The following is a 55,203-nucleotide window of genomic DNA, read 5'->3' on the forward strand; positions in this document are numbered from 1 at the left end:
GAGGCACTGGGGCACTCCCGGGGCGGAGTGACCACCAAGGTCCACCTCCTGTCCGACGACCGGGCCCGCCCGCTGACCTGGCTCACCTCGCCGGGTCAGCGCGGCGACAGCCCCATGCTCATGCCCCTGCTGGAGAGCCTGCGCATAGCGCGGCGCGGGCCCGGCCGCCCACGCAGCCGTCCGGACCGCCTGCGTGGCGACAAGGCCTACTCCAGCCGCGCCAACCGTGCCCGTCTGCGGCGTCGGGGCATCAAGGCCACCATCGCCGAGCCCGACGACCAGCGGGACAACCGCAGACGCCGCGGACGAGAAGGCGGGCGCCCACCGGCCTTCGACCCGGCCCAGTACCGCCGACGCAGCGCGGTCGAGCGGTGCGTCAGCAAGTGGAAACAGTTCCGCGCGGTGGCCACCCGCTACGACAAACGCGACTACATCTTCAACGGCACCCTGACCGTCACCGCCATCATCATCTGGCTCCGCGACACCGTCCAAGAGCCATCAGAAACGAACTAGGGGCCAGCCGTACCCGCAGGTCGGCGGCCTCGCGGGTGCGGGCGACGACGGCGGCGTTGGCCTGGTCGGAGCCGTGCGCCCAGGCACGGGCCTCCTCCGGCGTCTTGCCGTACGCGTGATGGCGCGCGGTGAGGCGCCGGAGGCGTTCGTCCTCGGCCAGGTCGACGTACCAGGACTCGTCCAGCAGCGGGCGTACGGCCGCCCAGGGGCCCTCGGGGAGCAGCAGATAGTTGCCCTCCGTGACGACGAGGGAGACCTCGGGGCCGAAGGCGAGCTCCGCGGCGACCGACTCCTCGAACTCCCGGTGGAAGCGCGGCGCGTACACGGTCCCGTCCGTGCCGTCGGCGTCGACGTCGGCGGTGCGGAGCCGGGCGAGGAGCGCCGCGTACCCGGCGGCGTCGAAGGTGTCGGGGGCGCCCTTGCGGTCGCGGCGGCCGAGCGCGGCCAGGACCGCGTTCGACAGGTGGTAGCCGTCCATCGGCAGCAGCGCGGCACGCGGCCCGAGCCCCTCGGTGAGCGCGGCGGCCAGCGTGCTCTTGCCCGCGCCCGGCGGTCCCGCGATGCCGAGGACGGCACGCCCTGGACGGTCGAGGAGGACGCGGGCACGGTCGAGGAGGGCGCTCAGGGCTGTCGTCGTGTGAAGCACTGCCCAAGGTTCCGCCGCGTACGGGCCCACTGGCAAGCGCTCTGGGGGTTATCCCGTACGCGACTTCTGGTGCTGGCCCACATGGACCCGCGTTCCCGCGTTGAGCAGCATGGACGCATGACATCGCAGCGCTCTCGACGCTCTCAACGGCACGTGTCCCGCCGCGCCTTCGCCCTCTCCGGGCTCGCCGCGGCGGCCGTCAGCTTCACGACGACCTCCGGGTGGTCCTCCGGCGCGGCCACGGCGGCCGGGCGCGGCGCGGGGGTCCGCGTCCGGCTGCCCGCACCCACGGGCCCGTACCCGGTCGGCACCACCGAGCTCCGGCTCGTCGACCGCGCGCGCCGCGATCCGTGGGTGCCCTCGCGGCCGTACCGCGAGCTGATGGTGAGCGTCTGGTATCCCGCGCTGCGCACCGGCGGGCACCCGCGCGCCCCGCACATGCGGCCGGAGGCCGCGGCGCGCTTCTCCACCGACCGGGCCCCGGGCCTCGGCGTCCCCGACGGCACCGTGGACTGGGCGGCCACCCGCACCCACGCGCACGAGGACGCGCCGCCGGACCCACGCCGGGGACGGCTGCCGGTGCTGGTGTACGCGGCGGGCGCCGGCGACCCGCGCACCTGGGGCACGGTCCTGGTCGAGGAGATGGCGAGCCGCGGCTATCTGGTGATCACGGTGGACCACACCTACGAGTCGCCCGCCGTGCGGTTCCCCGACGGCCGGGTGCTGGACAACGCGCCCCTGATGAAGGCCATGGAGGAGGCCCAGAAGAACGACACCGTCGTGGAGCTGCTCGGCAAGCTGCTGCGCGTCAGGACCGCCGACTCCCGCTTCGTCCTGGACCGGCTCGACGCCCTCCCGCACGGCCTGTCCCGGCTGGCCGATCCGCGCCGCGTCGGCTTCTTCGGCCAGTCGGCGGGCGGCGTCGCGTCCGCGCAGGCGATGTACGAGGACGGGCGGATCGCCGCGGGGATCAACCTGGACGGCACGCTGGAGCTGAACCAGGAGCCCCAGGGCACCAACCTGCTGCCCGTCGCGCGGCACGGCCTGGACCGGCCGCTCCTGCTGATGGGCAGGGCGGGCAGCGACCGCAGGACGGAGCCGTCGTGGCGCGCGTTCTGGTCGCACACCAAGGGCTGGCACGGCAACCTGACGCTCCGTGACTCCAAGCACCAGTCGTACACCGACCTCCAGTCCCTGCTGCCGCAGGCCGGGCTCCCGGAGAAGACGGTGCGCAAGGAACTCGGCACCGTGGACCCCGCCCGGGCCACGGCGGCGAAACGGGCGTACGTCGCGTCCTTCTTCGACCACTGGCTGCGCGGCGACGACGACCGCCTGCTCGACGGCCCGTCCCCACGCTTCCCGGAGATCGAGTTCGTGTGACCCGGCGCTACTGTCCGTCCGTCTCCTCGCGGACCTTCGTGGAGAAGTCCTCCAGGAACGGGTCTCCGAGCTTCACCGGGCCCACCTGGTGGTGCTCCTCCGGGTCGACGGTGATCTCCGAGGCGGCCTTGACGGCCTCGTCCATCGCCGCGCGCTCCTTGGCCGCGCCCGCCTCGTCGCCGTCCCGCAGCGCGGTCAGCGCCCGCAGGCCGTGCCGCAGCGCGGCGCCCCACAGCTCGGTCGCGTCGAGCCAGTGGCCGGCGTCGGCGAGGAAGAAGCGGTCGGCGACGCCCTCGCGGAGGGTCGCGGGTGCGTGGGCGAGGTCGTCGGCGACGGGGCGCAGCTCGCGCAGGGCGCCGTCCGGATCGCTCGCGTACCGCTTCCAGAACGACTCCAGCTGCCCGCTCAGCACCGGCGACTGCGGCTGCCAGGGCGTGTCGCCGAAGGTGGGCGCCGCGTGGTTGAGGTCGACGAAGAGGCGCAGCGCCTCGGTGGTGCGCGCGTCGCCGCCCGCGAGGTAGCTCGCGGCCTGTTCGCCGGAGCGGTCGCGGTCGTAACCCTGGTCGTTCCAGGCGAAGTCGGCGATCGTGAAGACGGCGAGCTTGCTGGCGGCAGCCTGGTTCATGGGGTTGGAGACGAGTCCGCTGACGTTGCCGGACAGGCCCCGCTCGCGCTTGTCGTAGGGGGCGAGGAGCAGCCGTCCGCGGGTGTTCGCGAAGTCGTTGACCGGATAGTTGTCCCAGACGAACACGTCGCGGCCGAAGAGCTCGGAGGCGCGGGCCGCCTGCGCCTTGGTGATCTCGGGCGGCACGACGTCGGTGCCGGTCCACATGATCTCGATGCCCTCGTCGAGCTTCTCCCTGAGCACCTTCTTGTACGCGCTCTCGGCCAGGTCGCCGTACTCGGTGGGCACGGTCTGCAGCGGGTGGGTGCCCTCGTGGGTGGCGACGAACTCGCGCTGCACGGCGTTGAGCAGGCCCACCTGCGCCTCGGCGGCCGGGCCCTTCCCGGGCTCGCCGAACGCCTCACGGTCGGCCTCGCAGTTCCACTTGGTGTAGCTGATGTCGTCCAGCGGCACGGAGAACGCGCGCACCCCCAGGTCGTAGACCGACTGAAGCTTGGCGACGAGCGCCTTCACGTCGTCCGGGTCCGAGTAGCAGATGGAGGTGCCGGGCGAGAGCGCGAAGGTGAAGCGCACATGGTTGGCGCGGGCGCGGTCCACGAGCTGGCCCAGCTCGGCGAGCTTGTCCTCGGGGTAGGGCTCGCGCCACTTCTCGCGGTGGTACGGGTCGTCCTTGGGCGCGTACACATAGGTGTTGGACTTGACGTCGCCGAGGAAGTCCATGTGGTCGAGGCGCTCGGCGGCCGTCCACGGCGGGCCGTAGAAGCCCTCGATGCTGCCGCGCAGCGGCATGGCCGGGCGGTCGCTGACGGACGCGCCCGCGACGAGCCGCGGCGTCCGCTCCCCGCCCTGCTCCCCGCCGTGCGCGCCGCCGTGCTCGCCGTCCCCGCCGCCTCCGCCGCCTCCGCGGATGAGCTGACGGAACGTCTGCACCGCGTAGAACTGCCCGGCCGCGTCCGTGCCGCCCAGCGCCACGGTGCCGCGCCGCGCGTCGCCGTCGTCACGCCGGACCCGCAGCCCGTACGCCTCGGCACCGTCCGGGACCTCGGTGCCGCGCAGCGCCCGTGCGATGTCCTCGCGCCCGGCCTCGCCCAGCAGGACGGTGAGCGCGGCGCGCCCCGAGGGGCGGGTGCGGACCTCGGGGTCGCGCACGCCGTGCGTGTGCAGCACGTCCGTGAGGAGCCGCCGCGCCGCCTCGTCCGTCTTCCGGCCGACGACGATCTCGGTGTCGGCGGCGAGCCGCACGTCGGCGCCCGCGCGGCTCATCCGCCGCGGCGTGGGCGAGACGACGGGCAGCGGGTCCTCGGAGCGCGCCTCCTCCGCGCGCCCGTCCCGCCCGTCCCGTCCGTCCCGTCCGTCCTCGGAAGAGCGTGCCGACGAGGAGGACGCGGCGGAGGGCAAGGCGACCGCGGGCGCCGCGGCGGCGAGAAGCGCGAGCGCGACGAGCGCCGCGTACGGTCTGGCAACTGCTGACATGCGGAGTCTCCCGGAGGTGTACGCCGATGAGTGCAGCGGACACCCTTCAGCGTCTGTGCCACCCAGGGGCCCGTCAAGGCCCATGCGGCCCCCTTGTCTCCCTGGTCACCGACGGCGCCTCCGGCGCGGGGTAGGGTCACGGGCGGTTCCGCGACGTACTGGTGTGCGAGGGGTTGAGAGAGTGAGCACGGGCCTGCTGGACGGTGTCGGGCTGGTCGTCTTCGACTGCGACGGCGTCCTGGTGGACACGGAGACGATCGGGCCACGGGTCCTCTCCGCGATGACGACCGAGCTGGGCTGGCCGCTCAGCCCCGACGACATCCGCCGCCTCTTCCTGGGCACCTCGGAGCCGTACCTGCTGGCGGAGATGCGCGCCCACGCCACGGAGCCGGTGCCGGAGGGCTGGCTCGCCGAGTACCGGGCACGGCTGCGCGCCGGGTTCGACGCGGCCCCGCACACGATGCCGCACGTGCGGGAGATGCTGGACGCGCTCGACGCGCGCGGCCTCCCGTACTGCGTGGCCTCCAGCGGCGCGCACGAGCGCATCCGGCACTCGCTGACGGCGACGGGGCTGTGGGACCGGTTCGCCGGGCGGGTGTTCAGCGCGGAGGACGTCGCGCACGGCAAACCGGAGCCGGACCTCTTCCTGTACGCGGCCGAGAAGTCCGCCGCCGAGCCGGGCGACTGCCTCGTGGTCGAGGACAGCCCGGCGGGCGTCACCGCCGCGCTGTCCGCCGGAATGCCCGTCGTGGGCTACGCGGGCGGCCCGACCCCGGCGGAGTGGCTCACGGAGGCGACCCGCGGCGTCCTGACGGACCTGCGCACACTGACGAGGTGACGCCGACTTCCCGCCCAGACTGAGTGTGGCTGCTGGGCAGGGGCTGCCCCTGCCTGTGTGTCGCAGACCGCGCGTGCGTTGTGGTTGCTCGCGCAGTTCCCCGCGCCCCTGAGGCCTCAGGGGCGCGGGGAACTGCGCGCTCAGCCACGACGACAGCCGCAGCCTGCAACCCGCGGCACGGGGCACCCCCTGCCCAGCCCTGAGACGGCGTCAACCCTTCCAGTCGCGGGCGAGGATCGCGTAGACGCACTCGTCGCCCCAGCCGCCGTCCGCACCGAAGTGGTTCTCCACCAGCCGTGCCTCCTGGCGCATCCCGAGGCGCTCGCACACCCGTACCGAGCCGGTGTTGGCCGCGTCGAGGCGGGCGAAGAGCCGGTGGACGTTCAGCGCGTCGAAGGCCAGCGCGGCCAGCGCGTGCGCGGCCTCGCTCGCGTAACCCCGGCCGCCGTACGCCGGGTTGAAGATCCAGCCGATCTCCGCCTGCCGCTCCCGCGCGCTCGCGAGCTTCAGCACGACCTCGCCGATGACGCCGGGCGCGTCGGGGCCGTCGGCGCGGCACACGGCGAGTACGAGGTCGTCGCCGTCCGCGGCCCACGCCGTGCCGGACGCGCTGCCCGCGAGGGACTTCGCGCACTGCTCGCGGGTGAGCGGGGGCCGGAGAAGGTAGCGGGCGACCTCGTCCAGGCCCTGGTAGGCGTGGACGTCGTCGAGGTCGTCCGGCGTGAAGAGCCGCAGTACGAGCCGCTCGGTGACAACGGGCAGCGGTACGGGCGGTGTTGACGCTGGTGTCACGACGGCCATGGAACCCCCACTTGTCCTCGGGCAGACGATCCGGTCAGCCTAGACGATCACTCGCACCGTTGTTCGCCCCTGGCTGGCGCATTACCGTTCGCGCATGAACACGACCCGCGGCCCGGACCATGACGACGACGACGGCCTGCGGCTGCGGCCGTTCGCCGAGGACGAGCTCACGGTGCTGGACCGGATCCGCGCCGAGCCCGGCGCTTCCGGCTCCTTCCAGTGGTTCGGGTGGACCGACCCCGAGGCGTGGCGGCGCCAGTGGGCGGAGGACCGGCTGCTCGGCCGCGACCAGGGCAAGCTGCTCGTCGTCCGGGGCGCGGAACGCATGGGGCTCGTCTCCTGGCGGCGGATCGACATCAACCCCCTCACCCACTCGTTCTGCTGGAACATCGGCATCGTTCTGCTGCCCGAGGCGCGCGGCCGGGGAGTGGGCGCCCGCGCGCAGCGGATGCTGGCCCAATACCTGTTCGCCCACTCCCCCGTGACCCGCGTCGAGGCGGACACGGAGGCGGAGAACACGGCGGAGCGACGTGCCCTGGAGAAGGCGGGCTTCACCCAGGAAGGGGTGCTCCGCAGCATCGTCTTCCGCGACGGGCGCTGGCGCGACGCGGTCCTCTACAGCATCCTGCGCCACGAGATCGAGGACTCCGAAAAGGAGAGCTGACGCCGTCTCAGCCCTGTTCGCCGTGGGTGACGCGGATCTTGGACTGGCCGTGCGGCAGCTTCTCCCAGTCGGCCATGAAGCGCGCGGCGAGCCCGTGCTTCTCCGCGAGCGCGGTCAGGGTCTCGGTGCGGTAGTAGAAGTCCTCGCGCAGCACGTGGTGCTCCTTGCCCTCCGTACGGTCGAAGGTGAAGTCGAACCAGCCGCCCGGCGCCAGCACCCGGCCGATGTTGGCCAGGCACTCCTCGATGACCGGGAGCGGCGAGTGCGAGAAGACGCTGTGCGCGTGCACCACGTCGAAGTGCGCCTCGGGCAGGAACCGCAGCGTCAGATCGCGTACGGGCGTGAGCGTGGGCAGCCGGTCCTGCAAGCCCCTGGACACCATCGTGTCCTGCGCGGACATGAGGATGTCCGGCGAGATGTCGACGCCGTGGTAGTTGCCGGGTTCGAGGTGCCGGATGAAGCGCCAGCCGCCGCGCAGATTGCCGCAGCCGATCTCCAGCATCCGGTGCTCGGGGCGCAGCCCGTGGCCGAGCAGGTAGTCGAACTGCATCTCCCCCAGCGCGAGCCACCGCTCGTGGTTCCGGCTGCCGACGGCCGCCTCAGGGTCGGCCCTGGTGTCGTGCCGCATGACGGCGCGGTAGTACGAGACGTGGTCGGGCGAGCGGTAGCGCAGCCAGGTGTCCCGGGCCGTACGGGCCATATGGCGCGGCACCCGCTCCGGATGACGCAGCGCGTAGGCGATGCGGTGCCCCAGAGCTGCGCGGTTGACGGTCACGTTCTTGGCCGGCACGGGTCTTCCCTTTCGACGGGTGCTGCGGGTCCTGCGGGTCGTGCCACCAGCGTGTCCGTACGACAGGCATACGTACGGGACCGTCGGGCTCCGGCGGGGCGACGCTTCGACGCGGCGGATTCAGCCGGTTGGGTGTTGCGCAAACCCGTCTGGAACGCTAGGCACCCCGGACAGTCCGGAACAGGTGGGTACGTGGGTACGTCGGCGGCGGCGGAGGTGCGGAGGTGCGGAGCATGAGCGGGGCGAGGGACTCGGACAGCCGGTGGCTCACGGCCGTGCTCGACGTCGCGTTCTTCCTGCTGCTGGGCTCGTCCCTCGTCCGGTTCCTCTCCTACGACTCCCACGACCGGGGCGACGGGCGTACGGGGTGGACCGTGGCCCTGTTCGCCCTCTTCGGCCTGCTGTACGCCCTCGGGCGGCTGCTGGCGCCCGCGCCGCGCGCCGGGGCCCGCCCCACCGCCCGGCATCTGGCCTGGCTGGGCGGGGTGTCGGCGGTCTGGGTCGTCCTGCTGACGCTCGCGCCGAGCGCCACGTGGTGTGCGATGCCGCTGCTCTTCGCCGGGCTCCACGCGCTGCCCGCGCGCATCGCCGTGCCGGTGGCGGCCGGGCTGACGGCGCTGGTCGTCGCCTCCCAGATACGGGTCTCGCCCGGCGCGATCAACCCCAACATGGTGGTGGCCCCGCCCGCCCTCGCCGCGGTCGCGGTCGCGGTGCTCGTGCATCTGCAGCGCCAGACGGCCCGGCAGCGCGCCCTCATCGACGACCTGATCCGCACCCGCAGGGACCTGGCCGCCACCGAACGCCGCGCGGGCACGCTGGCGGAGCGGCAGCGGCTGTCCTCGGAGATCCACGACACCCTCGCGCAGGGCCTCTCCAGCCAGCAGATGATGCTGCAGGCCGCCGACCGCGTCTGGCGGGCCGACCCTGACGCCGCGCACGCGCACGTGCGGAACGCGGCCGAGGTCGCCTCCCGCAGCCTCGTCGAGGCCCGCCGCTTCGTGCACGACCTGGGCCCCGCCGACCTCGCGGACGGCACCCTGGCCGAGGCCCTGCGCGCACTCGCCGCGCGCGAGACGACCCTGGAGGTCGTCTTCCGCCTCGACGCCCCCGGGACCGGCCCCACCGGCCCCGCCCTCCCCGCACGGGCCGAGGCCGCGCTGCTGCGCATCGCGCAGGGCGCGCTGGCGAACGTACGCGAGCACGCGGCGGCGACCCGCGCCGTCATGACGCTGACCGTTCTCGACGACGAGGTCTCGCTGGACGTCGCCGACGACGGCCGCGGCTTCACTCCGCCCCCCGGCGCGGAACGGGAGCGCGGGCACGGGCTGCCCGCCATGCGGATCCGCGCCCGGCAGCTCGGCGGCACCCTCACCGTGGAGTCGGCGCCGGGCGAGGGCACGGTGGTGTCGGCGGCCCTCCCCCTCGTACCGGAAGCGCCCCCGGAAGCACCGCCGGGAACCCCGAAGGAGACAGCGGCATGACCGTCGAACCGCCCGCGCCGATACGGCTCCTGCTCTGCGACGACCACGCGGTCGTACGCGCGGGGCTGCGTGCCCTGCTCTCCAGCGGCGAGGGCATCGAGGTGGTCGGCGAGGCGGGCAGCGGCGAAGAGGCGCTGGCCATGGCGGCACGGCTCGGCCCCGACGTGGTGCTGATGGACCTTCAGCTGGGCGACGGCATGGACGGCGTGACGGCCACCCGGCAACTGCTGGCGGCGCCGGGCGGGGAGAAGGCGCCGCGGGTGCTCGTGCTCACGATGTTCGACACCGACGCGGACATCACCCGCGCCATCGAGGCGGGCGCCACCGGCTACCTGCTCAAGGCCGAACGGCCCGAGGAGCTCTTCGCCGCGATCCGCGACGCCGCCTCGGGCCGCACCGCGCTCTCGGCACCCGTCGCGGACCGGGTCCTGGCCCGGATGCGCAGCCCGCGCCCCGACCTGTCCGAGCGCGAACGCGAGATCCTCGGTCAGCTGGCCCAGGGCCTGGCCAACCGCGAGATCGCCCGCGCCCTCTTCCTCAGCGAGGCCACCGTCAAGAGCCGCCTGCGCCGCATCTACGACAAGCTCGGCGTCGACACCCGTACGGCCGCGGTGGCCACCGCCAAGGAACAGCGCCTGCTCCCGTAGCTCGTGGCGGCGGTGCCTTCACGCCGATTCGCCGGGCCGCAGATACCGGTAGCCGCAGTCGGTCTCCTCGGTGAGCCAGCCGTTGACGCTGCTGAGGCCGCGCTCGTTGAGCTGCGCGTCATGGATGGCGAACGCCCGCCGGGGCGCGACCGCCCTGACGAAGTCGATCGCCTCCGCCGTCTTCATCCACGACCCCTGGACCGGCACGAGCAGCGTCCCGACCGGCTGGTCGGGAACGTGCAGCGCGTCTCCGGGGTGATAGACCTCGTCCTCGATGACGTAGCCGAGGTTCGCGCAGTCCGGCTGCCCCCCGTAGATGGACGCGTGGCGACCGCCGACCGCCCGGACGCGGAAACCGCCCGCCTCGAACCTCGCCCCGGAGGACACCCGGGTCACCTCCAGCCCGGGGAGCCCGGGGAGCCCGGGAAGGTGCGCCTCGGCGGGGGCGTGGACCGGCACTCCGAGGCCGGCCAGGCGGAGTACGTCGACGTGATCGGCGTGCTCGTGCGTCACCAGCACGGCGTCCGCACCGGCCAGGGCTGCGGGCTCGCTCCACGTCCCGGGGTCGATGACCAGGACGCGGCCGTCCTGTTCGAGCCGCACGCAGGCGTGGGTGTACTTCGTGATCCGCATGGTTCAGCTCGCGGGCTGGTCGGTCAGGAGGTGGGTGACGAGGGTGCGCGTCCACTCGGGGGTGAGGGGGAGGTCGGTGAAGACGGCGCGGTAGTAGAGGGGGGCGAGCAGGGCGTCCGTGGTGCGTTCGAGGGTGGGGGGCTCGCCGTCCCGCGCCTGTTCCCGTTCGAGGACGGCTTCGAGCTGCCGCTGACGTTCGCCCCGGCACGCGGCGGCGCCCTGTTCGCCGCCCGTGCCGATGGTGGCGCGCACCAGGGCGAGGGTGTCCGGGTCGCCGAGGTCCTTGGCCAGGTCGGACGCGTACCGCTCCAGGTCGCCGCGGAGGCTTCCCGTGTCCGGGACGACGATGTCGCCGGTGAAGCGGCTGGTCGTGACGTCGGCGAGGAGCTCGCCGACGGAGCCCCAGCGCCGGTAGACGGTCGTGGCGTGGACGCCCGCGCGGGCGGCGACGACCGGGATCGTCAGCGCGTCGCCCGCCTCGTCGGCGACCAGCTCCTGGACGGCCCGGTGGACCGCCGCGCGGACCCGCGCCGACCGGCCGCCGGGCCGACTGCCGGAGGGGGGAGCGGGAGGGGTGGGGCTCGGAGTGGGCATGGAGCCAGTATCGCACTGATCGCTGCTTTTATACTGCAGCGATCGCTGCGTTTGTGGTACGTTCCGGCGGAGCCGTTAACGCAACGATCACTGCGAGGCCGCCATGTCCGCCCCACCCGCCGCGCGCGAGCCGTGGAAGGGCGCCTTCCCCTCCGTCGCCGCGATCCTCGTCCTCTTCCTGGCCGCCTCCAGCGCGCCGTCTCCGCTCTACGTGATCTACCAGCGGCAGTGGCACTTCACGGCATGGGTGCTCACCGTCGTCTTCGCGCTGTACGTGGTCGGCCTGCTCGGCTCGCTGCTCGTCGTCGGAGCGCTCTCGGACCACCTCGGCCGACGGCCGGTGCTCGCGGCGGCGATCGCGCTGGAGATGGTCGCGCTCGTGCTCTTCTACGTCGCCGGGGACGTGGTCGTCCTGTCCCTCGCCCGCGTGCTCCAGGGCATCGCGACCGGGGCGGCGACGACCACCGTGAGCGCCACGCTCGTCGATCTCGAACCGCCGCACGCCCGTGGGCGCGCGGGCGTCTTCACCTCGGTGTCGCCCCTGTCCGGGCTCGCGCTCGGCGCGCTGGGCTCCGGCGTGCTCGTGGAGTTCGCCCCCGCGCCCACCCGGCTCGTCTACGCGCTGCTGTTCGGCGGCATGGCGCTGGCGGCGGTGGCCGTCGCCCTGCTGCCGGAGACCTCGCGGCGGCGCCCGGGAGCCGTCGCCTCCCTGCGGCCGCGGGTCGCGATGCCCGCGCGGCTGCGCGCGGACATCGTGCCGGTCGTCCCGGCCATGGTCGCGAGCTGGGCCCTGGCCGGGATGTACCTCTCGCTCGGGCCGTCCGTCGCGGCCGAACTGCTGGGGCTGCACAGCAGGCTGACCGGCGGCGTCGTCGTGACGCTCCTGGCGGGCACCGGCGCGCTCACCGTCGCCGTGCTCCGCACCCGTCCCGCGACCGCGCTGCTGGCCCCCGCGTCCGCGCTGCTCGGGCTCGGCACGCTGGTGTCGCTCGCCGGTACGGCCGGGCACCTGGCCTGGCTCGCGGGGCTCGGCACGGCCGTCGCGGGCGTCGGCTTCGGCGCCTCGGTGCTGGCGACGTTCGGCACCTTCGCGCGGATCGCCGCACCGCACGAGCGCGGCGCGGTCTTCGCCCTGGCCAACATCATCAGCTACCTGGGCAACAGCGTGCCCGCCGTCCTCGGCGGCATCGCCGTCACCGCCCTGGGGCTGCGGACCGCGACCGAGATCTACGCCCTGGCGATCGCCCTGATCGCCTTCTCCGCCCTCGCCCTGCGCCTGAACCAGCTACGCCGGATACGCGCGCGACGCAGCGCCACCCTCGCCCCGTGCGAGTGAGCCCCCTGAGGAGAGTGACCATGACCGACAGCCCCGCGAGCAACCGTGAGACGCGGCGCTCGGACCACACCACCATCCGCTACACGGCCAGCGGCCCGGCCGACGGCGAGGCCGAGGGCCCGGCGCTCGTCCTCGTGCACGGCTGGGCGTGCGACCGTACGGACTTCGACGCGGTGACCGCCCATCTCCCCGCCCACCGGCGCGTCCTCGCGGTCGACCTCGCCGAACACGGCGCTTCGCGCTCGACGCGGGACGTGTGGAGCATCGAGGAGTTCGCGCACGACGTGGCGGCGGTGCTGGAGGCCGAGTCGGTGGACTCGGCCGTCGTCGCCGGGCACTCCCTCGGCGGGGCCGTCGCCGTCGAGACCGCGCGGCTCCTCCCCGGCACGGTCACGCGGGTGGTCGCCCTGGACGCGCTGATCTATCCGGCCCTGTTCCCCGCGCAGAGCGAGGAGCGGACCGACGCGGCGGTACGGGCGTTCCGCGAGGACTTCCCCAGGGCGGTGCGGGGCCTGGTCGAGGGAGGCTCACCGGCCGGGTTCGACCCGGCCCTCAAGGACGCGTACACCGCGCGGATGTCCGCCGTACGGCAGCCCGCCGGAACGCGCGCCATCGAGGGCCTGGTGCGCTGGGACATGGACGCGGCGCTGGGCGCGGTGGAGCAGCCGGTCACCGTGTTCGCGGTGCGCGAGCTGCTGGCGCGCGAGGCCGTGGACCGCTACGGCGACCGCCTCGACATCGTGCCCGTCGACCTGGGCAGCCATCACTTCCCGGTGGAGGCGCCGCACGCCACGGCGGAGCTGCTGGCCCCACTCGTCTGAGCGTTCCTCTCAGTCGTCCAGCGCCGCCTTCAGCAGCTCCCGTTCCCCGGGGGCGACGAACTCCGCGTAGTGCTCGTACAGCGCCCGGCGGCCCAGGTGGGCCGCGCGGTGGGCGTCGCCCGTACGGAGCGCTTCGAGGACCTGGCGGTGGTGGGCGACCGAGCGGCGCATCCACTCCTCGGCCGCCGCGCCGGACTCCGCGAGCCTGCCCTCGATCACGCCGACCACGGCGTCGTGCACGGCGCGGGCGCAGAGCGCCAGCAGCGCGTTGCCGCTCGCCTCGGCGACGACGCGGTGGAAGTCCGCGTCGGCCTCGCTGAAGGCGTGCGGCCGCGTGGCCGCCGGCTGCGCCAGCTCCTCCATGCGGTCCACGAGGGCCGTCAGCCGGGCGAGGTCGTCCTCGGTGTGCAGGCGGGCCGCGAGGCGGTAGCTCTCGGCCTCCAGGACCATCCGGAACTGGACCAGTTCGCCCAGGCCCGACAGATGGGAGCGGGCGAGCCGCCCGAGGGCCTGGCTGAGGTTGTCGGGCGAGACGCCGAGCACCTCGGCGCCCTGCGGATCGCCGGGCCGGGAGCGGATGAGGCCGGAGGACTGGAGGACGCGCAGCGCCTCCCGGATGGTGGAGCGGCCGACGGCGAACTGCTTGACCAGCTCCCGTTCGGCGGGCAGCCGGGAGCCGGGCGGGAGTTCGCCGCCGAGGATGCGCTCCTCGATCTGCTCGGCCACGCGCTGATAGGCGCGTACCGGCTGGATGGGTTCGAACGGCACGCGCCCCGCGCCGCCCGTACTCGCCTCTGAGTCCGTATCCGTGGACATACGGCCAGGCCCCCTCTTCTCGTCTCCGCGTGGCTTCCTTGCGGGCTCCCTCGCGCTGCCCCCTTGACCGACGCCGCAGCGTACGCGCAGAGTACGGAAGATCTTCTGGTCTGACCAGTTGCCTGGCCTTCTGGACAGGGGACTTGGAGGTTCTATGCAATCCGCCGTCGACACGGACGCGGCCGTCTCCCTCACCCAGGCCCTGGTGCGGCTGCGCACCGTGAACGCCGAGGGGGCCGAGGCCGTCGAACTCCCGGCGGCGACGCTGGTGTCCGAGCTGTTCACCCGCTTCGGCTGGGAGCACACGGTCACGGAGGTCGCCCCCGGCCGCCCCAACGTCGTCGCCGTGGTCGAGGGCGGCGGAGGCCCCGGGCCCACGCTGATGTTCGAGGGCCACACCGATGTCGTCACCGAGGGCGACCCGGCCGACTGGACCGTCGATCCGTACGGGGCCGAGATCCGCGACGGCAGGATGTGGGGCCGGGGCACGGCCGACATGAAGTCCGGCGTCGCCGCGATGATCTACGGCGTACGGGCGCTGGAGCAGGCGGGCCCCTTCCCGGGCCGGGTCGTGCTCGGCGTGCTGGCGGACGAGGAGGGGATGATGCTCGGCGCCAAGGCGTTCGCCGCCTCCCCGCTCGCCGCCGGGGTCGACGGCGTCATCGTGTGCGAGCCCGAGGGGTACGAGGTCTGCACCTCGGCACGCGGCGGCATCCGGCTGCGGCTCGATCTCGCGGGCGTCATGGCGCACGGCGCGATGCCCCAGGAGGCCCGCAGCCCGATCGCGGCGGGAGCGCGCATCGTCACGGCGCTGGAGGCCGTGCAGGCGTGGGCCGTCGAGCGGTACGGCACGCATCCGCACGCGGGCTCGGTCACCGTCACCCCGACCGTGCTGCTCGGCGGGGACCCGGACCAGCTCAATGTGATCCCCGCGCACGGCGTCGTCGGCGTCGACGTGCGGACCATCCCCGGCACGCGCCATTCCGAACTCATCGCGCAGATCCGGGAGGCCGCCGAGGACGCCGCCGCCCCGTTCGGCGTCGGCGTGTCGCTGACGGTCGTGGACGACCGGCCCTCGATCGAGATCGCCGAGGACCACCCGGTCGTCACGGGCCTGGTCGCGGGGCACACGGCGGTGCACGGCGCGCCGCCCGCGTTCGGCGCGGTGCCGGGCACGACGGACGGCACGATCCTCACGCGCGACGCCGGACTGCCGACGGTGGTCTACGGTCCGGGCGGCAAGTGGATCGCCCACCAGAAGGACGAGTTCGTGGAGGTGCGCGAGATCGGCGAGTACGCCCGGGTGTACGCGGAGGCCGCGCGCCACTTCCTCACCCACGCCCCGGCGGGAGGCGCCCGGTGACCCTCCTCTCTTTCCCCGCCGGACTGCCCGTCGGTGACGGCTGGGTGCCCGCGCCGGGCACGGCGACGGTGACGTTCCCGTACGACGGGAGCGCCGTCGCGGCGGCGCCCGTCGGAGACGAGGCCCTCGCCCGGCGCGCGGTCGAGCACGCGGCGTCGCTCCGCCGTACGGTCGCCAAGCTGCCGACGCGTACGCGCAGGGCCGTGCTCTCCGGTGTCGCGGACGCGCTGGCCGAGGTGTCGGAGGGCATGGAGGACCTGCTCGTCCTGGAGACCGGCAAACCGCGCGCCGACTGCCGTACGGAGGTGACGCGTGCCGTCGCCACCTGGCGCGCGGCGGCGGACGAGGTCGTGCACGTCCACGGCGAGACGGTGCCGCTGGACGGGCTGCCGTCCGGGGACGGCATGACGGGCTTCTGGACACGGCGCCCTGTCGGGGTGGTCGTCGGGATCGCCGGGTTCAACTACCCGATGATGCTGGCCTCCCACAAGATCGCCCCGGCGCTGGCCGCCGGGTGCCCGGTCGTCGTGAAGCCCGCGCCCGCGACGCCGCTGGCCACGCTCTGGCTGGTCCATCTGGTGCGGGGCGCGCTGGAGGCGGCGGGCGCCCCGGCGGGCGCGGTGCAGCTGGTGACCGGGGACGCGGAGGTGGGCCGTACGCTCACCACGCACGAGGCCGTGGCGGCCGTCTCCTTCACCGGCTCGGCGGCCGTCGGCCACCGCATCGCGCGGGACGCCGCGCCCCGCAAGACCGTCCTCGAACTCGGCTCCAACGCCGCGCTGGTCGTCGCCGCCGACGCCGATCTCGACGCGGCGGCCGACGCCGTCGTGCGCGGCGGCTACTACGCCTCGGGGCAGGCCTGCATCGCCGTGCAGCGCGTCATCGCCGTCGCGGAGATCGCGGCGGAGCTGGAGCGGAGGATCGCCGCCCGGCTGCCCGCCGTCACGGTCGGCGACCCGCGCGCGGAGGACACGCGGGTCGCCGCGCTCATCGACGAGGCCGCCACCGCGCGCGTCCTCGCCTGGATCGAGGACGCGCGGGCGGCGGGCGCCCGGGTCCTCGCGGGCGGCACGCGCGAGGGGCGCTGCGTGACCCCGACGCTGCTCGCGGACGTCCCCGACGGGCAGCCCGCCTGGGACGAGGAGATCTTCGGCCCGGTCGTCTGCCTCCGTACGGTCCCGGACCTGGACGCCGCCTTCGAGACGGTCAACGCGAGCCGTTACGGATTGCACGCCGCCGTCTTCACCCGCGCCCTGGGCCCCGCGTTCCGCGCCCTGGACGAGCTGGACGTCGGCGGCGTCGTCGTCAACGAGGTCCCGGGCTACCGCTGCGACGTGGCCCCGTACGGCGGAGTGAAGGACTCCGGCATCGGCCGCGAGGGCCCCCGCTTCGCGATCGAGGAACTGACGGTGACGAGGATGGCGGTGATCAGGCCGTGACGAGCGCGTCCCGCCTGAAGGCCACGCCGAACCGCCCGTGCCCGGCGAGCGCACCGGGCCAGGCAGGGGCGGTGGCCACCCGGCCGCGACAGCACACACGACAAACCGCGCAGGGCGCGGCGAGGAAAGGGGTGACGAGATGACCGGCGTGGACTACGCGAAGCTCTTTCGGCTCGACGGGCGCCGCGTCGCCGTCGTCGGCGGGGCGGGTGGCATCGGGCGGGAGGCGGCGCGGGCGCTCGCCGCGCAGGGCGCGGAGGTGCTGGTCGTCGACCGCGACGCGGAGGGCGCGGCGGAGACGGCGCGGCTCGCGGACGCCGAACGGGACGGCTTCGCCTCCCCGTACACCCTGGACGTGCTGGACGAGGGCGCCGTGCGCGCGGCGGCCGAGGCGTGGGGGCCGCTGGACGGGCTCGTGGCGACCGTCGGCGTCAACGTCCGCAAGCGGATCGCGGACTACTCGCTGGAGGAGTTCGACCGCGTCGTGGCCCTCAATCTGCGGGCCCACTTCTCGCTGCTGCGCGCGGTCGCGCCCGGCATGGCGGAGCGCGGCGGGGGCAGCGTCGTCTCGTTCGCGTCGATGCGCGCCTTCCAGGTCGAGCCGGGCCAGGGCGTCTACGCGGCGTCGAAGGCGGGCCTCGTGCAGCTCCTGCGGACGGCGGCGGCCGAATGGGGGCCCAGCGGCGTCCGGTTCAACGCGGTGGCGCCCGGCGTCGTCCGCACCCCGCTCACCGACCAGATCGCCGCCGACCCCGACTGGTACGAGGCGTACGCGCAGGCGTCGGCGCTCAAGCGGTGGGCGCGCGCCGACGAGATCGCGGGCGCCGTCGTGTACCTGTTGTCGGACGCCTCCACCTTCGTCACCGGGTCCGTCCTCACCGTCGACGGCGGCTGGACGGCCGTCGACGGGCGCTACGACCCGTCCGTCTGAGTCACACCTTCAAGGAGCCCCCCCATGCCCGACGACGATCCGCTCGACGGCCTGCCCAGAATCCGCGCGCCGCGCCCCGCCCTCTGGCTGCTCCTCGTCCCCGCGGTCCTCTACTGCGCCGCGCCGCTCGTCGCGAACCGGGTCGAACCCCGCGTGCTGGGCATGCCGTTCCTCCTCGCCTGGGTGATCGGCGCGACGGTCGTGAGCCCGCTCGTCATCTGGCTCGCCGCCCGGCTCGACCCGGCGTACGCGAAGGGCTCCGTCGAGCCCCTGCCCGTCGACGACCACGAGGGCACGGAGGGCGGACGATGAGCGGGTCGGCGGCGATCGCCACGACCATCTTCGGGCTGGCCATGGTGGCCACGCTCGTCATCGGCGTGCTCAGCGCGCGCGGCCGGGACAAGGGCATGGCCGAGTGGTCGGTCTCCAGTCGCGGCCTCGGCGTGCTGTTCATCTGGCTGCTGATGGCCGGTGAGGCGTACACGAGCTTCTCTTTCCTGGGCACGGCGGGCTGGTCGTACTCGTACGGCGTGCCGATCCTCTACCTCGTCGCCTACCTCACCGTCGGCTACGCGGTGGCGTACGTCGTGGGCCCGGCGCTGTGGACGTACGCGAGCAGGCACAAGCTGCTCTCCATCGCGGACATGGCCGAACACCGCTTCCGCTCCCGGCCCGTGGGCATCCTGGTGGCGGTCTGCGCGACGGTCTTCCTCGTCCCCTACATCCAGCTCCAGATCCAGGGCATGGGCGTCGTCGTCAACGCGATGACGTACGACGCGGTGGACCTGAAGGTCGCCGCGGTCGTCTCGTTCGTCGTGGCGGAGGCGTTCGTGCTGGTCTCCGGGCTGCGCGGCTCGGCGTGGGTGAGCGTGCTGAAGGACCTGCTGGTGATCTCGGCGGTGGCGTTCCTCGCGGTGTGGATCCCGTTCCACTACCTCGACGGGCCGGGCGAGCTGCTGGACCGGATGGTCACGGAGAAGCCCGAGTGGCTGACGTTCCCCGGGCACGCCTCGGGCGGGCTGAACGGCACGTGGTTCGTCAGCACGCTGCTGCTGAACGCCGTCACGATCTCCATCTTCCCGACCACCGTGGCCGGTTACCTCTCGGCGCGGAACCCGAACGCGCTGCGCCGCAACGCCATCCTGCTGCCCTGGTACCAGCTGCTGCTCTTCATCCCGATGATGGTCGGCGCGGTCGCGCTCTTCGTGGTGCCCGCGCTGGGCAACCCGGACCTGGCGCTGTTCCGGCTGGTCACCGACTCGCTGCCCTCCCCCGTCGTCGCCGTGATCGGCGTCGCGGGCGCGCTGTCGGCGATCGTGCCGATGAGCGTGTTCATGCTGGCGATCGGCACGCTGTGCGGGCGCACCCTGCTCGGCGGCGGCAACGGCGCGGACCCGCGCAGCCCCGCGCGCGAGCCCGTACGGCCCGGCGACGCGCGGGACATGCGCGTCAAGCGGCTCTCCCAGCTCGTCTGCTTCCTCGCGGGCCTCCTCGCCCTCGGCGGCGCGCTCTTCTACCCCAACACCCTGGTGGAGCTGTCGGTCCTGTCGTACGAGGGCCTGGCGCAGCTCGTACCGCTGGCGCTGCTGTCGCTGTATTGGCGGCGGATGACGGCCGTGGCGGGCGTGGCGGGGATGCTGACCGGGCTCGCGGTGGTCTTCCTGCTGTGGGGCACGGACAACGACCCGTATCACGGCGTGAACGGCGGCGTGATCGCCCTCGCCGCGAACCTCGCGGTGACGGCGGCCCTCACGTACGGACGCCCGTCCCCTTCTGTGCCGCCGCGCGAAGAAGCGCTTTCGACGAAGGAGTCCGCGTGAACGAGACGCGCTACGAGGTCCCCGGCCTGGAGGCCCCCGTCGAGATCCTGGTCGACCGCTGGGGCGTGCCGCACCTGTACGCGGCCTCGCGCCACGACCTCTTCCTCGCGCAGGGCTTCAACGCGGCCCGCGACCGGCTCTTCCAGCTCGACCTGTGGCGGCGGCGCGGACTGGGGCTGCTGGCCGAGGTGTTCGGCGCGGAGTACGTCGCGCACGACCGCGCGGCGCGGCTCTTCCTCCACCGGGGCGACATGGCCGAGGAGTGGGCGGCGTACGGGCCTGGGACCGAGGAGATGACGCGCGCGTTCGTGGCGGGCATCAACGCGTACGTGGCGCTGTGCGAGGCCGAACCCGGCCTGGCGCCGCCCGAGTTCGGCCTGCTCGGCTACGCGCCCGCGCGCTGGGACGCCGAGGACGTCCCCCGTATCCGCAGCCACGGCCTCGCCTACAACCTCCAGGACGAGGTGGCCAGGGCCCGCACCCTGCGCGACTTCGGCCCGGAGGCCGAGGAGCTGCGCAAGGTGCGGGAGCCCGCGCCGCACGCGCTGCGCGTGCCGGAGGGCCTGGACCTGTCGGTGATCCCGGACGACGTGCTGCGGGTGTACGAGCTGGCGACGGTCGCCCCGTGGGCGGCGGGAGCGGCCCCGCGCCAGGGCCTGGACGGCAGCAACAACTGGGTGCTGGCCCCCTCCCGTACGGCCACGGGCCGCCCCCTCCTCGCCAACGACCCGCACCGCCCCGTCTCGTTCCCCTCCCTCCGCTACCTCGCGCATCTGACGGCGCCGGGCCTGGACGTGATCGGCGCGGGCGAACCGGCGCTCCCCGGGATCTCGATCGGGCACAACGGGCGGATCGCGTTCGGCCTGACGATCTTCCCCGTCGACCAGGAGGACCTGTACGTCTACCGCACCCGTCCGGGCGCGCCGCGCGCGTACGCGTACGGCGGCGGCTGGGAGGAGATGGATACGGTCACCGAGACGATCCCCGTGCGCGGCGGCCCGCCCGTCGAGGCCGAGCTGTGCTTCACCCGGCACGGGCCCGTCGTCCGCGAACTCCCCGAGCGGAACGCCGCGTTCGCGGTCCGCGCGGCGTGGCTCGGCCCCGGCATGGCCCCGTACCTGGGCAGCGCGGGGTACATGGGCGCGGAGAGCGCCGACGCGTTCACGGACGCGATGCGGCGATGGGGAGCGCCGGGCGAGAACCAGGTGTACGCCACGCCCGACGGCACGATCGGCTGGCGCCCCGCCGGCCGCGTCCCCGTCCGCCCGAACTGGGACGGCACGCTGCCCGTCCCCGGCGACGGGCGGTACGAGTGGGCGGGCTTCCACGACCCGGACACGCTGCCCACGGAGCGCGACCCGGAACGGGGCTGGATCGCGACCGCGAACGAGATGAACCTGCCGCCCGGCTACCCGAACGACACGCGCACGGTCACGTACGACTGGTACGCGCCCACCCGCCGCGCGCGCGTGGCGGAAGCCCTGTCGGCGCACGACGGCTGGACGGCGGAGGAGTGCGTACGCCTCCAGAACGACTACGTCAGCCTCCCGGCGCGGGCCGTCCTGCCGATGCTGGCGGGCCTGCCGGGCGACGGACCCCGCGTCCGTACGGCCCTCGGGCTGCTCCGCGACGGGGGCTGGGACGCGTCGCTCGACGCGGACTCGGCGGCCGCCGCGCTCTTCGAGATCTGGTACCGGGGCCATCTGCGGCCCGCGCTGCTGCGCCAGGCGCTGCGTCCGCTCGTCCCGGCGGACCGGCTGGAGGAGGCGGTGACCCGCGTGCAGCCGCCGGAGGCGGCGTCGGGAGACGCGCGGGTCGACCTGGAGCTCTTCCCGCTGGCGACGCCCGAGCTGCTGACGGCGACACTGGGCGAGGCCGTCGCCGCGGCGGAACAGCTGCTCGGGCCCGACCCCGCCGCCTGGTCCTGGGGCACCCTGCACCGCGCCCACCTCCGCCACCCGCTCGCCGACCGGCTGGGCGACGCGCCGTGGACGTCCCTCGGCCCCGTGCCGCGCGGCGGCAGCGGCGACACGGTGGGCGCCACGCCGTACCTGCCGGAACCGGACTTCCGGCAGGCGGGCGGGGCGAGCTTCCGCATGGTCGTGGACGTCGGCGCGTGGGACGAGTCGCTGGTCATGAACTCCCCCGGCCAGTCGGGCGACCCCCGCTCCCCGCACCACTCCGACCTCTTCACGGACTGGGCGACGGACCGCGCCTTCCCGCTCGTCTACACCCGGGAGCGGGTGGAACGGGAGACGAGGGCGCGCCTCGTACTGGCTCCTGCGGAGCGCCAGGACCGGGGCGGCACTGCGCGTCGGAGCACGTGACCGGTCCCGGGGATCTCCGTCCGAGCGCCTGACGGTGCTTCAGCCTGCGCTCCGGTGCCGGGTAGGGGCTGCCCCTTCTCGTGCGCTGCGGACCGCGCGTGCGCTGTGGTTGCTCGCGCAGTTCCCCGCGCCCCTGAAGCAGCCCCTACGGGGCGCTTCGGGGGCGCCTCCGGGTGCCCCATCAGGGGCGCGGGGAACTGCGCGCCCAGCCGACGCGCGTCCGCAGCCCGCGAGGCACGGGAAGGGGCAGCCTCGTCCCGGCCCCGGCACCGGGCGCATCGCCTCTGCTAGCGCGCCCACCGGCACCGGCGTGACGGGCCCTTCCGGGCCCGTCGGCGCCTGGCAGCCCCCGCGACCGCCAGCAGCCCGCCCATGACCGAGGCGTTCTTGAGGAACTGGACCTGCTGCGCCTCGCGCGCCTGTCCCTCCGGGTGCTCCCAGAACGCGTGGGCCGACAGGGTGGTCGGCACCAGCGAGCCCGCGAGGGCGAGGGCCGCCAGCCGAGGGGCCTTGCCCGTCGCCAGCAGGACGCCCGCGCCGACCTGGACGGCGGCGTTGAGCCGTACGAGCTGTACGTCGTCGTCCGGCAGCGCCGGGAGCGTGGCCCGCGCCCGGTCCAGGAACGGCGCCGCCACCTCGGCCTTCGGACCGGGGTCACGCAGCGAGTCGAGCCCCGCGCCGACGAAGAGCGAGCTGAGCAGCGGACGGGCGACCAGATGGAGCAGGGGCATGACGGTCCTCTGGGAACGTGGGGGAAGACGTGCCTCCCGCCATGTCACGCGCCTCCGGGCGCTCCCGCAACCGGAGCCCGCACAGCCCGCACCTGGATGAGCGCGTGCGCCCCGTTCGTACGCCATGCGGGGTCGGAGGCGTCCAGCGCCTCGGCCGTCTCCGCCGTCAGGCCCGTCGCGACGTCCGACTTCAGGGTGCGCAGCGCGGCCACGGGCCCCGGGAAGTACGCGGTGACCTCGGCGAACGGCACCGTCGCGGGCCAGTGCCGGTCGCCCACCAGGCGGCGGTAGTTGAGGTCCCCCTTCAGGATCGTGAGCGACGAGGCAGCGAAGTCGGCGCACAGGTCGTCGGGCATCTCGGCGTAGCCGAGCGGGGCGCAGAAGAAGGGGTGCGCGTCGAGGGTGAGCCGCCCGTCCTCCAGGGCCCGCCACAGCAGGTGCCCGGCCCGGCCCGCCGCACCCGGCGCGGCGGCGATCCGCCGCAGGGTCGCGAGGACGTCGGCGGTCGTCGCGTCGGAGACGTAGTACGGGTGCGGCTTGACGTGCAGCGTGAGCGCGGACGCGCGGCCCGCGCCCAGCAGATGGGCGGCGAGCAGCAGATCGGGGATCAGCTCGCGGCCCGCGTTGTCGGCGACGAGCGAGACGCGCCCCCCTCGGAGGAACGGGCGCAGGGCCTCGCGCTCGTCGGCGACGAGCGGACGGTCCCCGCCGCTCTCGTCTCCGGTCAGCAGGAACCCGAGGTCGGCGCGGTTGCCCCAGAGCGCGGCGAGCAGCAGCGCGTCCGTACGCTCGTCGACCAGCGCCTGGTCCAGCGCGTCGAGCGAGGCGAGCTGCTCGTCGACGGCGTCCCCCGCGAGCTCCGCGTCCTTGAACGGCCCGAACGGGTCGATGCCGCGCCACGCCCCCTCCGGCGCGTGGTACCCGACGGCACCACGCAGCCGCCGGTAGAAGTAACTCTCCGCCCAGAGGAACGGCGCGTCGGTCCACCGCTTCCCGTAATGCCCCCGGTCCCACTCCCCGTTCCAGAGCGCGGCGCCGGGCGCGTCGTCGGGCAACGGCGCCATGGGCCCGTGCAGCGTCTCGTCGAGCAGCGCGTCGAGTGCGGCCCGCTGCTCGGGGCCGAACGGGAAAGCGTCCTTGAGCCGTTGGAAGAGTGCCGGGTGCCGCTCGTGCCACACCCCGTACGGAAAGCCGTCGGGGTCGCTACTCGTGATCTCCGGCGCCGCCATGCCCCTGACCTTACGTGTGCCGCCGTGACTGATCAGGGGCTGCCCCTGCCCGTGCGTCGCAGACTGCGGCTGCGCGTCGGTTGCTCGCGCAGTTCCCCGCGCCCCTGAAGCAGCCCCTTCGGGGCGCTTCGGGGCGCCTCCGGGTGCGCCCTATCAGGGGCGCGGGGAACTGCGCGACCAGCCACATCGCGGGCGCGGTCTGCGACGCAGGTCAAGGGGCAGCCCCTGATCAGGCACTGGTCGACCGCTACCTCTGAGGAGACGGGAACGCGACCGGACTGCGGTAACCGTTCGCGGCGATCGAGCGGACGCCGAAGAAGACGTTGTCCTTGGAGAGGTCGACGACACACCGCAGGGCAGCGCCCGCGTCCTCGGCATGGGTCCACCCGGAAGACGTCGTCTCACGCCAGACGACCTCGTACCGCGCCGGACGCGGCCCGCCGGGCGGCCGTTTCCAGACGAGCTCCGTCTCGTTCGTGAGGGCCGACGTGACGATCCTGGCCTCGGCCGGCACCGTCGGCGCCTGCGCGAGGGACCAGAGCGTGGCGGCGTTCACCCGGGCGACCCGCGCGACGAAGGGGAAGTCGCAGAACTCGGGCAGGTCCCCGTACTGCTTGCCGTCCTCGACGCGTACGTCCTGGTGCTGGTGCGCGTAGTCCTCGGCGGGCTCGGTGAAGCGCGCGGCGGGGAAGCCCCGTTCGAGGAACGGGATGTGGTCGCCGCCCCGGAGATAGCGGTCGCGGCGGTAGATGACGCGGACGCGCATGCCCGTCGCGTCGTTCTCGGCCACGTCGCGGACGAAGCGGGCGAGCTGGCGGGACGGCGAGTCGTTCTCGCCGCCGACGGAGCGCCGGATCTCGGCCTCCTCCTCCGTCTCGGCGGTCGGCACGCCCTCCGCGAAGAGCCGGATCGTACGGGGGTCGCGGGTGCCGTCGTCGGCGGTCGAGCTGCCGACGATGTCGTTGGTGAACATCGCGGCGACCCGGGCCCCGGACTTCTTGAACTGCTCGGCCATGTGCGCGGCCCCGTACAGCCCCTGCTCCTCGCCCGCGACGGCGGCGAAGACGAGCGTCGCGGCGGTCTTCCGCCGCGCCATCACCCGGGCCAGCTCCATGATCACGGCGACGCCCGACGCGTCGTCGTCCGCGCCGGGCGCGTCGCCCTCGGCGTCCATGGGGTCGGAGCAGCGCGAGTCGTAGTGCCCGGAGACGACGTGCACCCGGTCGGGGTCCTCGCTGCCGCGCAGGGTCGCGACGACGTTGGTGATGCGGGTCGGCTCGGGGATCCGCTCGGCGGGTTCCTGGACGTACGACTGGAGCTCGACGGTCATCCGGCCGCCGGACGCCTCGGCGTACTCGGTGAGGGTGGCGTGGATCCAGTCGCGTGCGGCGCCGATGCCACGCTTCGCGTCGGTCTGCGACGAGAGGGTGTGGCGCGTGCCGAAGGAGGCGAGCTTGCGGACGGTCGCCTCGATCCGCTCGTGGTCGATCTCCGCGAGCAGCGCCCGCAGTTCACGGCTCGGGGGCCGCACGGGCCGCCCCCGCTCCTCCTCGGGCTCCGCCGCGTGCGCGGTGCCGGACTGGCCGCCGATCGCGGCGCCGATCCCTCCTCCCGCGGCGGTGGCGAGCACGGTTCTCCGGGTGGTTCCTCCTCGTTCGGACACTGCTGATCCCTTCTGGGGAGGGGGACAGGGCCGGGACAGGGGCAAATTGTCGTGCCCACCGACAAGCGCGGGCAAGATGGTGCCCGGCCACCCGAATGGGCCAGTCGGCCATGCGTGCGGCGCACGGGACGCGGACGGTTACGGGAGGGGGCCGTCTTCGGAAGGGCGTACGTCATGGAGTTCCGGGAGTTCCGGGAGAAGACGGCGCTGGTCACCGGCGCCGCCTCCGGCATCGGGCTGGCCGTGGCCCGCCGCCTGGCGGAGGAGGGCGCGACCGTCGTCGTCGCCGACTACGACGAGGACGGCGCCCAGCTCGCCGCGGGCGAACTGGAGACCGCGGGAGCCCGTACGGCCGCCGTCGCCATGGACGTGACGAACCCGGCATCCGTGGAGGCCGGGGTGAGGTTCGCCGTCGACACGTACGGCGGGCTCGACCTCGCGGTGAACAACGCCGGGATCAGCGGGCCCGCGGCGCCCACGGGCGAGTACGAGCTCTCCGCGTGGGAGCGGGTGATCGCCACCAACCTCACCGGCGTCTTCCACTGCCTGCGCTACGAGCTGCCCGTGATGGCCGCCGCCGGGCGCGGCGCGATCGTCAACATGTCATCGATCCTGGGCACCAACGGCTTCGCGGGCGCGCCCGCCTACGTGGCCGCGAAGCACGGCGTGGTGGGCCTGACGAAGACGACGGCGCTGGAGTACGCCGACAAGGGCGTACGGATCAACGCCGTCGGGCCCGGCTTCATCGACACGCCCCTGCTCCGCGAGACCGACAACCCCATGCGCGAACGCCTCATCTCCCTCCACCCCCAAGGCCGCCTCGGCACGGCGGAAGAGGTCGCCGAACTCACCCTCTTCCTCCTCTCCGACCGCGCCTCCTTCATCCAGGGCAGCTACCACCTGGTGGACGGCGGCTACTCGGCCCCATGACCGCCCCGTACCTCTAGGGGCGCGGGGAACTGCGCGAGCAACCACCCACAACCCGCAGTCTGCAATGCACAGTACGGGGCAGCCCCTGCCCAGCCCCGGGCCCCGCCGGAGCGCTCTAGTGGAGACGGCCCAGCGCCGCCATGCCCACCGCGTGCAGCGGCGGTTCGCCACGCAGCGCGCGCAGGACCTCCGTAACGGCGCTCGCCCCCAGGCGCAGGCGGCACTCGTCCGTGCCCGCCGCCTGATGGGGGGTCAGCAGGACATTCGGCAGGGCCCGGAAGGGATGGTCGGTGGGGAGGGGTTCGGCGTCGAAGACGTCGATCGCGGCGTCCAGGCGGCCGGCCGTCAGCTCGGCGGTCAGGGCCTCCTCGTCGACGAGCCAGGAGCGTGCCGTGTTGACCAGGCTCGCGCCGTCCGGCATCAGGGCGAGCTGCGGCGCGCCGAGGAGGTGGCGGGTCTCCTCCGTCGCGGGGGCGTGGACGGCCACCACGCGGCTGGTGGCGAGGAGTTCGGGCAGCGCAGCCGTGCGTATGCCGAGGGCGCGGGCTTCGGCGGCGCCGAGGTAGGGGTCGGTGACCGTGACCTCGGCGCCTAGCGCCCGTACGAGCGAGATGTAGGCGCGGCCCGTACGGGAGGCGCCGAGGACGCCGATGCGGCTGCCGCGGATCTCGTGGCGGGGCGGCGCCGCGCTCGCGGTCTCCCAGTCGGCGCCGGTCCGGAGCGCGTGGTCGAAGCGGTGGACGCGGTGCAGCAGCGCGAGAGTGAAGGCGAGGGCGACCTCCGCGACGGGGCCCGCCATGGCGTCCCCGGCCTGGGTGACGGTGATGCCGCGCCGGAAGACGTCCTCGCCGACGTACGGGGCGACGGCCGAGCCCGTGTGGGCGACGAGCTCCAGGGCGTCGGCGGCGTCGAGGAGTTCGCCCGTCAGCCGGGGCGTGCCCCAGGAGGTGATCAGCGCGCGGGCGCCGGGGAGCGCCCTCGCGAGCGCGCCCCGGTCGGTGTGGGCGTCCAGCACGGTGAGGTCGGCCCCGGAGGCGAGCCGCGCCCACTCCTCCGGCGCGAAGAGCTGGGCGCGCAGGTCCGGCGGGACCGCGACGACGACCCGCGGGCGGTCAGCGGAGCCAGTCATCGAGGTGCTCCGCGACGAAGGCGTCGTCCGTCAGCCAGGGGTACGCGGCCGCGACGCGTGTGATCTCCTCTGCCTGGCCGGGAGAGAGGGCTTCGGCGGGGTCGAGGCACCAGGTGCCGTCCAGCAGTCCCTGGCGGCGCAGCACCTCGTGGACGCCCGCTATGCAGCCGCGGAAGCCGCCGAGGACGTCGAAGACGGCGCTGTTGAGGTCCGTCAGCTCGGGTCCGCGTGCCAGGCAGCGGGTCATGGCCTCGTGGTCGCCCGTACGGGCGCGGCGCACGTCCTCCAGCAGGTCGACGGCGGCGCGGGTGCCCACCGCCCACTGCCCCAGCAGGCCGCCCGCGAACCAGCGGCGCGCGTCCGCCGGGCCGTAGGGCGTGAGCAGGTCGCCGACGATGTTGTCGTCGTTGCCGGTGTAGAGCGCGACCTCGTCGGCGCGGTCGGCGGCGGCGACGGCGCGCAGGACGTCGGCGCTGCGGTAGCGGTCGAAGGGGGCGATCTTGATGGCGGCCGTACGGGGCAGGTCCGCGAAGGCCGTCCAGAAGGCGGGCGAGAGATAGCGGCCGCCCACCGCCTCCTGGAGGTAGAAGCCGATGACGGGGAGCACCTCGCCGACCGCGCGGGCCCGTTCCAGCAGCCCCTTCTCGTCGGCGCCGGGGACGGCGGGGCTGAGGAGGACGGCGTCGTAGCCGAGGGAGGCGGCGAGTTCGGCCTCGGCGACGGCCTGCTGGACGTAGCCGCAGGCGCCCGCGATCCGTACGACGGGGCGATCGGGGCGGTCCGCCTCCTTCATGACGGTCTCGACGGTCTCGGAGGCGAGTTCGAGGACGGGCCGCAGCAGGTCGAAGCGCGGCTCGCGGATCTCGAACTGGGTGGTGTGGACGCCGACGGCGAGCCCGCCCGCGCCGGAGGCGAGGTAGTAGCGGGTCAGGGCGCGCTGGCGGCGCTCGTCCAGGGCGCGTTCGGCGGTCAGCGCGAGGGGGTGGGCGGGGACGACGGTGCCGTGGGACAGCGTGTCGAGCGGGGTGTGCATGGAGGAGCTCAGAACCTTCCGTCGCGGACCTGGAACTTGGTGGGCTTGCCGGAGAGCGGCAGCCCGCGCCGCAGCCAGTCGGCCTGCCAGGCCACCAGCATGCGCAGCGGGACCTCCGGATAGCCGAAGAGGGCGTGGCAGCGGCCCGCGTCGGAGAGCAGCGCGGTCGGCGACTCCTCCCCCACGGTCGTCGCCTCGGTGCCGAACTCCTCGCCGAACCACCGCGCGAGGCGCCGTACGGACGCGGTCTCGGGCCCGGTGAGGTTGAGCGTGAACACGCGTTCGCCGCTCGTGGCATGGAGGAGGGATCGTAGCGCGACCTCGTTGGCGTAGCCCTGCCAGACGACGTTGGCGTGCCCGGTGGTGACGTCGACGGGCTCGCCCGCCTGGACGCGGGAGGCGATGTCGGCGAGGACGCCGTAGCGCAGGTCCACGGCGTAGTTGAGGCGGATGTTCGCGACGCGGGTGCCGCGGGTCAGCGCGGCGTGCGCGAAGATCCGCTCGCGGCCGAGGCAGGACATCGCGTACTCGCCGACGGGCCCCACCGGGTCGTCCTCGGTGCAGCCTCCGGAGGTGACGGGGACGAGCGGGTAGACGTTCCCGGTGGAGAACGCGGCGATACGGGCCTCGGACCAGCGGTCGGCGACCCGGGCGGGCATGGCGGCGTTGACGGCCCAGGCCTGCGAAGGGGCCCCGGCGGAGCCGAACTTGGCGCCGACCATGAAGACCACGTTGCCCGCGTCGGGAAGCGCCCCGAAATCCGCTTCGGGGTCCATCAGGTCGAACGGCACGGTGCGGACGCCCGCGTCCTCCAGGGCACGCGCCGCCGCCGGGTCGGACCAGCGGGAGACGGCCCGTACGGCGACGTCCGTACGCCCCGCGGCATCCAGCGCGCGGCGGGCGAGGCGGCACAGGCTCGGGCCCATCTTGCCGCCCGCGCCGAGCACGAGCAGGTCGCCTTCGAGCCGGGACAGGTCCTCGGCGAGGGCCGCCGAGGGGGTGGCGAGGCGCTCTTCGAGGGCGCTCTCATCGGTGAACACGTGACTCATCCCTTGATTCCGGACGCGGTGACGCCCTCGGTGAAGTAGCGCTGGCCCACCAGGTACGCGGCGAAGATGGGCACGAACGCGATGACGGAGCCGGACAGCACGACGTTCAGCGGCACGTTCTGCTGCTGGAGCGAGGCGATGCCGACGGTGAGCGTGCGCATGTCGGTGGACTGGCCGACGACGAGCGGCCACAGGAAGTCGTTCCAGTGCCACAGGAAGACGAAGACGCCGAGCGTGGCGAGGATCGGCTTCAGCAGCGGCAGCACGATCCGGGCGAAGATCTGCCACTCGCTGCACCCGTCGAGCCGCGCCGCCTCGAACAGTTCGTCGGGCAGGCCCATGATGAACTGCCGCATCAGGAACACGGCCTGCGCGTTCGCCAGCGTCGGCACGATCAGGCCCCAGTAGGTGTCGATGCCGCCGAGCTTCGCGATCATCGCGAACGTCGGGATCATCGTGACGTGGTACGGGACCATCACCATGGACAGGAACGACCAGAACATCGCGTTCCGCCCGGGGAACCGCTTCTTCGCGAACGCGTATCCGGCGAGCGAGGAGAGCAGGAGCACGCCGACGACGGAGACGATCGAGTACAGCACGGTGTTGAGCAGCCAGCGCGGTACGTCCTGGGTGTTCAGCATCGAGTCGTACGCCTCGCCGGTGAGCGGCCAGGGCACCAGGCTGCCGGGGAACTCGACGGCGGCGGACGGCTTCAGGGAGAGCACGACCATCGCGTAGAACGGGAAGATCGTCGCGAGCGCGGCGACGGTCAGCAGGACGATCCGTAGGGCCTTGCCCGCCGGTGTCCCGCGCAGTCCTGCGGGGACGACGTCGCGTTCGGCGTCCCGCTTGCGGCGGCGTGCGGCGCGCGCGGACCCCTTTCCGGGCGGCGGGGTCTCAGGGGCGCGCGGGCGTTCGACCGTGGGTGCGTTCGTGGTCATGGGGTCACTGGTCCTTCCCGATCACGAGCCGCTGGACGACGGCGACCACGAGGGTCAGCGCGAAGAGCGCCACGCCGATCGCCGCGGCGTAGCCCAGCTCGAAGTACTTGAAGCCCGCGTCGTAGAGCTGGAAGACGAGCGTGTAGCTGGCGTTGGCCGGGCCGCCGCCCGTCATGGTGTAGACGGCGTCGAAGACCTGGAACGAGGCCGTCGTCTCGATCACCGCGAGGAAGAACACGGCGGGCTTGAGCTGCGGCAGCACGATGTGCCGGAACCGCTGCCAGGGACCGGCCCCGTCGGTGACGGCGGCCTCCTCCAGCTCGCGCGGGATGTCCTGCATCCGGGCGAGCAGGATCAGCATCCCGTAGCCGAAGCGGGACCAGATCCCGACGACGGCGAGCGCGGGCAGCACGAGGAAGTCGTCGGTCAGCCAGGAGTCGTCGGACATCCCGAACCAGCTCACCACCGTCGCCCACGGGCCGCCGGTGGAGAAGATCCACACGAAGACGGTGGCCGCGAGGACGAGCGAGGTGACGACCGGCAGGAAGAAGATGGACCGGAAGATCTTCGAGCCGCGGAACGCGCGCCGCGTCAGCAGCGCCAGCCCCGTCGAGAGGACGAGCGTGCCGGGCACCGCGATCACGACGTAGATCGCGGTGACCTTCAGGGCCTGCCAGAAGACGGGGTCGTCCCAGAGCCGGGTGAAGTTGTCCAGCCCGGTGAAGCGGCCGCCGCCGGTGAGCGTGTAGTCGGTGAAGCTCATCAGGACGCCGGCGATGCCGGGTCCGAAGCGGAACGCCACGAAGAGCAGGAAGCAGGGCAGGACGAAGAGGAGCCCTGCTCTGGCCTCACGTCTCGTCAAGGGCCCGCCCCTGCGCTTCCGGCGCGGTGGGTCCCCCACAGTGGTGGTCACGGGGTCTCTCCTTCGTGCGCTCAGCGGCGTGCGAGCTGGGCCTCGGCGGCCTTCGCCGCGTCGTCCAGCGCCTGCTTCGGGGACTTCTTGCCGAGCAGGGCGTGCTGGATCTCGGGGGCCAGGACGCCCATGGCCTCGCGGGCCTTGTCGGCGACGGGGCCCGCGTTCATCTTCGGGAGGGTGTCGGCCACGGCGGACTGGACCTTGTCGTCGCCGTACAGCTCCTTGGCGGACTTGCGCGCGGGGAAGTTCGAGGACTGCTTCTCCAGGCCCGCCGCGTTCTCCGGCTCGGAGACGAAGTTGATCCAGTCGCCCGCGGCCTTGGTGTTGGCGCCCTTGAGCATGGAGAGCGCGCCGACGGTGCCGTAGCCGACGGACTTCGCGTCCTTCAGCGGCGGCCGTACGACGGTGTTCTTCTTGCCCCAGAACGGCTCGACGTCGGCCGGGGTGTTCTGCCAGGTGCAGGCGACCTTGCCCTTGGCGACGGGCGTCTGCTCCAGCTTGGGCGTGGTGGTGACCAGGTCCTTGTCGGTCATCCCGCCGTCGACCAGCTTCTTGAGGTACGTCAGCGCGCGGACGCCCTCCTTGCCGTTGAAGGCGACCTTCTTGCCGTCCTTGGAGAAGATGCCCCCGCCCGCCTGCCAGAGCAGCGGGTAGAAGGTGAGGTTGAGGGTCTGCTGGGTGTCGCCGCTGTAGCTGGTGGCGTAGTAGCCCTTCTTCTTCAGCTTCGGGCCGAGCTTCTCCAGGTCCTTCCAGGTGGAGGGGTACTCCTTCTCTCCTACCTTGTCGAAGACGCGCTTGTCGCAGATGAGGGGGTTGGCGCTGGTCAGCACGGGGGTGCCGAGCAGCTTGCCGTCCTGGGCCGTCACGGACTCCAGGGCGAAGTCGGTGTAGTCGGCGCGGGCCTTCTCGGGCATGTAGTCGTCGGCGGGGACGATGTTCCGCTGGTACTTGGGCAGCTGGTCGGGGACGAGGTAGACCACGTCGGGGCCCTTGCCGGAGCCGATGGCGGTGGCCAGCGAGGTGTCGCGGTTGGCCCAGGGGAAGGTCTCGACCTTGACCTCGATGCCCTTGTGCTTCTTCTCGAACTTCTTGACCAGGCCGTCCCAGTACTCCTTGTTCTTGGCCTCGTCGAAGATCACGGGGTACGTCCACATGGTGACGGTGTTGCCGCCGCCCCCGCTGCCGGTGCCGCCGCAGCCGGCGAGGGCGGTCGCGGCGAGGGCCGTGGCGAGGACGGGCAGGGCCACGCTTCTCAGTCTGGGCATGGTGTTCTCCGGGGTCTCAGAGGGGAAGTCGGGGAGAGGAACGGGTCAGCTCACGGGCACGGGCTGGACGGTGCCGGTGTGGCGGGCGCGTTCGGCCGCGAACGCGGCGAGGTGGCTGCCGAGCGAGGCGGCGGTCCCGGAGCGCACGGCCCCGGGGTCGCCCTCGGCGACGGCACGGACGAACGCCTCGACGAGCGCCGTGTCGCCGCCCCCGTGCCCGTCGGCCGCGTTGGAGCCGCTGGCGCCCAGGTCGTGGACGGTCTCCTCGCCGGTACGGAAGTCCTGGACGGTGACGCGCTCGCCGTCGCCGCGCAGCCAGCCGTGCGAGCCGAAGATCCGGGTCTGGCGGTGGGTCTGCTCGGTGAAGGCGACCATCTGGAAGGTGGCGGTGACCCCTCCCGCGAGGCGCATGGCGAGCACCTGGTGGTCGACCACGTCGTTGTCGGAGCGGTACGCGCAGCGCCCGTAGGGCCCCTCGCGCAGCGCCGTCAGCAGCCCGGCCTCGTCGGTGGCCTCGGTGACGTGCGTGACAGGCCACACGGCGCCCTGTTCGCGCAGGGTCGGGAGGTAGAGCTTGAGCGCGCTGTACGGGCACTCGCGTTCGACGGCGCAGTCCAGGCAGCGGTCGGCGGAGCCCTCGGGGGCGTTCTCCGGGCGGAAGTGGGCGAGGCCGCCGAAGCTGGAGACCTCCTCGATGCGGACGCCCATCACGTACGCGATCCAGTCCAGGTCGTGGCAGGACTTGGCGAGCAGCATCGGCGAGGAGTCGCGCTCGCTGCGCCAGGGCCCGCGCACGTAGCTGTGCGCGAAGTGCCACCAGCCGACGGGCTCCAGATGGTCGACGCTGACGAGCTGGCCGAGGACGCCGGAGTCCACGACGCGCTTCACCAGGTCGGTGTAGGGCGTGTAGCGCATGACGTGGCAGACGGCGAAGAGCACGCCCGCCTCCTCGACGGCCCGGACGAGCGCCCGGGTCGCCTCCTCCGTCGGCGCGAGGGGCTTCTCCGCGAGGATCGCGTAACCGGCCTCGGCCAGGGCCCGTACAGGCTCCAGGTGGTCGCGGTCCTGGGTCGCGACGATCACGGCGTCGGCCGTCCGCTCCCCCGCGACGAGGTCGCGCCAGTCCTCGTGCTCGACGGCGGCACCGGACGCGGCACGCGCCGCGGGGCGCGGATCGGCGACGGCCACGAGCTCGGCACGCTCGGGGTGCGCCTTGATCCACTCGGCGTAGGTGAGGCCGCGGTTGCCCGCGCCGACGAGCGCGACGCGCACGGGGCGGCCGGTGACCGGGGTGTGGGTGGACACGTGAGGTCTCCTCAGAAGCGGACGTCAGCAGCGGACGTCAGAGACGGACGTCAGAAGCGGACGTTGCCGGACTTGTGCGCGACCCGCTCGCCCTCGTCGGGCATCGCGGCACGCTCGGTGCCGTCCTCGACGCAGCCGGTGTGCAGGAGGTACGAGCCGCCGCCGCCGAACGCCGCGGGCCGCAGGTCGAGCCGTCCGCCGTGGAAGGCGGTGCCGGTGGCGCGGTAACGGTTGGGCCCGGCGGCGAGCGCGAGATGCGCGGTCTTCGCGCCGGTGGTGGAGTCGGCGGCGTCGAGATGCCAGCTGACGGTGCGCCCGTCGGCGCTGCGGGAGAGCAGTGCTCCGGCGGCGTTGGTGCCGGTCAGGCGGGTGCCGGTGAGGCGGAGACGCTGGTCCTTGGCGCCGGTGAGCTTGAGCCCGGTGTCGCGGAGGGCACCGCCGTCGAGGACGGTGTCGGTGTGGGCGACGGTGACGGGGTCCGCGCCCGCCGCTCCGTTCAGAGAGCACTGCTCCAGAACGAGAGCGCCCGTCCCCTTGAACGCGGCGCCGTCGAGCCCGTCGAGCGTGGTGCGGCTGAGCGTGACCTCGGCGCGCACGTCATCCTTGGTGATCTCCGCGCCCTTCGCGTACGTGAAGGCGGAGTCGGCGACGACGTTGGGCCGCTCGGACAGTGCCGAGGCCTGCGAGAGGATCAGCGGCCCACTGGCCGTGCAGCCGCGTATCTGAAGCCCGTCGGCGTTGGCCCAGAGCATCCCCGAGTCCTTCAGCGACTTCTTGCCGATGATGGTGACGTCCTCCAGCGTCAGCTCGGTGACCTTCACCCGGGCCACGAACCACGAGCAGGAGTGCCGCCGCACCGTGATCCGCTTGGCGGCCCCGCCCCAGGCGGGCCCGGAGTTGGCGAAGGTCATCAGCCCGGAGTTGCCGGTGTAGACGAGGTCGTGCTCGAACTGGCCGTGGGTGACGAAGGGCCCCTGGTCGTCGCCGTCTCCATGGCAATTCGTCACGTACGACCAGGCGGAGGCGGTGAAGTCGTTGAGGTGGCGGGCGTTGGAGGTGTGACAGTCCTCGACGTGCCCGTACAGGCAGTAGATCTGCTGGGTGAGATACCCCGCGCCGCCGAACGTCACGGACTTCGGATTGGCGAGCGAGCAGCGGTCGGTACGGTAGTGCGTGCACCAGCGGCGCATCACGACCGGCCAGAACGTGCCGGTCGCCTCGATGCCGCTGACGTCGCAGCGCACGGCGTACTCGTACGCGACGGGGTGCGAGCCGGTGTACTGGTCGTCGCCCGCGCCCTCGAACACCATGTTCCGCACGTGCGCCCGCTCCACGGGCTTCACCCGGGTCCAGGTCAGGGTCCGGCCCTCGGCCAGCTCCCAGCCGGTCTTGTAGTTGATCCGTACGTGGGAGCCGTCGGGGACGTCCGTGATCTGGACGAGCCGCTGGATCTCCTTCTCGTACTTCCCGCTCCGCGCGTCCGATTCGAGTGCCCACCACTGGCCGGCGGCGAAGCCGCCCGAGTCGCCGACCTCGATCAGGTCCGACAGGTCGGGGAGCGCGGCGCCGAGCGCGTGCTTGTGGGTGGTGTCGGTGCGGGCGCCCTCGAAGAAGAGGACGGCGCCGAAGGGGTTGTCGTCGCTGTTCTTCTCGATGCCGTCCGTGCGGACGCGGTTGCCGCCGAAGTCCAGCTCGATCCGCGAGCGGCGGGTGCGGTGCCGTTTCCGGAACAGCAGGTCGGTACGGGCCTCGATCCGGTGCACGTCCTCGTCCGCGAGGAGCGCGTCCAGCGCGTCGTCGGCGGGCTTCTCGGCGTCGAGATGCCCGAACGTACGGAAGTCGACGGTGCCGTCGTGGAGCTGGAGCCAGCGCCCCTTGCCCTTCGTCGAGGGCGCGATGACGGTGCCCCCGTTGTGGGTTTTGGTGCTGTCGGCGTCCCAGCGCAGGGCCATGGCGCCGCCGTCGCCGGGGGCGGCGTAACCCGCCACGAGCGCGAGCGTGCCGTCGCTCAGGGACTTCGGGTCGAGGGCGCGCAGCTCGCGCACGGTGTCGGTACGCCGTACGCCGCTGCCCTGGGGCGCGGCGTGCGCGGGTGCGGTCGTGGCTGCCGTACCGGCCAGCACGAGGCCGGCCAGGCCGGAGGCGCGCAGCACGCGTCTGCGGGCAGGATCTTGCTGTTGCGGAACGCTCATGACGGACTTCGCCTTCCAGGAAGTGCCGGTGATCGGGGAGCGTTCCCGCGACGTCGCCTCAGGGGCGGATGGCTGAAATGAACCGGGCGAGGCCGATGGGCAGGGCCGTTCGCGGACCGGATTGGCTGGAACCTACGCTTCCCCCCAACCCAAGGTCAAGACCCCCACCCCCGCTCCGCCCTCCGCCCTGCGGAGCTTGGGAAGTCTGCGCAAGGCGCAGGGTTGGCAAGCGCAGCCCCCTACGCCGGGTGCCCCGCGCAACGGGGCCGCGCCCGGGGTGCCCCGGGCTGTGCTTCGCGGGCTGCGGCCGCGTCGTGGCTTGTCGCGCAGTTCCCCGCGCCCCTTAACGGGCAAGCCCCGAAGTCTTGGGCCGGGCGACACAGCCCCGTGCCCGGGGAGGGGCAAGCCCCGAGGTGTCGTGACCCGGCGCGCCCACGCGGCGGAGCCGCAAAGCAAGCTCAGCCCCGCGCCCCCGGAGGGGGCACCCGGCAAGGAGCGGTCAGGGTTCTTCCGGGGGCAGCCAGCCCAGCTCTCCGCTTATGCGGCCCGCCGCGTCACGAACCTGACCCCCCAGCTCCTGATAGCGCCAGGCCGGAAGGCCAAGCTTCAGCCCTGTGATGCTGATCGCCCCCACGCAGGTGCCCGAGTCGTCGCGGACGGGCGCGCCGATGCAGAGGATGCCCTCGGCGTCCTCCTCGTCGTCGAGGGCGAAGCCGACGCGTTCGATGTCGCGCAGGTGGGAGAGGAACGTGTCGGCGTCGGTGATGGTGCGGGCGGTGCGCCGCGGCAGGCCGTGCCGGGCGATCACCGCCGCCGCCTCCTGCTGCGGCACGGCGGAGAGCAGCGCCTTGCCCAGGCCCGTGCAGTGCGGCAGCTCCCGCTGGCCCATGCGCAGGTCGAGCCGGACGCGCTGGTCGACCTCGACCTGGTCGACGACGACGGCGTGCCCGTCCTGGGGGACGGCCAGCCGGGACGCCATGCCCGTCTCGGTCGTGAGGCGGCCGAGGACGGGGCGGGCGACGCCGCGCAGGGAGACCTGGGAGCGGGCGCGGTCGCCGAGCCGGGCGAGGCCCATGCCGAGCCGGTAGCGGCGGCTCATGCCCTCGCCGTCGTCGGAGACGAAGCCGTAGGCCCGCAGCGTCTGGAGCATGCCGAAGGCGGCGCTCTTGGAGATGCCGCAGCGCTGTGCGACCTGCGTGACACTCAGTCCGTCCCCGGGCGCGGGGTCCGCGAGGGCCTCCAGGATGTCGGCCGCCCTGGCCACGCTCCTCACCCAGTATTTCGACGTCTCAGGAACAGCACTGTTCGTCATAGCAGAACAGTTTAGCCACAACTTCCGGAACAGAGTCCAACTCGGGGCTTGACCGCCTCACTTCACCCTCTTAATATCCAAGATCTGTTCTGTTATACAGAACGCTGTTTGGAAAACGTGAAGCATCACCTCGCAACACCTTCCTGCGACGACAGCCGGGCGGATGGCGCCAGTGTCTCCAGGGCCGGGCAGGGCCCAGGGACCGACGACTCGACGCAAGGAGCAGCAGCATGAGTTCTGGCCCGGTCTCCCTCGCCTCGCGCGCCCGTACGGTCGTGCCCGGCGGGGTCAACAGCGGCCAGCGCAACGTCCCGGGCCTCGGTGATCTCGTGATCACCGGTACCGGCGGCGCCCGTTTCCGCACGGCCGACGGCCGGGAGTTCACCGACTTCCACGCCGCCTTCGGCCCCCCGCTCCTCGGGCACAACGACCCGGACGTGGCCCGCGCGACCGCCGAGGCGGGCGCCGCGCTCGGCCACATGGGCGTGGGCGTCACCGAGGGCGAGGTCCTCCTCGCCGAGCAGCTCGTCGAGCTGATCCCGTCCGTCGAGAAGGTGCTGCTCACCAGCACCGGCAGCGAGGCCACGTTCCACGCGCTGCGCGTGGCGCGGGCGGCGACGGGGCGGCGGCTCGTCGTGAAGTTCCAGGGCTGCTACCACGGCTGGCACGACGCCGTGAGCCTCAATGTGATCTCCGAGCCCGCGAAGGTCGGCGGCCACGACCCGATCTCCACCGGCATCCTCACCGAGGTGCTGGACTCCACCCTCGTGCTGCCGTTCAACGACAGCGCGGCCGTGCGCCACGTCTTCGCCGAGCTGGGCTCCGACATCGCGGCCGTGATCGTCGAGCCGGTGCCGCACAACGTGGGCGCCCTGCTGCCGTACGAGGAGTTCCTCACCACCCTGCGCGAGGAGACCAGCAGGGCGGGCAGCGTGCTCGTCTTCGACGAGGTCATCACCGGTTTCCGGCACGACCTCGGCGGCTGGCAGCGGATCAGCGGCGTCACCCCGGACCTCACGACGCTGGGCAAGGCCATCGCCAACGGCGCGCCCGTCGGGGCCATCGGCGGCCGGGCCGACCTCATGGACCTCTTCTCCACCCGCCCCGGCGCCCCGGCCTTCTTCGCCGGGACGTACAACGGTCACCCCAGCGTCGTCGCCGCCGCGCTCGCCACGCTGCGCAAGCTGCGCGAGGAGCCGGTGCACGAGCACGTGTTCCGGCTCGGCGAGCGCGCCCGTACGGAGCTCAAGGAGCTGTACGCGCGGCTCGGCGTCCCGGCGACGGTCGCCGGGTACGGCTCGGTCTTCGTCACGTACTTCATGGACGACTCGGACCTGGACGGCGGCGTCCCGCGCACGTACGAGGACCTGCTGGCGAACGACGCGGCGCGGTTCGTCGGCTACCGGCGCCGCCTCCTCGACCACGGGATCTTCGAGCTGCCGCTCAACCTCAAGCGCAGCCACATCAGCTACGCGCACACCGACGACGACGTGGACCGGCTGCTGGAGGGCACCGAGGCCGCCGTCAAGTCCGTGCTCGCCGAGGGCGGCGCGGACGATCTCGCGCACGCCTCGACCATGGGAGGTGCCAAGTAGTGCTCACGGTCAACACCACGCGTCCCGCGGGCCCCGCCGGCCGGATCAGCCGCGTCGAGACGCTGCAGCTCGGCACGGCCTGGCGCGACTTCGGGTACGTCCGCGTCCACACCGACGAGGGCCTCAGCGGCATCGGGGAGATCACCCACCCCTACCGCGTCGCCGAGGTCTGCGCGCTCACCGAGTCCCTGGCCGGGCGCCATCTGCTGGGCGCCGACCCCTTCGACACCGAGGAGATCTGGCTCCGGCTCTACCAGGGCGACTTCCTGCGCGGCGGCGACATGGGCGGCGTCGCCCTCTCCGGCCTCGACCAGGCGATGCACGACCTGATGGGCAAGGCCCTCGGCGTCCCCGTCTACCGGCTGACCGGCGGCGCCTGCCGCGACCGCGTCCGGGTCTACGCCAACGGCTGGTACAACGGCGAGCGCGACCCCGAGGTCTTCGCCGCGAAGGCCAAGGAGACCGTCGCCAAGGGGTACTCCTCGCTGAAGTTCGACCCCTTCGGCCCCGGCCTGCACGAGCTGGAGCGGGCCGAGCTGCGCCGCTCGGTCGAGCTGGTCGCCGCCGTGCGCGAGGCGATCGGCCCGGACACCGACCTGTTCATCGAGGGCCACGCCCGCTTCGCCATGCCCACGGCCGTACGGCTGCTGCGCGAGCTGGAGCCGTACGACATCGGCTGGTTCGAGGAGCCACTGCCCTGGACGCACATCGAGCGCTACGCCGAGCTGCGACGGCGGGCCGCGTTCCCGATCTCCGGCGGCGAGCACTTCCACAACCGCTACGAGTACAAGCAGCTCTTCGCGACCGAGGCCGTCGACATCATCCAGCCCGACCTGTCGATGGCCGGGGGCTTCACGGAGGTCCGCAAGCTCGCCGCGACCGCCGACACCCACGGGATGCTCGTCGCGCCGCACAACTCCAACTCGCCGCTGTGCACCACGGTCTCCGTCCACGCGGCGCTCGGCATCCCGAACCTGAAGATCCTGGAGACCTTCGACGGGCTGCTGGAGCCGTACGTCTTCGACGCGCTGCCCGGCGTGCTGCCCATGACGGACGACGGGCACGTGGGCCTGCCGACGGCCCCAGGGCTGGGCGTCGAACTGGCCGACGAGGTCTTCGCCGAGCACCCGCCGACCCACCGGTTCTGGAACATGTTCGAGGACGGCTGGGAGAAGAGGAACCGTAAATGATCACGGACGTCCATTCCCATCTCTTCCGGCACAGTCACGACTTCGACGACACCTTCAAGGCCGAGTCCGCGCGCGCCCACGCGGGCGAGGTCGATCTCACGGTGACCTGGGAGGAGTACGCCGCGAGCGCCCCCGAGGGCACCCGTACGGTCGTCGTCGGCGGCAAGGCGCGCCGCAGCGGCCTGTGGGTCGAGGACAAGGCGGTCGCCGCGTACGTCGCGGAGCGCCCCGACCGGCTCATCGGCTACCTCTCCCTCGACCCCACCCAGCCCGGCTGGCAGGACGAACTCCGCTACGGCCACCAGGAGCTGGGCCTGCGCGGCATCAAGCTGATGCCGATGTACGCCGGGTTCGACCCCGCCGACGAGCGGTACGAGGAGCTGTACGCGTACGCCGAGCGTCACGGCCTGCCGCTCCTCGTCCACACGGGCACCACGTTCGTCTCGGCGGCGCCCCTCGAATACGCGATGCCGCGCCACCTGGACGCGGTCGCCATCCGCCACCCGGAGCTGCGCATGGTCCTCGCGCATCTCTCGCACCCGTTCGAGGGCGAGTGCATCGCGGTCATCCGCAAGCATCCGCACGTCTACGCCGACGTCAGCGCCCTGCACTACCGCCCGTTCCAGCTCTGGCACAGCCTGCGGCTCGTCCAGGACTACGGGGTGTGGGACAAGCTCCTGTTCGGCAGCGACTACCCGTTCACGACGGTCGACGACTCGATCGAGGGCCTGCGCCGGATCGCCCGTATCCCCGGCATCCCGGGGCTCGATCCGCTGGACGCGGACGCGGTGGAAGCGCTCATCCACCGCGAGGCGCTGCCGCTGCTGGGGCTCGAATGAGCAGCCTCTTCTCCCTCGACGGCCGTACGACCCTGGTCACCGGCGCGGCCGGGGGCCTGGGCCGGGCGTACGCGGTCGCCCTCGCCGAGGCGGGCGCCGACGTGGTCCTCACCGACCTGCCCGGCGCGGAGGACATCGCGGAGACGGCGCGCGCCGTCGCGGCCACAGGGCGTCGCGCCTACGTCCGCGCCCAGGACCTCTCCCGCACGGAGGAGGTCGCCGCCTTCGCCGACCGGGTGCGCGCGGAGGCGGGCCCGGTGCACATCCTGGTCAACAACGCGGGCACGGCCGCGCTGGAGCGGTTCAACGAGATCACGCCCGCGAGCTGGGCGGCGGTGATGCGCGTCAACGTCGACGCCGTCTTCTTCCTCTCCCAGCGGCTCGCCGAACACATGATCGCCGACGGGGTGGAGTGCGGCCGGATCATCACCGTCACCTCGAAGAACGCCCTCGTCGCGGAGGCGGGCCTCGCCCACTACAACGCGTCCAAGGCGGCGGCCCAGCTCCTCACCGAGACGCTGGCCGTCGAGCTGGCCCCGCACGGCATCACCGCGAACACCCTCGCGCCCGGCATGGTCGAGACCCCGATCGACGGCGAGTTCCCCTTCGACCGCGAGGCGTTCGAGGCCGCGTACCGCGAACGTATCCCGCTGGGCCGCTACTCCCGCCCGGACGAGCAGGTGGGCGCCCTCGTCTTCCTCGCCTCGGACGCGGGCGCGTACGTCACGGGCACCCGGCTCGTCGTGGACGGCGGCGTCCTCGCCGACCAGATGCCCCGCATGCGCTTCATGCCGCCGTACCGCAACACGCTGGAAGACGGCACGTGAACCATGTGCCGCGCACGGCGGTTCCGGGCGACGAACCGGCGCTGCACGCGCTCTGGTCGGAGTGCTTCGGCCCGACGGCGGCACACCTCCCGGCCCTCTACTCGTTGGATCCGGGCCGCCACCGCCGTACGTTCGTCGCGGCGCGGCCGGACGACGGGACGCCAGACGCGGTGGTCGTCGTCGTGCCCCGCCTGGTCCGGGGCGCGGACGGCGTCCCGCGGCGGGTCGGCGGCCTCGGCAGCGTGGCCGCCCGCCCGGCCGCGCGGGGCCGGGGCCTGATCCGGGCACTGCTCGGCGAGGCGGTCCGCGCGATGGAGGCCGAGGGCTTCGCCTGGTCCCTCCTCTTCACGGACACGCCGCGGGTGTACGAGGGCGCGGGCTGGCGGACGTTCGCCCGTATGTACGCGGAGGGCGAGCCGACCCGGAGCGCGGCCCCCAGGTCGCGGTACCGCGTGCGCGAAGCGGCCCCGTCCGAACTCCCCCGCCTCCACGCCGCCGCCCGCCCCCTCACGGCGGTCCGCACCCCGGAGGACTGGCGCGTCCGCGTGCCGTCCTGGTACGGGCCCAGCGCACTCTGGCTGGTCGCGGAGCACGGCACGACGACGTCACGTACGCCCGTGGGCTACGCGGTCTCGCACCGCACGAGCGGACAGGCCCTGTCCCTGGCCGAGTTCGGCTCCCTCCCCGGCACCGAGGACTGCCTCCCGGCGCTCTTCGCCGCCCACGCCGCGCACGCCTGCGGCGAGGAAGCGGAACGGATCCGCGTCCCCCTCACCCCCGACGCCCAGCCCGCGCTCCCCCACCTGCTCCAGAACCCCACCTGGCACACGGACCGCACAGGAATGGTCCGCGACCTCCACTCCCCCGCGACGGCGCCGGAGGCACGGGGCGCGGCGTACTGGTTCGGGGACGCGTTCTGAGCGCGCTGCTGCGGGCGCGACCGGCACAGTCGGAGGGTGCTGGCAGGATGCGGGCATGACAAGCAATGAGCCGCTCATCAGCAGCCTTGCCCCGTTCGGCTTGTACGGCAGTCACCTGTACGACTTCGATCTCGTCACCCTCGACGGTCAGCTCCTCGTCGTGGGCACGCCCGACGAGGACTGTCGTGCCTGCACCTGGGATCCGGTGGCGAACCGTTGGGTGACGTACGAGCTCGACGCTCCGGACGAGGAGTACCGCCTCACCGAACTCACCTCGCTCTGTGCGGCGGTGGTGGGCGGGCGGATCGTCATCGGCGGTGGCGGTGAACACCAGGGCTTCGCGATGTGGGACTTGACGAGTGGCAAGGTACGGCTGGGCCCACAGGATTGCGGCACAAGCTCCGCGGTCAGGGCTGACTTCGGGGGGTACTCGAAGTTCGTCGTGGGTTCGAACTACATGGGGGTGGAGCTCTGGGGCCCGTCCCTGACGGAGCCCGACGACGATGACGAGGAGGAGGACGAGGACGGCGGCGAGCCGGAGCAGCCTTCACCGTACGACTCGCTGGTCAGCGTCGAGCTGTGGTGCAAGTCGAGGAGCGGCAGCGCTGCCGCGGCGGGACTGCTGGACGGCCGCCCTGTGCTGGTCGGCGGTCACCCGAGCGGAGTTGTCGCCATGTGGGATGTCGAGGGAAAGCCTCTGGTCGAGTTCGACAGCCTCGATCGCGTTGCCGGTTCCGAGGACTCGGAGCGCTTCCCCGGGGCGACGCTCACCGACTTCGCCCTGGCGGCGGTGGACGGTCGCACGCAGGTGGTGGCGGCGGGCCTGCGGCGGCTCATGGTGGGGGATCCGAGGTCCGGCGGGTGGGGAGAGGAGCTCACCGTGCCCGGTGGCGAGATCGTGTGCCTCGACGCGGGCACCGTGAACAGGGTCCCGGTCGCTGTCACCGGGGCCGAGGACGGCACCATCTGCGTCTGGGACCTGGAGGAACGTCGGCTGCTGGGCCGGCCGTTCCAGAAGTACGATTCCGACGTCTTCGGGGTGCGACTGGCCCAGCTGCACGGCCGTCCTGTGGTCGTCAGCAGCGGAAGGTGGAGTTCCGTCGACGTCTGGGAGATTCCGTCGTAGAACCGAGCATCCAGGTCGGCCTACGACGGGGTGAGGGAGAAGACCCGGATGTCTCTCCGGCTGTCGCGGGCGTAGTCGTGGAAGCAGGGCATCCAGCCCAGGAGCTGTTCCTCCATCGCCCGTTGTTCCTCGTGGCCCAGCAGGCGCGCCCGTACGGGGAGCAGGTCGCCGTGCCAGTCGACGGCGGCGTGAGGGTCGCGGAGGAGGTGGAAGGACCAGGCCGGATGCCGGGGTCGGCCGAAGTTGGTCGCCATGACGATGAACGTGCCCGCTTCGGTCCGACCGGCCAGGAGAGGGGTCCGGCAGGGGGTGCCGTCGCGGCGCGTGGTGTGCAGGATCAGGACGGGGATCAGGAGACGGCTCGGCATCCAGCGCCCCCCGGTCCAGCGGTGGAGCCGCCGGTCCAGACGGGGCAGCACGGAGGGCCCCCACCGGCGCAGCGGCCAGGAGTTGCCCACCGCGCGCAGGAACCGGTGCCGTCGGCCGGAGGCGGAGGCAGGGGCGGCGCGCGGCCGCCGCGTCGTCATCGTGCTCCTGCCCGCGGTGTCGGCCGCCCCGGTGCCGAGGGGAAAGGGTGTTCCGTGATCTGTTGGGACAGGCGCCACAGCCGCTCCGCGCCCCGCGTGTCACAGGCCCGCCGCGCGGCCCGTACGCGCACGGGGGAGCCGGACCATTCCCACCGGCCGCCGGGGCCGAAGAACTCTCCGCCGGTGACGTACGGGTCGGTCGCGGCGCGCACCAGCGTCCAGGCCGCCTGGGCGGGGGTGTGCCATCGCGCCTGCGCCCATTCCAGCAACCGGGCCTGGATGTGGTGTCCGTCGGCACGCAGGGCGCCGGAGCCCAGGGTGGTGTTGACCAGGCCGGGGTGCGCGGCGACCGCGCGCAGGGGCAGCCCATGGGCGTGTGCCCAGCCGAGGAGTCCCTGGGTGAACAGCAGGTTCGCCAGCTTGGAGTCGCAGTAGGCCGCCCATCGCAGCCGGGCCCCGCCCGCGTTCGCCCGGCGGGTGGGGTCCCGGCCCAGCCGGTGCAGGAGGGAGGAGACGTTGACCACCCGTGGCTCGGGGGCGCTCAGCAGGGCGGGCAGCACGTGGCCGGTCAGGGCGAAGTGGCCGAGGTGGTTCACGGCGAAGTGCATGTCGTGGCCCGCCGGTGAGGGGGCGGGGCCCGCCGCGGCCACTCCGGCGTTGTTGACCAGGACGTCCAGCCGTCCCGCGGCGAGGCCGACGATCCGTTCGGCGGCGTCACGGACCTGGGCGAGACGGGCCAGGTCGCACTCGACATGGTCCACGCGTCCCGGGCCGCCGCCGCGAGCCGTGACCGTACGCGCCTCCGCGCGCGAAGGGCTGAGGGCGATGACGTGGGCGCCGTGGCGGGCGAGGTGCTCGGCCGTCGCGGCGCCGATGCCACGGGACGCCCCGGTGACGGCCACCGTACGGCCGCTGAGGTCGGGCACCTCCGCCGGTGTCCACGCGTGCGGTTCGTTGTCCCTCACGCCCGATGCAACGACCCCCCGGGCGGCCAGGCAACGGCTCTCCTCTCACAGGCGCCTCACGGGGACGCCTCACGGGCGCCGTTGCCGGTGGTAGTGGCGGGTGCGGAGGCAGAAGAGGAGCAGGGCCATCAGGGTGGTGGCGAGGAACCACGGCAGTGCCCGGCCCGCGCATCCGGCGGTGGCCGCGTGGGTGAACGAGGCGGTCAGGGCCGCCTGCGCGGGCCCGTACAGCGGCAGGGCGCTCAACCACACCTGGTCCGCTGCCGGGTTGGAGACCGGGCTCTGCATGCCGACGTCGATCAGGGTGGCCATCACCACGACGAAGAAGCCCTCCAGTTCGTTGCGCAGGAGGTAACCGGCCATGATGCCCAGCCCCCCGTAGGCCAGGATCGCCGCGCCCAGCGCGACGGCGACGCCGAACGGCTGCGTCAGCGGCCAGGAGATCCACAGCAGGGCGAGGGTGTAGCCGGTGAGCAGGGCGGTGACGACGAACAGGGCGACGACCTTGGCGCTCAGCAGCTGGAGCCGGGGGTAGCCGGCCAGCACCAGGCGCAGGTCCATCTCCCGGGCGCTGAAGGTGGCCATGAACATCATGAATCCGGCGATGACCGTGACGGCGTGCAGGGCGCTGGAGACCTGGATGGTGCGGTTCATCGACGCGACGACGTCGATGTGCAGGGCGCTGCTGCGGAAGGAGATGTCCTTGGACAGCGCGGTGGCACGGACCAGGTAGATCCATGTCGGGATGAAGAAGGCGATCATGCTCATGGCCAGGCGGTTGCGCAGGTGGCCGGTCAGCGTGAAGCCGAGGGCCACGGTGAACGCCGTCCACTGGTGCTTCATTCCGGCGCCCCCTCTCCACGCTCCGCGTGCTCCTCGTGCAGGCGGCCGTCGCGCAGATGGTGGACGGTGTCGAAGTGGCGCAGGTCGTGCAGGAGATGGGAGACGACCACCACGGAGCGTCCCCGGGCGCGCAGTCGGCCCGCCAGCTGCCAGAACCTCTGGTGGGTGTCCCAGTCGAAGCCCTGGTAGGGCTCGTCGAGCACCAGCAGCGGGGGATCGTGCATCAGCGCCAGGGTCAGGTTGAGCTTCTGCCGGGTGCCGCCGCTCAGCTCACCGGCCCGGGTACGGCGGTCGTCGCCGAAGCCGAGCAGGTCCACCAGCTCCCAGGCGTGGTCCAGCCCGGGGAGCCGGTAGGCGACCTGGAACAGGCGCAGGTGCTGGGCGACCGTGAGCGTGTCGTTGACCACCGCCTGCTGGGGGCAGTAGCCCAGTGCGCTGAAGCGCTCCACGGTGCCGCTGTCCGGCCGGAGCTGTCCCACCGCGATCCGCAGGAGGGTGCTCTTCCCCGAGCCGTTCTCGCCCACCACTCCCGCGAGCATTCCGGCCGACACCGACAGGTCGGCACCGCGCAGCACCTTCCGGGCGCCGTACGCCTTCCATACGGACCGCAGGCGCAGCCGCTCGTCTCGTGCCATGACGCAGGGTCCCTCGTCTCTCCCGCAGTGCCCCGTCAGTTCAGGCCAACGGGGCACACGCGGAACAGTCACGCCCCGCGGTCAGCGGGCCCCGCTCACCACCGCACCGGGGCCAGCACGTTGACCCCGTGCTCCCACCGCACCGTCGCGTTCGCGCAGCGGACCGCCAGCGACGGGCGGCCGGAGTGGGGGGCGGGGAGCGCGAGGCCGAGGCGTCCGCTCCGTACTCCCCGGGGGATCCGCAGCACACCCCGTACGGTCCTGACGGGTGCCGTGCCCCCGCCCTCCTCCGCGCGCCCGGAAGGGGACCAGTCGCGCCAGTCGGCGCCGGTGTCGGCCGTGGAGAGGACCTCGCCACTCCTGTCCAGGAGCACGAAACGCACCGGCCGCGGGTGCTTGGGCGGGGCGAAGCCGCGGTTGACGACATCGGCCTCGACCAGCAGGCGGCCGTCCCCGTCGGGGCGTGCCGCGTGCCGGACCTCGCGCAGTTCGGGCCGGTAGCCGAGGTGGTCGCGGAGGTACGCGAAGGGCGTGCGCGGCACGGACGTACCGCCGCGTCCCTCGAAGTAGCCGTCGGAGACGGGCAGTCCGGCATCGCGGACCTGCCGTTCGCTCAGCGCGCCCGCCTTCCACGCGGGGAGGGTGACCGTCGCGTTGTGGACGAGGGAGAGCGTGTCCCAGCGCAGCGTCTGGAGCCTGCGGGCGCAGGCGACGGGGTCGATGACGGTGTCCCAGGCGTACGGGTCCTCGCTCTGGCCCTTGTCCCAGGGCATCTCGCCGTCCATGGGGAGCGTGGCGGAGACGTCGAGGTAGTCGCGCCAGTACGGGTTGCCGGGGACGTAGTAGTCCCACTTGCCGCCGCCCAGGGTGACGTAGTCGTTGTGGAAGCCGATCGCGGCGCGGACCCGGTCGTCGGTGACGCGCTCGCGCAGCTCGCCGTAGCGGAGCTGGGTGCGGACGCCGTCGGGGAGCGCGTCGGTGAGGGCGCGGGCGACGGCTGTGACGGCGGCGGGGTCGTCGTTCAGGTCGTGGGACCACTCGCCCCAGTTGCCGAGGAAGCCCGCCTGCCACACGCTGACGACGTCGCTGTTGCGGGCGACGAGCGGGGCGAGCCGGTCGAGGTGGCGTTCGATGTCGCGCACGCCGTAGCCGAGCGCGGGCCGCACCCCGTCGTCGTACGCGAAGCGCAGCACGGCCGTGCAGTTCCTCGCGCGCAGCCCCTCGAAGACGTGCCGCATGTGGTCGAGCGCGGTGTCGGGAAGGGCGCCCGTGGCGTAGTCGTAGAGGTAGAAGTAGAGCTGCGTGACGTGGGCGCCCGCGCCGTACTTGCGGCGCAGGATGTCCAGCGTCCGGTCCGCGTCGGCGGGGTGGTCGGCCTCGATGGGCCAGGGGCTGGTGAGGTCCTTGGCGTTGTACGACATCTCGTACCGGAACCCGCGGTGCGGATTGGCGAGCCCGTCCTCGCCTCCGGGGTCGGCGGCGCGGATGCCGCGCTGGGGGACGCGGACGAGCCGTTCGCGCGCGAGGGCGGCGGCGGGGCCGGGAACGAGCACGGCCCCGGCGGCGGCACCCGTACCGGTGAGCAGGACTCCACGACGTGTCAACGATGTGTCAGGCACACGGCAACGATAGGGATGTGCGCTCCTGTTGGGGAGAGTGCGGAACTGTCGTTCTCCCGCCGGTCACATCTCGTCCTCGTCCTCGATCACATGCACCGCCGCCTCCTCCGCGCTCGCCGCTCCCCCGTCGATCCCCTCGTCGTGGGCGAAGAGTTCGGGGTCGCGGACGCGGCCGCTGCCCTCGTCCTCGGCGGTGAGGCGGCCGGTGCGGGGGCCGGGTCCGCCGGACCACTCGTCGGGGACGGTCTCCGCCTCGTCCCCGAACGGGGGCGGGGACGGCGGCTCGGGCTCCTCCTCCGCGAGGAGCTGGTCGAGGCTCTCGCCGCGGCGGGCCTCCTCGGCGGTGTTGCCGTAGTACTCGGCGGGGGACCACCGGTCGGCGGGGAGGATGCCGGTGTCCAGCGGGTCGGCGTCCAGCCGGTCCGTCTCCAGGGAGTCGGCCGGCTCCAGGACGCCGTCGTCCTCCGCGGGCTCGATGTCAGCCGTCTCGTCGCTCATCAGGGGGACCCCCTAAGGCGCCCAGGTGTAGCGGACGGTGGCGGCGATACGGCCCTCGTCCGCCAGCGTGCCGTCGGGCACGAAGACGACCTCGGCCTCCGTCGAGAGCGCGGACTCCACGATCTCGTCGACGATGTCCTCGCGGACCTCGCCCGTCTCGTCGCTCACCGCCCCGTCCTCGGCGGGGACGAGGTGCTCGTCCGTGACCCGTACGGTCGCGCGGAACGGCTCCTCGACGACGAGCAGCGCGACCCGTCCCTCGCGCGCCGCGCCCCACACCTCGTCGAGCCCGGCGATGTACTCCTTGCGGCCGCGCGCCGCGCCCAGCCGTTCGACGGCGTCACGGGCGCGCTCGCTCCGCACCTCCACGCGCGCGGGCGCGATCGCCTCGGCGAGCACGGGCGCGCTCGCGTCCGTCAGCCCGCCCTTGGGGACGGAGGCGAGGGCGGAACGGGCGACGCGCGTACCGACGTCCTGGAGGGCGCTGAGCCCCTGCGGCAGCGCGACGAGCGCGAGCGGGCGCGGCTCGGTCTCCACCACCTTGGCCAGCGAGGCGTCGACCGCGCGCAGGAACTGGAGGGTGGCCTCGTCGCGGTACCGCTTGACGGAGTTCCCGCCCCGGTTCCCCCGCGAGCGCGCGGGGTCCTCGTCCACGATCGGCTCCTGCTCCAGCGGGAAGCCCTCGCGGCGCGACTCGGTGAGCTGGTCGCCGGAGCCGCTCCACAGCCGCGCGCGGTCCTCGGCGAAGACCAGCACCCAGTACGGCCGGGCCTGCGCCTTGGCCGCGACGAGGTTGCGGGTCAGGAAGGAGTCGCTGAGGACCACGCGCTCGGCGGCTGTGCGCGGCAGGTACCAGACCTGGTGCTCGTCCGCCGTGGCGAAGAGCACCAGCGTGTGCAGCGTGTACGCGAACTCGACCTCGGCCTCGGCCGCTTCGAGCTGCGCCACGACCGCCTCCCGGGTGCGGTCCGAGACGTCCGGGTCGGTGTGCAGCCTGCGGGCCGCCTCCGCGATGAGGTTGCGCACCCGCACCGGGTCCTGCTCGTTGGCGGGCCGGGTGCGATGGGTGGGCACGACGAGCGAGACCGCGGGATACGGACGCCGTTCGCGCAGCTCCGCCAGTACGTCGTCGGTCAGGTCCGTGATGCGCATCCGTACCTCATTCCGTCGGAGACCCTTCAAGCCCGTCAGGGGCGAGGGGTGTCCCCAGGATCCCGCCGGTCGGGGGTCCGCGCACCTCGGCGCGGATGCCGCCCGGGGCGTACGGCCGTAGCCTGGCTGGACGGATGAAAGGAGGGGGCATGAGCGAGAGCGCTGCTCAGAACCCGGACGACGAACCCACGCCGGACGCCGTGCTGCACGCGGCACCCGAGGGGGACCCCACGCCCGAGGACGTCGTCCTCGCCTCCGGCAGGGACCTCACGCCCGCGAACCTGGAGTGGGCCGAACGCAAGCTCGCCGAGCTGGGCCGGGCGGCCCTGGACCGCCAGCTCCCCTGATCCTGCGGGCGTGCGGTCGAGGGCCCGTACCCCGACGGCTCAGTACGCGACGGTGAACCGCTCGCCCACGTGCCGGGGCTCCTCGATCTCGTCGACGAGCGCGGCGGCGTAGTCCTCCGTGGAGATCCGGCTCTCGCCCGCGCCGTCCGTCAACAGCTCGTCCCCGCCCGTGCGGTAGACGCCCGTGCGCACGCCCGGCGCGATGCTCGCGGCGGGGCTGAAGCTGGTCCAGCGCACATCGGAGACCGTACGGAGGAAGTCCAGCGCGTCGCCGTGCGCGTGCATGATCTGGAGCAGCCCCTCCGGCAGCCCCTCCGCGTCCCACACCTGCTTGCCGTCGGGCGTGCGCAGGGAGCCCGCGCCGCCGACCGCGATCAGCCGGGGCGCAGCCCCACCGAGGGCGCGCACCCCGGTGACCAGGGACCGGACCGAGGGCTCGACCGTGGCCACGTGGCCGGGCCCGTCGCCGCCGCCGACCGCGCTGACCACGACGTCGACGCCCCGGGCCACCTCGGTCACGGTCCCGGGGTCGAGCACGTCGCCGGTCACCACCGTGACGCGCGCGTCGGCCTCCGCCAGCTTCTTCGGGTCGCGGACCGCGGCGGTGACCTCGTGCCCGCGCTCCAGCGCCTCGCGCACGACGCGGCCGCCGATGGTGCCGTTGGCTCCGAATACCGCGATCTTCGCCTTGGTGGTCATGGGGTGCTCCTCGGTGCTCTGCTGCGATGAAGGTTTCCGCCAGGTCCTGGCGTGATGTCTACGACGCTACGCACCGGAGCTGGGCACGGCGAGGTAAGCTCGTGACTGGCTATGGTGAATAACGGACACGCGACCGCTGAAGTGATCCCCGACCTCCCCTACGCCCCGCCGCCCGGGGTGTCCGCCGGGGTGGAGGTGATGACGCTCGCCGAGCTGCGCACCCGCTCCCGCGCCAAGGGCCAGGTCATGTCCGACCCCCAGCGCCCCGGCTTCCACCAGCTCTTCGCGCTGGACGAGGGCACGCTGCGGCAGACCGTGGACTTCGCCGAGTACGAGCTGACGCCGGGCTCCTGGCTCTGGGTGCGGCCCGGACAGGTCCAGCAGCACGGCAACCTCGCGGCGGGCGAGGGCACGCTCGTCCTCTTCCAGTCCGGCTTCCTCGACCCCGCGACGGCCTCGGCGGCCCGCCTGGACGAGGCGTTCGGCCCAGCCCGGTGGCGACCGGGAGGGACCGCGACACGGCTGGCGCTGGAGCATCTCCACCGGGAGTTCGTGGCGTTCACCTCGACGGAGGCCCCTGCCGCCGAGGCGCATCGCGCGGTGCTGCGCCATCTGCTGGCCGCGCTGCTGCTCCGGATCACCGGCCTCACGCCGGGCCCGGAGGACGGCGGGCCCCCGGACACCCGGCCGGGCGAGACCTTCGTACGGTTCCGGGCGGCGGTCGAGCGGGACTTCGCCCGTACGCGCCAGGTCGCCGACTACGCCCGCGCGCTGGGGTACTCGCCCCGCACGCTCTCGCGCGCGACCCGCGCGGCGGCGGGCGTGGGCGCGAAGGAGTTCGTCGACCGGCGCGTCCTGCTGGAGGCCCAGCGGCTCCTCGCCCACAGCGACGAGCCCGCCGCCACCGTCGCCTCGCGGCTGGGCTTTGCCGACGCGACGAACTTCTCCAAGTTCTTCCACCACCGAGCGGGGCAGACGCCGGGTACGTTTCGCGCCGAGGTCCGGGGAGAAGGCTGAGCTCTCCGGGCGCTGCTACCGGGTTGCCCCTTGCCGCGCGTCGCAGACTGCGGATGCGCGGTGGCTTGTCGCGCAGTTCCCCGCGCCCCTGAATCAGCCCCTTCGGGACGTGCCCCGTCAGGGGCGCGGGGAACTGCGCGAGCGAGCACGACGCACCCGCGGACCGCGACGCTCGGCAAGGGGCAGCCCGAACCCGGCCGCGCCCGAGGAACGGTCACCCGGAAATCGGCAGCTCACCCGACAACCGCAGGTCACTCACGCTGCGCCCCGCGGAGAGCAGATGCGGACCCTGCTCGGTCCGCCAGCACTCGCCGGTGCCGTCCCATCGCTGGACGGCGCGCAGCGGCACGGTGAGCCGGACCTCGACGGCCTCCCCCACCTCCGCCTCCGCGACGGCGAACGCGGCCAGGGTCCGCTCGGCCCCCTCGGGCCCGAGGTAGAGCTGGACGACCTCACGCCCGGCACGGCGCCCGGTGTTGCGGACCCTGACGAGGACCTCGGCGACAGCGTCGTACGGCCCCGTGCCCGGCACGGAGACGGGCCGTACGTCGAGCGCCTCGTACGCCCACTCCGTGTACCCGAGGCCGTGCCCGAACCAGTAGGCGGGCGCGGAACCGGCGCGCGCCCAGGCGCGGTAGCCGATGTACGGCCCCTCCGCGTACGGGAGTTGCCCGTCACCGTCCGGGACGACCTGCCGCACCGGCACGTCGGACTCGACGGCGGGCCACGTCGTCGGCAACCGCCCGCCCGGCTCCGCGGAACCCAGCAGCACGTCGGCGAGCGCGCTGCCGCCCGCCTGTCCCGGGAACCAGGACAACAGCACCGCGGCCACCCGTTCGCGCCACGGCATCAGCACGGGCGCGCCCGCGTTGACGACGACCACGGTGTCGGGGTTCGCGGCGGCGACGCGCGCGACCAGTTCGTCCTGGCGGCCCGGGAGGGCGAGCGTGTCGCGGTCGACGCCCTCGCTCTCCGACTCGTCGGTGGTGCCAACGACGACGAGGGCGACATCGGCGTCGGCGGCGTCCCGTACGGCGCGTTCGATCAGCTCGTCGTCGGGGACGACGGGCGCGCCGTGGCCGAGTTCGAAGGAGATCAGGCCGAAGAGGGGGCCCGCCTCCTTGCCGTTGACGCTGTGCACGAGGCGGACCGGGACGTCGTGGCCCGCGTGCGCGTCGAGCGTGAAGACGCGCTGCGGCGGGTTGAGGAACGCGGCGGCGGGGTCCTCGCTCTCGGGGTTCAGCTCGCCGTCGAAGAGCAGCCGGTCACCGGCCTCCAGCCGGAAGTGGCCGACGCCGCGCACCGCGAGCCGGTGCGCTCCGTCCTCGTCCGGGGTGAACTCGCCGGTCAGCTCCACGCGCCCGAGGTCGCCGAAGGCGACGCCGCCGGGCAGCGCGCCCATCCAGCGCACGGAGCCGTCGGCCTGCGCGGCGCGGGCGAGTTCGGCGTCGTCGAGCCCGAAGAGGGTGGCGGTGAGCGTGAAGCCGTCGGCGGCGGGGGCGAGCCGGGAGCGGGGATCGGGCCCGGGCTCGTACGTGACGGTGACGTCCTCGGGAACGGCGCCGCGCAGCCCCTCCAGCACCGTGCTCACGTGCGGCGGGAAGACCTGCGCGCTGCCTCCGCCGCCGAACCTCGGGTGTGCGGCGGGAAGTCCGGCGACGGCGATGCGCCGGAGGGGACGCGGGCCGTCGGCACGGAGCGGCAGCGTGTCCCGCTCGTTGCGCAGCAGCACGAAGGAGCGCGCGGCCAGCTCGCGCGCCACCCCCTCGCCGTCGAGCGGCGCGGGAAGGTCCTCGGGCGCCACGGCGGGCGGGGCGCCCTCCAGCACCCCGGCGCGCGCCCCGAGCAGCAGCACACGGCGCGCGAGCGCGTCCACGGTCTCCTCGGGCACGCGGCCCTCGCGGACGGCGTGGACGAGATGTTCGCCGTAGACGGTGTGCGGGCCCGGCATCGCGAGGTCGAGGCCGCCGAGCGCGCAGCGGACGGTGTCGCGGGCGCCCGTCCAGTCGGAGACGAGGACGCCGTCGAAGCCCCATTCGCCGCGCAGCACCCCGTTGTTGAGCGCGTCGTGCTCGCTCATGGTGGTGCCGTCGACGCCGTTGTAGGCCGCCATCAGGCCCCAGGGGCGCGCGGTGCGCACCATCCGCTCGAAGGGCGCGAGATAGAGCTCGCGCAGGGTACGGGAGTCGGCGCGCACGTCGACGGTGTAGCGGTCGGTCTCCGAGTCGTTGGCGACGTAGTGCTTGGGCGTGGTGCCGACGCCGCCCTCCTGCACGCCGGAGACCAGCGCGGCCCCGAGGACGCCGGTGAGGACCGGGTCCTCCGCGAACGCCTCGAAGTGCCGCCCGCCGTACGGCGTCCGGTGCAGGTTGACGGTGGGCGCGAGCACGACGTGGGCACCCTTGCGGCGCGCCTCCTGCGCGAGCAGCAGCCCGGCGAGCCGGGCCGCCTCCGGGTCCCAGGTGGCGCCGAGCGCCGTGGGTGACGGGAGCGCCACGCTGGGGTCCTCGGGGGTCCAGTCCTCACCCCGTACGCCCGCGGGCCCGTCGGACAGCACGAGTCTGCCGAACCCGGCGGACGGCACGGGGCCGACCGACCACATGTCGGAACCGCCGAGGAGGGCCACCTTGGCGGGCAGGTCCAGCCGGGCGAGGGCCGCGTCCACGGCCTCGGCTCGCTTGTCGCTCGTTTCGCTCATGTCCTTCACCATGCCGCGCGCCTCTCAGATCCACCCGTCGAGAGCCGTGAGAAAGCCCTTGAGGTCGTCGCGG

52 protein-coding genes (1 of these 52 only partly in view) are annotated in these 55,203 nt (G+C 73.3%); 23 read left to right on the forward strand and 29 right to left on the reverse strand.

Features of this window, described 5'->3' with window-relative positions:
• Positions 1–513 (forward strand): IS5 family transposase (locus ACGF3A_RS38580; protein WP_393735208.1); only part of this gene is annotated, 513 nt, incomplete at its 5' end.
• Here the strand turns inward: ACGF3A_RS38580 and ACGF3A_RS38585 are convergent.
• On the reverse strand, positions 467–1,159 hold the full coding sequence (locus tag ACGF3A_RS38585; RefSeq protein WP_393735209.1) for a nucleoside/nucleotide kinase family protein: 693 nt from the start codon (positions 1,157–1,159) through the stop codon (positions 467–469). The genes ACGF3A_RS38580 and ACGF3A_RS38585 overlap by 47 nt on opposite strands.
• 153 nt (positions 1,160–1,312) lie before the next feature.
• On the opposite strand from ACGF3A_RS38585, the gene ACGF3A_RS38590 reads away from it, so the two are divergent.
• Complete coding sequence (locus tag ACGF3A_RS38590) at positions 1,313–2,539, forward strand: hydrolase (RefSeq protein WP_393735210.1); 1,227 nt, start codon at positions 1,313–1,315, stop codon at positions 2,537–2,539.
• Positions 2,540–2,546: 7 nt separating this feature from the next.
• Here the strand turns inward: ACGF3A_RS38590 and ACGF3A_RS38595 are convergent, their stop codons facing one another.
• Positions 2,547–4,637, reverse strand: a complete 2,091-nt coding sequence (locus ACGF3A_RS38595; RefSeq protein ID WP_393735211.1) for a beta-N-acetylglucosaminidase domain-containing protein — start codon at positions 4,635–4,637, stop codon at positions 2,547–2,549.
• A 181-nt stretch (positions 4,638–4,818) separates the two neighbouring features.
• Between ACGF3A_RS38595 and ACGF3A_RS38600 the strand changes: the two genes are divergently transcribed.
• Complete coding sequence (locus ACGF3A_RS38600) at positions 4,819–5,475, forward strand: HAD family hydrolase (protein WP_393735212.1); 657 nt, start codon at positions 4,819–4,821, stop codon at positions 5,473–5,475.
• Between the two features lie 210 nt (positions 5,476–5,685).
• On the opposite strand, the gene ACGF3A_RS38605 is transcribed toward ACGF3A_RS38600, so the two are convergent.
• The gene (locus ACGF3A_RS38605; protein ID WP_393735213.1) at positions 5,686–6,267 is read right to left on the reverse strand and encodes a GNAT family N-acetyltransferase; all 582 of its coding nucleotides are present in this window, start codon (positions 6,265–6,267) and stop codon (positions 5,686–5,688) included.
• 103 nt (positions 6,268–6,370) lie between these two features.
• Between ACGF3A_RS38605 and ACGF3A_RS38610 the strand changes: the two genes are divergently transcribed.
• Complete coding sequence (locus tag ACGF3A_RS38610) at positions 6,371–6,940, forward strand: GNAT family N-acetyltransferase (RefSeq protein WP_393735214.1); 570 nt, start codon at positions 6,371–6,373, stop codon at positions 6,938–6,940.
• Positions 6,941–6,947: 7 nt separating this feature from the next.
• Here the strand turns inward: ACGF3A_RS38610 and ACGF3A_RS38615 are convergent, their stop codons facing one another.
• Positions 6,948–7,730, reverse strand: a complete 783-nt coding sequence (locus ACGF3A_RS38615; protein WP_393735215.1) for a class I SAM-dependent methyltransferase — start codon at positions 7,728–7,730, stop codon at positions 6,948–6,950.
• A gap of 233 nt (positions 7,731–7,963) precedes the next feature.
• Between ACGF3A_RS38615 and ACGF3A_RS38620 the strand changes: the two genes are divergently transcribed.
• Positions 7,964–9,211 (forward strand): sensor histidine kinase, encoded by a 1,248-nt coding sequence (locus ACGF3A_RS38620; protein ID WP_393735216.1) that lies wholly within the window; start codon positions 7,964–7,966, stop codon positions 9,209–9,211.
• Positions 9,208–9,858, forward strand: a complete 651-nt coding sequence (locus ACGF3A_RS38625; RefSeq protein WP_393735217.1) for a response regulator — start codon at positions 9,208–9,210, stop codon at positions 9,856–9,858. Before ACGF3A_RS38620 ends, ACGF3A_RS38625 begins: the two co-directional genes overlap by 4 nt.
• Before the next feature lie 18 nt (positions 9,859–9,876).
• Here ACGF3A_RS38625 and ACGF3A_RS38630 read toward each other — a convergent pair whose 3' ends face one another.
• Complete coding sequence (locus ACGF3A_RS38630) at positions 9,877–10,491, reverse strand: MBL fold metallo-hydrolase (protein ID WP_393735218.1); 615 nt, start codon at positions 10,489–10,491, stop codon at positions 9,877–9,879.
• Positions 10,492–10,494: 3 nt separating this feature from the next.
• A complete protein-coding gene (locus ACGF3A_RS38635) occupies positions 10,495–11,085 on the reverse strand; it encodes a TetR-like C-terminal domain-containing protein (RefSeq protein ID WP_393735219.1) in 591 nt (196 codons plus the stop codon).
• Positions 11,086–11,188: 103 nt separating this feature from the next.
• Here ACGF3A_RS38635 and ACGF3A_RS38640 point away from each other — a divergent pair, with 103 nt between their 5' ends.
• On the forward strand, positions 11,189–12,421 hold the full coding sequence (locus ACGF3A_RS38640) for an MFS transporter (protein ID WP_393735220.1): 1,233 nt from the start codon (positions 11,189–11,191) through the stop codon (positions 12,419–12,421).
• A gap of 20 nt (positions 12,422–12,441) precedes the next feature.
• Entirely contained in the window at positions 12,442–13,242 is an 801-nt protein-coding gene (locus ACGF3A_RS38645) for an alpha/beta fold hydrolase (RefSeq protein ID WP_393735221.1), read from the forward strand.
• A 9-nt stretch (positions 13,243–13,251) separates the two neighbouring features.
• On the opposite strand, the gene ACGF3A_RS38650 is transcribed toward ACGF3A_RS38645, so the two are convergent.
• Positions 13,252–14,058, reverse strand: a complete 807-nt coding sequence (locus ACGF3A_RS38650; protein ID WP_393735222.1) for a FadR/GntR family transcriptional regulator — start codon at positions 14,056–14,058, stop codon at positions 13,252–13,254.
• A 154-nt stretch (positions 14,059–14,212) separates the two neighbouring features.
• On the opposite strand from ACGF3A_RS38650, the gene ACGF3A_RS38655 reads away from it, so the two are divergent.
• The 6 genes from ACGF3A_RS38655 to ACGF3A_RS38680 all read left to right on the forward strand — a co-directional run bounded on the left by ACGF3A_RS38655 (position 14,213) and on the right by ACGF3A_RS38680 (position 21,938).
• Positions 14,213–15,421, forward strand: a complete 1,209-nt coding sequence (locus ACGF3A_RS38655; protein WP_393735223.1) for a M20 family metallopeptidase — start codon at positions 14,213–14,215, stop codon at positions 15,419–15,421.
• The gene (locus ACGF3A_RS38660) at positions 15,418–16,860 is read left to right on the forward strand and encodes an aldehyde dehydrogenase family protein (RefSeq protein WP_393735224.1); all 1,443 of its coding nucleotides are present in this window, start codon (positions 15,418–15,420) and stop codon (positions 16,858–16,860) included. Before ACGF3A_RS38655 ends, ACGF3A_RS38660 begins: the two co-directional genes overlap by 4 nt.
• A 139-nt stretch (positions 16,861–16,999) precedes the next feature.
• Positions 17,000–17,791: an SDR family NAD(P)-dependent oxidoreductase gene (locus ACGF3A_RS38665; RefSeq protein ID WP_393735225.1), complete on the forward strand. Its 792-nt coding sequence runs from the start codon at positions 17,000–17,002 to the stop codon at positions 17,789–17,791.
• A gap of 24 nt (positions 17,792–17,815) precedes the next feature.
• Positions 17,816–18,103: a DUF3311 domain-containing protein gene (locus tag ACGF3A_RS38670; RefSeq protein ID WP_393735226.1), complete on the forward strand. Its 288-nt coding sequence runs from the start codon at positions 17,816–17,818 to the stop codon at positions 18,101–18,103.
• Positions 18,100–19,611: a sodium:solute symporter gene (locus ACGF3A_RS38675; protein WP_393735227.1), complete on the forward strand. Its 1,512-nt coding sequence runs from the start codon at positions 18,100–18,102 to the stop codon at positions 19,609–19,611. Before ACGF3A_RS38670 ends, ACGF3A_RS38675 begins: the two co-directional genes overlap by 4 nt.
• Entirely contained in the window at positions 19,608–21,938 is a 2,331-nt protein-coding gene (locus ACGF3A_RS38680) for a penicillin acylase family protein (protein WP_393735228.1), read from the forward strand. Before ACGF3A_RS38675 ends, ACGF3A_RS38680 begins: the two co-directional genes overlap by 4 nt.
• Positions 21,939–22,225: 287 nt before the next feature.
• On the opposite strand, the gene ACGF3A_RS38685 is transcribed toward ACGF3A_RS38680, so the two are convergent.
• The 3 genes from ACGF3A_RS38685 to ACGF3A_RS38695 all read right to left on the reverse strand — a co-directional run bounded on the left by ACGF3A_RS38685 (position 22,226) and on the right by ACGF3A_RS38695 (position 25,561).
• Positions 22,226–22,669 carry a DoxX family protein gene (locus ACGF3A_RS38685; RefSeq protein ID WP_393735229.1) on the reverse strand — a complete coding sequence of 148 codons (444 nt, stop codon included), beginning with the start codon at positions 22,667–22,669 and terminating at the stop codon, positions 22,226–22,228.
• 44 nt (positions 22,670–22,713) lie between these two features.
• Positions 22,714–23,898 (reverse strand): damage-control phosphatase ARMT1 family protein, encoded by a 1,185-nt coding sequence (locus ACGF3A_RS38690; RefSeq protein ID WP_393735230.1) that lies wholly within the window; start codon positions 23,896–23,898, stop codon positions 22,714–22,716.
• A gap of 247 nt (positions 23,899–24,145) precedes the next feature.
• Positions 24,146–25,561, reverse strand: coding sequence for a M20/M25/M40 family metallo-hydrolase (locus tag ACGF3A_RS38695; RefSeq protein WP_393735231.1), 1,416 nt, complete (start codon positions 25,559–25,561; stop codon positions 24,146–24,148).
• Between the two features lie 174 nt (positions 25,562–25,735).
• Between ACGF3A_RS38695 and ACGF3A_RS38700 the strand changes: the two genes are divergently transcribed.
• Positions 25,736–26,491: an SDR family NAD(P)-dependent oxidoreductase gene (locus tag ACGF3A_RS38700; protein ID WP_393735232.1), complete on the forward strand. Its 756-nt coding sequence runs from the start codon at positions 25,736–25,738 to the stop codon at positions 26,489–26,491.
• A gap of 115 nt (positions 26,492–26,606) precedes the next feature.
• Here the strand turns inward: ACGF3A_RS38700 and ACGF3A_RS38705 are convergent, their stop codons facing one another.
• From ACGF3A_RS38705 to ACGF3A_RS38745, 9 genes are all read right to left on the reverse strand, one after another.
• Positions 26,607–27,620, reverse strand: a complete 1,014-nt coding sequence (locus tag ACGF3A_RS38705) for a hydroxyacid dehydrogenase (RefSeq protein WP_393735233.1) — start codon at positions 27,618–27,620, stop codon at positions 26,607–26,609.
• Complete coding sequence (locus ACGF3A_RS38710) at positions 27,604–28,653, reverse strand: dihydrodipicolinate synthase family protein (protein WP_393735234.1); 1,050 nt, start codon at positions 28,651–28,653, stop codon at positions 27,604–27,606. Before ACGF3A_RS38710 ends, ACGF3A_RS38705 begins: the two co-directional genes overlap by 17 nt.
• Before the next feature lie 8 nt (positions 28,654–28,661).
• Positions 28,662–29,702 (reverse strand): NAD-dependent epimerase/dehydratase family protein, encoded by a 1,041-nt coding sequence (locus ACGF3A_RS38715; protein ID WP_393735235.1) that lies wholly within the window; start codon positions 29,700–29,702, stop codon positions 28,662–28,664.
• Positions 29,699–30,643, reverse strand: a complete 945-nt coding sequence (locus tag ACGF3A_RS38720) for a carbohydrate ABC transporter permease (RefSeq protein WP_393735236.1) — start codon at positions 30,641–30,643, stop codon at positions 29,699–29,701. Before ACGF3A_RS38720 ends, ACGF3A_RS38715 begins: the two co-directional genes overlap by 4 nt.
• Positions 30,644–30,647: 4 nt before the next feature.
• Entirely contained in the window at positions 30,648–31,505 is an 858-nt protein-coding gene (locus ACGF3A_RS38725; protein ID WP_393735237.1) for a carbohydrate ABC transporter permease, read from the reverse strand.
• A gap of 71 nt (positions 31,506–31,576) precedes the next feature.
• Entirely contained in the window at positions 31,577–32,824 is a 1,248-nt protein-coding gene (locus ACGF3A_RS38730) for an extracellular solute-binding protein (RefSeq protein WP_393735238.1), read from the reverse strand.
• Between the two features lie 45 nt (positions 32,825–32,869).
• Positions 32,870–34,129 carry a Gfo/Idh/MocA family protein gene (locus tag ACGF3A_RS38735; RefSeq protein ID WP_393735239.1) on the reverse strand — a complete coding sequence of 420 codons (1,260 nt, stop codon included), beginning with the start codon at positions 34,127–34,129 and terminating at the stop codon, positions 32,870–32,872.
• Positions 34,130–34,179: 50 nt separating this feature from the next.
• Entirely contained in the window at positions 34,180–36,321 is a 2,142-nt protein-coding gene (locus ACGF3A_RS38740; RefSeq protein WP_393735240.1) for a peptidase C14, read from the reverse strand.
• Between the two features lie 499 nt (positions 36,322–36,820).
• On the reverse strand, positions 36,821–37,633 hold the full coding sequence (locus ACGF3A_RS38745; protein ID WP_393735241.1) for an IclR family transcriptional regulator: 813 nt from the start codon (positions 37,631–37,633) through the stop codon (positions 36,821–36,823).
• 230 nt (positions 37,634–37,863) lie between these two features.
• Between ACGF3A_RS38745 and ACGF3A_RS38750 the strand changes: the two genes are divergently transcribed.
• The 6 genes from ACGF3A_RS38750 to ACGF3A_RS38775 are packed head-to-tail and all read left to right on the forward strand — an operon-like array spanning position 37,864 to position 44,130.
• The gene (locus tag ACGF3A_RS38750; protein ID WP_393735242.1) at positions 37,864–39,228 is read left to right on the forward strand and encodes an aspartate aminotransferase family protein; all 1,365 of its coding nucleotides are present in this window, start codon (positions 37,864–37,866) and stop codon (positions 39,226–39,228) included.
• Positions 39,228–40,418, forward strand: a complete 1,191-nt coding sequence (locus ACGF3A_RS38755) for a mandelate racemase/muconate lactonizing enzyme family protein (protein WP_393735243.1) — start codon at positions 39,228–39,230, stop codon at positions 40,416–40,418. Before ACGF3A_RS38750 ends, ACGF3A_RS38755 begins: the two co-directional genes overlap by 1 nt.
• Complete coding sequence (locus tag ACGF3A_RS38760) at positions 40,415–41,257, forward strand: amidohydrolase family protein (RefSeq protein WP_393735244.1); 843 nt, start codon at positions 40,415–40,417, stop codon at positions 41,255–41,257. Before ACGF3A_RS38755 ends, ACGF3A_RS38760 begins: the two co-directional genes overlap by 4 nt.
• The gene (locus tag ACGF3A_RS38765; protein ID WP_393735245.1) at positions 41,254–42,084 is read left to right on the forward strand and encodes an SDR family NAD(P)-dependent oxidoreductase; all 831 of its coding nucleotides are present in this window, start codon (positions 41,254–41,256) and stop codon (positions 42,082–42,084) included. Before ACGF3A_RS38760 ends, ACGF3A_RS38765 begins: the two co-directional genes overlap by 4 nt.
• On the forward strand, positions 42,081–43,004 hold the full coding sequence (locus ACGF3A_RS38770) for a GNAT family N-acetyltransferase (protein ID WP_393735246.1): 924 nt from the start codon (positions 42,081–42,083) through the stop codon (positions 43,002–43,004). Before ACGF3A_RS38765 ends, ACGF3A_RS38770 begins: the two co-directional genes overlap by 4 nt.
• Positions 43,005–43,059: 55 nt before the next feature.
• Positions 43,060–44,130: a hypothetical protein gene (locus tag ACGF3A_RS38775; RefSeq protein WP_393735247.1), complete on the forward strand. Its 1,071-nt coding sequence runs from the start codon at positions 43,060–43,062 to the stop codon at positions 44,128–44,130.
• A 20-nt stretch (positions 44,131–44,150) separates the two neighbouring features.
• Here ACGF3A_RS38775 and ACGF3A_RS38780 read toward each other — a convergent pair whose 3' ends face one another.
• The 7 genes from ACGF3A_RS38780 to ACGF3A_RS38810 all read right to left on the reverse strand — a co-directional run bounded on the left by ACGF3A_RS38780 (position 44,151) and on the right by ACGF3A_RS38810 (position 50,369).
• Positions 44,151–44,657, reverse strand: a complete 507-nt coding sequence (locus tag ACGF3A_RS38780; RefSeq protein WP_393735248.1) for a nitroreductase/quinone reductase family protein — start codon at positions 44,655–44,657, stop codon at positions 44,151–44,153.
• Positions 44,654–45,622, reverse strand: a complete 969-nt coding sequence (locus ACGF3A_RS38785; protein ID WP_393735249.1) for an SDR family NAD(P)-dependent oxidoreductase — start codon at positions 45,620–45,622, stop codon at positions 44,654–44,656. Before ACGF3A_RS38785 ends, ACGF3A_RS38780 begins: the two co-directional genes overlap by 4 nt.
• Positions 45,623–45,691: 69 nt before the next feature.
• Positions 45,692–46,465, reverse strand: coding sequence for a hypothetical protein (locus ACGF3A_RS38790; protein ID WP_393735250.1), 774 nt, complete (start codon positions 46,463–46,465; stop codon positions 45,692–45,694).
• The gene (locus tag ACGF3A_RS38795) at positions 46,462–47,100 is read right to left on the reverse strand and encodes an ATP-binding cassette domain-containing protein (protein WP_393735251.1); all 639 of its coding nucleotides are present in this window, start codon (positions 47,098–47,100) and stop codon (positions 46,462–46,464) included. Before ACGF3A_RS38795 ends, ACGF3A_RS38790 begins: the two co-directional genes overlap by 4 nt.
• Before the next feature lie 95 nt (positions 47,101–47,195).
• Positions 47,196–48,719 (reverse strand): DUF4874 domain-containing protein, encoded by a 1,524-nt coding sequence (locus ACGF3A_RS38800; protein ID WP_393735252.1) that lies wholly within the window; start codon positions 48,717–48,719, stop codon positions 47,196–47,198.
• Positions 48,720–48,782: 63 nt separating this feature from the next.
• On the reverse strand, positions 48,783–49,217 hold the full coding sequence (locus ACGF3A_RS38805; protein ID WP_393735253.1) for a DUF5709 domain-containing protein: 435 nt from the start codon (positions 49,215–49,217) through the stop codon (positions 48,783–48,785).
• Between the two features lie 12 nt (positions 49,218–49,229).
• Complete coding sequence (locus ACGF3A_RS38810; protein WP_393735254.1) at positions 49,230–50,369, reverse strand: hypothetical protein; 1,140 nt, start codon at positions 50,367–50,369, stop codon at positions 49,230–49,232.
• Between the two features lie 149 nt (positions 50,370–50,518).
• Here ACGF3A_RS38810 and ACGF3A_RS38815 point away from each other — a divergent pair, with 149 nt between their 5' ends.
• Positions 50,519–50,716 (forward strand): hypothetical protein, encoded by a 198-nt coding sequence (locus tag ACGF3A_RS38815; RefSeq protein WP_393735255.1) that lies wholly within the window; start codon positions 50,519–50,521, stop codon positions 50,714–50,716.
• Positions 50,717–50,755: 39 nt separating this feature from the next.
• Here ACGF3A_RS38815 and ACGF3A_RS38820 read toward each other — a convergent pair whose 3' ends face one another.
• Positions 50,756–51,415, reverse strand: coding sequence for an NAD(P)-dependent oxidoreductase (locus tag ACGF3A_RS38820; RefSeq protein ID WP_393735256.1), 660 nt, complete (start codon positions 51,413–51,415; stop codon positions 50,756–50,758).
• A gap of 111 nt (positions 51,416–51,526) precedes the next feature.
• On the opposite strand from ACGF3A_RS38820, the gene ACGF3A_RS38825 reads away from it, so the two are divergent.
• The gene (locus ACGF3A_RS38825) at positions 51,527–52,432 is read left to right on the forward strand and encodes a helix-turn-helix domain-containing protein (RefSeq protein WP_393735257.1); all 906 of its coding nucleotides are present in this window, start codon (positions 51,527–51,529) and stop codon (positions 52,430–52,432) included.
• 214 nt (positions 52,433–52,646) lie between these two features.
• On the opposite strand, the gene ACGF3A_RS38830 is transcribed toward ACGF3A_RS38825, so the two are convergent.
• A complete protein-coding gene (locus tag ACGF3A_RS38830) occupies positions 52,647–55,130 on the reverse strand; it encodes a glycoside hydrolase family 3 C-terminal domain-containing protein (protein ID WP_393735258.1) in 2,484 nt (827 codons plus the stop codon).
• 24 nt (positions 55,131–55,154) lie between these two features.
• Positions 55,155–55,203, reverse strand: the end of a protein-coding gene (locus ACGF3A_RS38835) for an alpha/beta fold hydrolase (protein ID WP_393735259.1). It continues 656 nt past the right edge of the window; the window shows 49 of its 705 coding nt (coding positions 657–705); its start codon lies off the right edge, out of view — the gene reads right to left on this strand; its stop codon occupies positions 55,155–55,157.

It is taken from the genome of Streptomyces sp. NPDC048172, assembly GCF_043202595.1.
In the GTDB taxonomy this organism is placed as follows: Bacteria; Actinomycetota; Actinomycetes; order Streptomycetales; family Streptomycetaceae; genus Streptomyces.

What these genes read in the sequence shown, in the direction of transcription:
- ACGF3A_RS38620 (WP_393735216.1), top strand. Translation starts at nt 7,964, where the DNA reads ATGAGCGGGGCGAGGGACTCGGACAGCCGGTGGCTCACGGCCGTGCTC.
- ACGF3A_RS38595 (WP_393735211.1), bottom strand. Translation starts at nt 4,637, where the DNA reads ATGTCAGCAGTTGCCAGACCGTACGCGGCGCTCGTCGCGCTCGCGCTT.
- ACGF3A_RS38685 (WP_393735229.1), bottom strand. Translation starts at nt 22,669, where the DNA reads ATGCCCCTGCTCCATCTGGTCGCCCGTCCGCTGCTCAGCTCGCTCTTC.
- ACGF3A_RS38715 (WP_393735235.1), bottom strand. Translation starts at nt 29,702, where the DNA reads ATGAGTCACGTGTTCACCGATGAGAGCGCCCTCGAAGAGCGCCTCGCC.
- ACGF3A_RS38625 (WP_393735217.1), top strand. Translation starts at nt 9,208, where the DNA reads ATGACCGTCGAACCGCCCGCGCCGATACGGCTCCTGCTCTGCGACGAC.
- ACGF3A_RS38705 (WP_393735233.1), bottom strand. Translation starts at nt 27,620, where the DNA reads ATGACTGGCTCCGCTGACCGCCCGCGGGTCGTCGTCGCGGTCCCGCCG.
- ACGF3A_RS38675 (WP_393735227.1), top strand. Translation starts at nt 18,100, where the DNA reads ATGAGCGGGTCGGCGGCGATCGCCACGACCATCTTCGGGCTGGCCATG.
- ACGF3A_RS38655 (WP_393735223.1), top strand. Translation starts at nt 14,213, where the DNA reads ATGCAATCCGCCGTCGACACGGACGCGGCCGTCTCCCTCACCCAGGCC.
- ACGF3A_RS38645 (WP_393735221.1), top strand. Translation starts at nt 12,442, where the DNA reads ATGACCGACAGCCCCGCGAGCAACCGTGAGACGCGGCGCTCGGACCAC.
- ACGF3A_RS38650 (WP_393735222.1), bottom strand. Translation starts at nt 14,058, where the DNA reads ATGTCCACGGATACGGACTCAGAGGCGAGTACGGGCGGCGCGGGGCGC.
- ACGF3A_RS38730 (WP_393735238.1), bottom strand. Translation starts at nt 32,824, where the DNA reads ATGCCCAGACTGAGAAGCGTGGCCCTGCCCGTCCTCGCCACGGCCCTC.
- ACGF3A_RS38670 (WP_393735226.1), top strand. Translation starts at nt 17,816, where the DNA reads ATGCCCGACGACGATCCGCTCGACGGCCTGCCCAGAATCCGCGCGCCG.
- ACGF3A_RS38815 (WP_393735255.1), top strand. Translation starts at nt 50,519, where the DNA reads ATGAGCGAGAGCGCTGCTCAGAACCCGGACGACGAACCCACGCCGGAC.
- ACGF3A_RS38760 (WP_393735244.1), top strand. Translation starts at nt 40,415, where the DNA reads ATGATCACGGACGTCCATTCCCATCTCTTCCGGCACAGTCACGACTTC.
- ACGF3A_RS38720 (WP_393735236.1), bottom strand. Translation starts at nt 30,643, where the DNA reads ATGACCACGAACGCACCCACGGTCGAACGCCCGCGCGCCCCTGAGACC.
- ACGF3A_RS38750 (WP_393735242.1), top strand. Translation starts at nt 37,864, where the DNA reads ATGAGTTCTGGCCCGGTCTCCCTCGCCTCGCGCGCCCGTACGGTCGTG.
- ACGF3A_RS38740 (WP_393735240.1), bottom strand. Translation starts at nt 36,321, where the DNA reads ATGAGCGTTCCGCAACAGCAAGATCCTGCCCGCAGACGCGTGCTGCGC.
- ACGF3A_RS38665 (WP_393735225.1), top strand. Translation starts at nt 17,000, where the DNA reads ATGACCGGCGTGGACTACGCGAAGCTCTTTCGGCTCGACGGGCGCCGC.
- ACGF3A_RS38610 (WP_393735214.1), top strand. Translation starts at nt 6,371, where the DNA reads ATGAACACGACCCGCGGCCCGGACCATGACGACGACGACGGCCTGCGG.
- ACGF3A_RS38820 (WP_393735256.1), bottom strand. Translation starts at nt 51,415, where the DNA reads ATGACCACCAAGGCGAAGATCGCGGTATTCGGAGCCAACGGCACCATC.
- ACGF3A_RS38745 (WP_393735241.1), bottom strand. Translation starts at nt 37,633, where the DNA reads ATGACGAACAGTGCTGTTCCTGAGACGTCGAAATACTGGGTGAGGAGC.
- ACGF3A_RS38690 (WP_393735230.1), bottom strand. Translation starts at nt 23,898, where the DNA reads ATGGCGGCGCCGGAGATCACGAGTAGCGACCCCGACGGCTTTCCGTAC.
- ACGF3A_RS38630 (WP_393735218.1), bottom strand. Translation starts at nt 10,491, where the DNA reads ATGCGGATCACGAAGTACACCCACGCCTGCGTGCGGCTCGAACAGGAC.
- ACGF3A_RS38795 (WP_393735251.1), bottom strand. Translation starts at nt 47,100, where the DNA reads ATGGCACGAGACGAGCGGCTGCGCCTGCGGTCCGTATGGAAGGCGTAC.
- ACGF3A_RS38640 (WP_393735220.1), top strand. Translation starts at nt 11,189, where the DNA reads ATGTCCGCCCCACCCGCCGCGCGCGAGCCGTGGAAGGGCGCCTTCCCC.
- ACGF3A_RS38830 (WP_393735258.1), bottom strand. Translation starts at nt 55,130, where the DNA reads ATGAGCGAAACGAGCGACAAGCGAGCCGAGGCCGTGGACGCGGCCCTC.
- ACGF3A_RS38635 (WP_393735219.1), bottom strand. Translation starts at nt 11,085, where the DNA reads ATGCCCACTCCGAGCCCCACCCCTCCCGCTCCCCCCTCCGGCAGTCGG.
- ACGF3A_RS38775 (WP_393735247.1), top strand. Translation starts at nt 43,060, where the DNA reads ATGACAAGCAATGAGCCGCTCATCAGCAGCCTTGCCCCGTTCGGCTTG.
- ACGF3A_RS38700 (WP_393735232.1), top strand. Translation starts at nt 25,736, where the DNA reads ATGGAGTTCCGGGAGTTCCGGGAGAAGACGGCGCTGGTCACCGGCGCC.
- ACGF3A_RS38790 (WP_393735250.1), bottom strand. Translation starts at nt 46,465, where the DNA reads ATGAAGCACCAGTGGACGGCGTTCACCGTGGCCCTCGGCTTCACGCTG.
- ACGF3A_RS38710 (WP_393735234.1), bottom strand. Translation starts at nt 28,653, where the DNA reads ATGCACACCCCGCTCGACACGCTGTCCCACGGCACCGTCGTCCCCGCC.
- ACGF3A_RS38765 (WP_393735245.1), top strand. Translation starts at nt 41,254, where the DNA reads ATGAGCAGCCTCTTCTCCCTCGACGGCCGTACGACCCTGGTCACCGGC.
- ACGF3A_RS38825 (WP_393735257.1), top strand. Translation starts at nt 51,527, where the DNA reads ATGGTGAATAACGGACACGCGACCGCTGAAGTGATCCCCGACCTCCCC.
- ACGF3A_RS38780 (WP_393735248.1), bottom strand. Translation starts at nt 44,657, where the DNA reads ATGACGACGCGGCGGCCGCGCGCCGCCCCTGCCTCCGCCTCCGGCCGA.
- ACGF3A_RS38810 (WP_393735254.1), bottom strand. Translation starts at nt 50,369, where the DNA reads ATGCGCATCACGGACCTGACCGACGACGTACTGGCGGAGCTGCGCGAA.
- ACGF3A_RS38805 (WP_393735253.1), bottom strand. Translation starts at nt 49,217, where the DNA reads ATGAGCGACGAGACGGCTGACATCGAGCCCGCGGAGGACGACGGCGTC.